The organism is Ruegeria sp. CDSB136 (assembly GCF_059610965.1).
Genome location: NZ_JBXWOP010000005.1, coordinates 56,471 through 113,325, shown reverse-complemented (window position 1 = coordinate 113,325; position 56,855 = coordinate 56,471). Strand labels below are relative to the sequence as shown.

At 59.2% G+C, this 56,855-nt stretch carries 54 protein-coding genes and 1 riboswitch (2 of these 55 running past the window's edge); of the genes, 21 read left to right on the top strand and 33 right to left on the bottom strand.

Going from position 1 to position 56,855, the window contains the following annotated elements; translation table 11 throughout:
• Positions 1-60, bottom strand: partial view of a YcjX family GTP-binding protein gene (locus AC2FIR_RS07350; RefSeq protein WP_170613780.1) — the 5' portion only. Its footprint begins 1,356 nt before the window's first position; the window shows 60 of its 1,416 coding nt (coding positions 1-60); it begins with the start codon at positions 58-60; its stop codon lies beyond the left edge, outside the window.
• Positions 61-173: 113 nt separating this feature from the next.
• On the opposite strand from AC2FIR_RS07350, the gene truA reads away from it, so the two are divergent.
• The gene (truA, locus tag AC2FIR_RS07345; RefSeq protein ID WP_170613361.1) at positions 174-941 is read left to right on the top strand and encodes a tRNA pseudouridine(38-40) synthase TruA; all 768 of its coding nucleotides are present in this window, start codon (positions 174-176) and stop codon (positions 939-941) included.
• Between the two features lies 1 nt (position 942).
• On the opposite strand, the gene AC2FIR_RS07340 is transcribed toward truA, so the two are convergent.
• The 3 genes from AC2FIR_RS07340 to AC2FIR_RS07330 form a co-directional block, all read right to left on the bottom strand.
• Positions 943-1,872, bottom strand: a complete 930-nt coding sequence (locus AC2FIR_RS07340; protein ID WP_496715448.1) for a nickel/cobalt transporter — start codon at positions 1,870-1,872, stop codon at positions 943-945.
• Positions 1,857-2,504: a DUF1007 family protein gene (locus AC2FIR_RS07335; protein WP_170613365.1), complete on the bottom strand. Its 648-nt coding sequence runs from the start codon at positions 2,502-2,504 to the stop codon at positions 1,857-1,859. The genes AC2FIR_RS07340 and AC2FIR_RS07335 overlap by 16 nt, the downstream gene beginning before the upstream one ends.
• A 75-nt stretch (positions 2,505-2,579) precedes the next feature.
• Complete coding sequence (locus tag AC2FIR_RS07330; protein ID WP_170613367.1) at positions 2,580-3,380, bottom strand: thioesterase family protein; 801 nt, start codon at positions 3,378-3,380, stop codon at positions 2,580-2,582.
• Between the two features lie 158 nt (positions 3,381-3,538).
• On the opposite strand from AC2FIR_RS07330, the gene AC2FIR_RS07325 reads away from it, so the two are divergent.
• Entirely contained in the window at positions 3,539-4,474 is a 936-nt protein-coding gene (locus AC2FIR_RS07325; protein WP_170613369.1) for a 2-hydroxyacid dehydrogenase, read from the top strand.
• A 15-nt stretch (positions 4,475-4,489) separates the two neighbouring features.
• Here AC2FIR_RS07325 and AC2FIR_RS07320 read toward each other — a convergent pair whose 3' ends face one another.
• Complete coding sequence (locus tag AC2FIR_RS07320; RefSeq protein WP_170613371.1) at positions 4,490-4,843, bottom strand: hypothetical protein; 354 nt, start codon at positions 4,841-4,843, stop codon at positions 4,490-4,492.
• Between the two features lie 178 nt (positions 4,844-5,021).
• Between AC2FIR_RS07320 and AC2FIR_RS07315 the strand changes: the two genes are divergently transcribed.
• From AC2FIR_RS07315 to AC2FIR_RS07305, 3 genes are all read left to right on the top strand, one after another.
• A complete protein-coding gene (locus AC2FIR_RS07315; RefSeq protein WP_480490499.1) occupies positions 5,022-5,855 on the top strand; it encodes a bifunctional allantoicase/(S)-ureidoglycine aminohydrolase in 834 nt (277 codons plus the stop codon).
• A 91-nt stretch (positions 5,856-5,946) separates the two neighbouring features.
• On the top strand, positions 5,947-6,270 hold the full coding sequence (locus tag AC2FIR_RS07310) for a hypothetical protein (protein WP_480490500.1): 324 nt from the start codon (positions 5,947-5,949) through the stop codon (positions 6,268-6,270).
• 54 nt (positions 6,271-6,324) lie between these two features.
• Positions 6,325-7,311: a type I glyceraldehyde-3-phosphate dehydrogenase gene (locus AC2FIR_RS07305; RefSeq protein WP_496715451.1), complete on the top strand. Its 987-nt coding sequence runs from the start codon at positions 6,325-6,327 to the stop codon at positions 7,309-7,311.
• 41 nt (positions 7,312-7,352) lie between these two features.
• Here the strand turns inward: AC2FIR_RS07305 and AC2FIR_RS07300 are convergent, their stop codons facing one another.
• The 3 genes from AC2FIR_RS07300 to puuE form a co-directional block, all read right to left on the bottom strand.
• A complete protein-coding gene (locus AC2FIR_RS07300) occupies positions 7,353-8,780 on the bottom strand; it encodes a uracil-xanthine permease family protein (protein WP_480490503.1) in 1,428 nt (475 codons plus the stop codon).
• A gap of 63 nt (positions 8,781-8,843) precedes the next feature.
• Entirely contained in the window at positions 8,844-9,329 is a 486-nt protein-coding gene (locus AC2FIR_RS07295) for an ureidoglycolate lyase (protein ID WP_170807722.1), read from the bottom strand.
• A complete protein-coding gene (puuE, locus tag AC2FIR_RS07290; protein ID WP_480490506.1) occupies positions 9,326-10,744 on the bottom strand; it encodes an allantoinase PuuE in 1,419 nt (472 codons plus the stop codon). The genes AC2FIR_RS07295 and puuE overlap by 4 nt, the downstream gene beginning before the upstream one ends.
• A 169-nt stretch (positions 10,745-10,913) precedes the next feature.
• On the opposite strand from puuE, the gene uraH reads away from it, so the two are divergent.
• Positions 10,914-11,270 (top strand): hydroxyisourate hydrolase, encoded by a 357-nt coding sequence (gene uraH, locus AC2FIR_RS07285; protein ID WP_170678585.1) that lies wholly within the window; start codon positions 10,914-10,916, stop codon positions 11,268-11,270.
• Between the two features lie 172 nt (positions 11,271-11,442).
• Here uraH and AC2FIR_RS07280 read toward each other — a convergent pair whose 3' ends face one another.
• A complete protein-coding gene (locus AC2FIR_RS07280; RefSeq protein WP_480490508.1) occupies positions 11,443-12,363 on the bottom strand; it encodes a LysR family transcriptional regulator in 921 nt (306 codons plus the stop codon).
• Between the two features lie 96 nt (positions 12,364-12,459).
• Between AC2FIR_RS07280 and AC2FIR_RS07275 the strand changes: the two genes are divergently transcribed.
• The 3 genes from AC2FIR_RS07275 to AC2FIR_RS07265 all read left to right on the top strand — a co-directional run bounded on the left by AC2FIR_RS07275 (position 12,460) and on the right by AC2FIR_RS07265 (position 19,718).
• Positions 12,460-13,683, top strand: a complete 1,224-nt coding sequence (locus tag AC2FIR_RS07275) for a urate hydroxylase PuuD (protein ID WP_170619422.1) — start codon at positions 12,460-12,462, stop codon at positions 13,681-13,683.
• Positions 13,684-13,830: 147 nt separating this feature from the next.
• The gene (locus AC2FIR_RS07270; RefSeq protein WP_170613389.1) at positions 13,831-15,636 is read left to right on the top strand and encodes an autotransporter assembly complex protein TamA; all 1,806 of its coding nucleotides are present in this window, start codon (positions 13,831-13,833) and stop codon (positions 15,634-15,636) included.
• The gene (locus tag AC2FIR_RS07265) at positions 15,633-19,718 is read left to right on the top strand and encodes a translocation/assembly module TamB domain-containing protein (RefSeq protein ID WP_480440714.1); all 4,086 of its coding nucleotides are present in this window, start codon (positions 15,633-15,635) and stop codon (positions 19,716-19,718) included. The genes AC2FIR_RS07270 and AC2FIR_RS07265 overlap by 4 nt, the downstream gene beginning before the upstream one ends.
• Before the next feature lie 226 nt (positions 19,719-19,944).
• Here the strand turns inward: AC2FIR_RS07265 and fdhF are convergent, their stop codons facing one another.
• From fdhF to AC2FIR_RS07250, 3 genes are all read right to left on the bottom strand, one after another.
• Positions 19,945-22,728: a formate dehydrogenase subunit alpha gene (fdhF, locus tag AC2FIR_RS07260; RefSeq protein WP_170613391.1), complete on the bottom strand. Its 2,784-nt coding sequence runs from the start codon at positions 22,726-22,728 to the stop codon at positions 19,945-19,947.
• 13 nt (positions 22,729-22,741) lie between these two features.
• Positions 22,742-24,445, bottom strand: coding sequence for an NAD(P)H-dependent oxidoreductase subunit E (locus tag AC2FIR_RS07255; RefSeq protein WP_480490512.1), 1,704 nt, complete (start codon positions 24,443-24,445; stop codon positions 22,742-22,744).
• An 85-nt stretch (positions 24,446-24,530) separates the two neighbouring features.
• Positions 24,531-25,412 carry a LysR family transcriptional regulator gene (locus AC2FIR_RS07250; RefSeq protein ID WP_480490514.1) on the bottom strand — a complete coding sequence of 294 codons (882 nt, stop codon included), beginning with the start codon at positions 25,410-25,412 and terminating at the stop codon, positions 24,531-24,533.
• 156 nt (positions 25,413-25,568) lie between these two features.
• Here AC2FIR_RS07250 and AC2FIR_RS07245 point away from each other — a divergent pair, with 156 nt between their 5' ends.
• A complete protein-coding gene (locus AC2FIR_RS07245) occupies positions 25,569-25,928 on the top strand; it encodes a YybH family protein (protein WP_496762090.1) in 360 nt (119 codons plus the stop codon).
• A 23-nt stretch (positions 25,929-25,951) separates the two neighbouring features.
• Here AC2FIR_RS07245 and ychF read toward each other — a convergent pair whose 3' ends face one another.
• On the bottom strand, positions 25,952-27,049 hold the full coding sequence (ychF, locus tag AC2FIR_RS07240) for a redox-regulated ATPase YchF (RefSeq protein ID WP_170613399.1): 1,098 nt from the start codon (positions 27,047-27,049) through the stop codon (positions 25,952-25,954).
• Between the two features lie 198 nt (positions 27,050-27,247).
• Here ychF and AC2FIR_RS07235 point away from each other — a divergent pair, with 198 nt between their 5' ends.
• The 7 genes from AC2FIR_RS07235 to AC2FIR_RS07205 all read left to right on the top strand — a co-directional run bounded on the left by AC2FIR_RS07235 (position 27,248) and on the right by AC2FIR_RS07205 (position 33,269).
• On the top strand, positions 27,248-27,733 hold the full coding sequence (locus AC2FIR_RS07235) for an acyloxyacyl hydrolase (RefSeq protein ID WP_170613401.1): 486 nt from the start codon (positions 27,248-27,250) through the stop codon (positions 27,731-27,733).
• 78 nt (positions 27,734-27,811) lie between these two features.
• A complete protein-coding gene (trpA, locus tag AC2FIR_RS07230) occupies positions 27,812-28,603 on the top strand; it encodes a tryptophan synthase subunit alpha (protein ID WP_170613403.1) in 792 nt (263 codons plus the stop codon).
• 138 nt (positions 28,604-28,741) lie between these two features.
• The gene (locus AC2FIR_RS07225) at positions 28,742-29,908 is read left to right on the top strand and encodes an alpha-hydroxy acid oxidase (protein WP_496715458.1); all 1,167 of its coding nucleotides are present in this window, start codon (positions 28,742-28,744) and stop codon (positions 29,906-29,908) included.
• Positions 29,909-30,156: 248 nt separating this feature from the next.
• Positions 30,157-30,807 carry a 50S ribosomal protein L25/general stress protein Ctc gene (locus tag AC2FIR_RS07220; RefSeq protein ID WP_170613407.1) on the top strand — a complete coding sequence of 217 codons (651 nt, stop codon included), beginning with the start codon at positions 30,157-30,159 and terminating at the stop codon, positions 30,805-30,807.
• Between the two features lie 151 nt (positions 30,808-30,958).
• Positions 30,959-31,642: an aminoacyl-tRNA hydrolase gene (pth, locus tag AC2FIR_RS07215; RefSeq protein WP_480490517.1), complete on the top strand. Its 684-nt coding sequence runs from the start codon at positions 30,959-30,961 to the stop codon at positions 31,640-31,642.
• A 79-nt stretch (positions 31,643-31,721) separates the two neighbouring features.
• Positions 31,722-32,885: a serine hydrolase domain-containing protein gene (locus tag AC2FIR_RS07210; RefSeq protein ID WP_480490518.1), complete on the top strand. Its 1,164-nt coding sequence runs from the start codon at positions 31,722-31,724 to the stop codon at positions 32,883-32,885.
• Positions 32,886-32,894: 9 nt separating this feature from the next.
• Positions 32,895-33,269, top strand: a complete 375-nt coding sequence (locus AC2FIR_RS07205; RefSeq protein WP_170807708.1) for a DUF2237 domain-containing protein — start codon at positions 32,895-32,897, stop codon at positions 33,267-33,269.
• 87 nt (positions 33,270-33,356) lie between these two features.
• Here AC2FIR_RS07205 and AC2FIR_RS07200 read toward each other — a convergent pair whose 3' ends face one another.
• Positions 33,357-35,012 (bottom strand): Ig-like domain-containing protein, encoded by a 1,656-nt coding sequence (locus AC2FIR_RS07200; RefSeq protein ID WP_496715461.1) that lies wholly within the window; start codon positions 35,010-35,012, stop codon positions 33,357-33,359.
• A gap of 104 nt (positions 35,013-35,116) precedes the next feature.
• Between AC2FIR_RS07200 and AC2FIR_RS07195 the strand changes: the two genes are divergently transcribed.
• Positions 35,117-35,461 (top strand): hypothetical protein, encoded by a 345-nt coding sequence (locus AC2FIR_RS07195; RefSeq protein WP_170613416.1) that lies wholly within the window; start codon positions 35,117-35,119, stop codon positions 35,459-35,461.
• A gap of 57 nt (positions 35,462-35,518) precedes the next feature.
• On the opposite strand, the gene trpB is transcribed toward AC2FIR_RS07195, so the two are convergent.
• From trpB to AC2FIR_RS07160, 7 genes are all read right to left on the bottom strand, one after another.
• Entirely contained in the window at positions 35,519-36,766 is a 1,248-nt protein-coding gene (trpB, locus tag AC2FIR_RS07190) for a tryptophan synthase subunit beta (RefSeq protein ID WP_170613418.1), read from the bottom strand.
• A gap of 67 nt (positions 36,767-36,833) precedes the next feature.
• Positions 36,834-37,169, bottom strand: a complete 336-nt coding sequence (locus tag AC2FIR_RS07185) for a hypothetical protein (protein ID WP_170613420.1) — start codon at positions 37,167-37,169, stop codon at positions 36,834-36,836.
• Positions 37,170-37,216: 47 nt separating this feature from the next.
• The gene (locus AC2FIR_RS07180; RefSeq protein ID WP_170613421.1) at positions 37,217-37,861 is read right to left on the bottom strand and encodes a phosphoribosylanthranilate isomerase; all 645 of its coding nucleotides are present in this window, start codon (positions 37,859-37,861) and stop codon (positions 37,217-37,219) included.
• 5 nt (positions 37,862-37,866) lie between these two features.
• The gene (locus AC2FIR_RS07175) at positions 37,867-38,217 is read right to left on the bottom strand and encodes a lipopolysaccharide assembly protein LapA domain-containing protein (protein ID WP_170613423.1); all 351 of its coding nucleotides are present in this window, start codon (positions 38,215-38,217) and stop codon (positions 37,867-37,869) included.
• Positions 38,218-38,224: 7 nt separating this feature from the next.
• A complete protein-coding gene (gene ihfB / locus AC2FIR_RS07170) occupies positions 38,225-38,509 on the bottom strand; it encodes an integration host factor subunit beta (RefSeq protein WP_037310872.1) in 285 nt (94 codons plus the stop codon).
• Positions 38,510-38,781: 272 nt separating this feature from the next.
• On the bottom strand, positions 38,782-40,458 hold the full coding sequence (gene rpsA, locus AC2FIR_RS07165; protein WP_170613425.1) for a 30S ribosomal protein S1: 1,677 nt from the start codon (positions 40,456-40,458) through the stop codon (positions 38,782-38,784).
• 244 nt (positions 40,459-40,702) lie between these two features.
• Positions 40,703-41,029 (bottom strand): DUF6525 family protein, encoded by a 327-nt coding sequence (locus tag AC2FIR_RS07160; RefSeq protein ID WP_480440703.1) that lies wholly within the window; start codon positions 41,027-41,029, stop codon positions 40,703-40,705.
• A 160-nt stretch (positions 41,030-41,189) separates the two neighbouring features.
• Here AC2FIR_RS07160 and AC2FIR_RS07155 point away from each other — a divergent pair, with 160 nt between their 5' ends.
• Complete coding sequence (locus AC2FIR_RS07155) at positions 41,190-42,668, top strand: sulfatase-like hydrolase/transferase (RefSeq protein ID WP_496744810.1); 1,479 nt, start codon at positions 41,190-41,192, stop codon at positions 42,666-42,668.
• A 134-nt stretch (positions 42,669-42,802) separates the two neighbouring features.
• Here AC2FIR_RS07155 and AC2FIR_RS07150 read toward each other — a convergent pair whose 3' ends face one another.
• Together AC2FIR_RS07150 and AC2FIR_RS07145 are read right to left on the bottom strand one after the other, a co-directional pair.
• Entirely contained in the window at positions 42,803-44,488 is a 1,686-nt protein-coding gene (locus tag AC2FIR_RS07150) for a tryptophan halogenase family protein (RefSeq protein WP_170613431.1), read from the bottom strand.
• 313 nt (positions 44,489-44,801) lie between these two features.
• On the bottom strand, positions 44,802-45,326 hold the full coding sequence (locus AC2FIR_RS07145) for a hypothetical protein (protein WP_170613433.1): 525 nt from the start codon (positions 45,324-45,326) through the stop codon (positions 44,802-44,804).
• Positions 45,327-45,542: 216 nt separating this feature from the next.
• On the opposite strand from AC2FIR_RS07145, the gene AC2FIR_RS07140 reads away from it, so the two are divergent.
• Positions 45,543-46,022, top strand: coding sequence for a YHS domain-containing (seleno)protein (locus AC2FIR_RS07140; protein ID WP_170613436.1), 480 nt, complete (start codon positions 45,543-45,545; stop codon positions 46,020-46,022).
• A 17-nt stretch (positions 46,023-46,039) separates the two neighbouring features.
• Here the strand turns inward: AC2FIR_RS07140 and cmk are convergent, their stop codons facing one another.
• Positions 46,040-46,657, bottom strand: a complete 618-nt coding sequence (gene cmk, locus AC2FIR_RS07135; RefSeq protein WP_170613437.1) for a (d)CMP kinase — start codon at positions 46,655-46,657, stop codon at positions 46,040-46,042.
• Complete coding sequence (gene aroA, locus AC2FIR_RS07130; protein WP_496744812.1) at positions 46,654-48,000, bottom strand: 3-phosphoshikimate 1-carboxyvinyltransferase; 1,347 nt, start codon at positions 47,998-48,000, stop codon at positions 46,654-46,656. The genes cmk and aroA overlap by 4 nt, the downstream gene beginning before the upstream one ends.
• 178 nt (positions 48,001-48,178) lie before the next feature.
• Between aroA and AC2FIR_RS07125 the strand changes: the two genes are divergently transcribed.
• Complete coding sequence (locus AC2FIR_RS07125) at positions 48,179-48,988, top strand: hypothetical protein (RefSeq protein ID WP_170613441.1); 810 nt, start codon at positions 48,179-48,181, stop codon at positions 48,986-48,988.
• A 3-nt stretch (positions 48,989-48,991) separates the two neighbouring features.
• On the opposite strand, the gene trmB is transcribed toward AC2FIR_RS07125, so the two are convergent.
• The 8 genes from trmB to miaB form a co-directional block, all read right to left on the bottom strand.
• The gene (trmB, locus tag AC2FIR_RS07120) at positions 48,992-49,699 is read right to left on the bottom strand and encodes a tRNA (guanine(46)-N(7))-methyltransferase TrmB (RefSeq protein ID WP_170613443.1); all 708 of its coding nucleotides are present in this window, start codon (positions 49,697-49,699) and stop codon (positions 48,992-48,994) included.
• A gap of 130 nt (positions 49,700-49,829) precedes the next feature.
• The gene (gene metK / locus AC2FIR_RS07115) at positions 49,830-51,011 is read right to left on the bottom strand and encodes a methionine adenosyltransferase (protein WP_170613445.1); all 1,182 of its coding nucleotides are present in this window, start codon (positions 51,009-51,011) and stop codon (positions 49,830-49,832) included.
• Between the two features lie 5 nt (positions 51,012-51,016).
• A riboswitch (SAM-SAH riboswitch) is annotated at positions 51,017-51,065 on the bottom strand.
• 42 nt (positions 51,066-51,107) lie between these two features.
• A complete protein-coding gene (gene lnt / locus AC2FIR_RS07110) occupies positions 51,108-52,613 on the bottom strand; it encodes an apolipoprotein N-acyltransferase (RefSeq protein WP_170613447.1) in 1,506 nt (501 codons plus the stop codon).
• A complete protein-coding gene (locus AC2FIR_RS07105) occupies positions 52,610-53,497 on the bottom strand; it encodes a hemolysin family protein (protein WP_170613450.1) in 888 nt (295 codons plus the stop codon). The genes lnt and AC2FIR_RS07105 overlap by 4 nt, the downstream gene beginning before the upstream one ends.
• A gap of 35 nt (positions 53,498-53,532) precedes the next feature.
• Entirely contained in the window at positions 53,533-54,027 is a 495-nt protein-coding gene (ybeY, locus tag AC2FIR_RS07100; protein WP_170613451.1) for an rRNA maturation RNase YbeY, read from the bottom strand.
• 36 nt (positions 54,028-54,063) lie between these two features.
• Positions 54,064-55,086 (bottom strand): PhoH family protein, encoded by a 1,023-nt coding sequence (locus tag AC2FIR_RS07095; RefSeq protein ID WP_170678305.1) that lies wholly within the window; start codon positions 55,084-55,086, stop codon positions 54,064-54,066.
• Positions 55,087-55,234: 148 nt separating this feature from the next.
• Positions 55,235-55,999 carry an outer membrane protein gene (locus AC2FIR_RS07090; RefSeq protein ID WP_480524926.1) on the bottom strand — a complete coding sequence of 255 codons (765 nt, stop codon included), beginning with the start codon at positions 55,997-55,999 and terminating at the stop codon, positions 55,235-55,237.
• A gap of 181 nt (positions 56,000-56,180) precedes the next feature.
• On the bottom strand, positions 56,181-56,855 hold the 3' portion of the coding sequence (gene miaB, locus AC2FIR_RS07085) for a tRNA (N6-isopentenyl adenosine(37)-C2)-methylthiotransferase MiaB (RefSeq protein ID WP_321254901.1). The gene runs 645 nt beyond the window's last position; 675 of the gene's 1,320 nt are visible here — the last part of the coding sequence; its start codon lies beyond the right edge, outside the window — the gene reads right to left on this strand; its stop codon occupies positions 56,181-56,183.

Here is a 56,855-nt window from a genome sequence, read left to right as displayed (position 1 = left end):
GCGGTCGCCCACGGATTCGACACCGCGAACAAGACTGTCTGCCAGTGATGAGATGACCAATCCGCCGCCCCGCATGGTTGTTTTGCTCAAGATAGGTAGCAAGCCCCGAGGTTGCCAGAGCTTTTCCCAATCCGGCTCTTGCCCGGACCGGCGCGGCGCGATACCAGCGCCACATGCCAAGATACGCGCTGAAAGTCGAATATCAGGGGGAACCGTTTGCCGGATGGCAGCGGCAAAAGGACCTGCCGTCCGTGCAGGGCGCAATCGAGACCGCGCTGTCGCGTATCCAGCCGGGCGAGCACACAATTGCCGCCGCCGGGCGGACAGACGCGGGCGTTCATGCTTTGGGACAGGTGGCGCATTGCGACCTGGTGAAAGACTGGGATCCGTATCGCCTGTCCGAGGCGCTGAACTATCACCTCAAGCCTCAACCCGTGGCCATCGTGAAGGCTGCGCGGGTGGATGACGACTGGCATGCCCGGTTTTCAGCACTCGAACGGCAATACCTGTTCCGCATCCTGATGCGCCGCGCCCCCGCTACCCATGACAGCGGGCAGGTCTGGCAGATCAACCACCAACTGGATGTCGACGCGATGCAGGCGGGTGCGGACATGCTGGTCGGGCGGCATGACTTCACGACCTTCCGCTCGTCGATCTGTCAGGCGGCCAGCCCGGTCAAATCTCTGGATGAGTTGCGGGTTGAACGGGTTCAGGGCTTTTCAGGGCCCGAAGTGCACTTCCACGTGCGCGCGCGGTCGTTCCTGCACAATCAGGTGCGCAGCTTTGTCGGCACGCTGGAACGGGTCGGCGCGGGATCGTGGACACCAGAAGATGTGCGCGATGCTCTGCAGGCCGTTGACCGTGCTGCCTGTGGCCCGGTCTGCCCGCCGCAAGGGCTTTATCTGGCGCGGGTCGGATACCCTGAACCGGTGTTCGACTGACCTATAGCGCGCGCATCAGCAACCCGCTTGCGATCACTGCAATAATCAGACCCGCCACCAGTTCGATGGTCGGGGCCAGCACGGAAACGAACCGCGTGGCCGAGGCCGAAGCCAGAAGCCCCCCGCGCAAGCCGAAGGATGTCCAGCCCACAAGGGTTGTGACCGTCGCAGTGCCCAGCGCCATGGCAAATGCCCCGGCGATGCCGACCATTGCGATACCCATCTGCCAAGTCAGGATCAGTACGAACAGCGCGCCGGTGCAGGGACGCGCAGCAATCCCCGCGATCAGCACCAACGCCTCGCGCAGGCTGCCGACATTCGCCACTTCCTCGGGGCTTGGGCCATGGCGGTGACCGCACTCGGAACACTCCCCGTGATCGTGGTGGTGGTGATCATGGTGGTCATGATGACGGTGCGCGGAGGACTGTGAGTTTCGATGCTGTCGGGCGAAACTGCGAACCGCACGCAGGACAAGCCACATCCCGATCGCCGCAATGGCCCCATAACTGATCGGAGCCATCACCTGTTCTGTTGTCCCGATCAGAGACTCACGTGACATCTGAAACACCAGCACCCCGGCATAGACCAGAACGATCGCCGTTACCGCCTGCCCCAAACTGGACAGAACACTGATTGCGGACAATCGCCAGAAAGCGACCTGACGGCCCAGCCCGTAGCCGCCGATCAGAACCTTGCCGTGTCCCGGGCCGATCGCGTGGAAAAACCCATAGGCGAAACAAACCGTCAGCAGGGTTGCGACCGCTTCCGGCTGTTCCGCGCGCGCGGCGCGCAGGGAACGCGCGATCTGGTTCTGGAAAACCCGTTGTTCACCGGCCGCCCAGGCAGCAAGATGGTCGAACCCGCCGCTGCCCCAGAACCACAACAGCAAGGCACAGGCCAGCGCGACCGGAATGATCAGGAATTTGGACATGAAACGCGGATCTCGGTCGCAAAGCTTTCCCCGACAAGGGGGATATCATTTTCTTCAAGGTCGACATCTGCATCCAATGTCAGCAGAAAGGCCTGCATCTGCGCCAGTTGTCCATCGATATCGGGTTCCCGGCGATCGATCTGGCAGCCATCCGGCCCGGAAATCGTCACCGGGCGCGTGACCTCGTAAGCCGTGTAGAAGGTTTCATCGAAAGGTTTGGCGGACAGGTCAGCCGCCGATACGCCGCCAGATTCGACCTCGCGCAAATGAGTTGTCACGATACGCCCGTCTTCGGTGGTCGCGGACGGCTCTGACGGCCCCGTCAATGAAACCGGCGTTCCACCTGCGGTGACGACAAGATCGCCGTTGTAGCCTGCGACCCATTGCATGTCGAAACCGGTCAGAACTTTCTGCTCGGCCTCGGACAGCACGCCGTCTGCATCCTGATCGAGTTTCAGGTCTTCCAGAACCAGAAGGGAATAGAATTCGTCATAGACCCAGGTCACGCGGACATGAGTCAATTGGCCTGTCTCATCGACAATGAACTCCAGCCCGGTATCGATATAGACATGCGGGTGCGGAATTGCCGAAACCGGCAGGCAACAGGTTAACAATGTAATCAGCCAGCGCATGGCCAGAACATAGGGGCCGAAGGCCGCTGCGGCAATGCACTTCCAACACGGATCGAAACATCCGAAGGGTATGCGCTAGCGCGGTGGAAGCAGAACGAGTGTCTGCAACGCCGTACCCACTGGCCCCTGCGTGTCATACAGGATCGCTTGCGACATTCCGATTCCGTTCGGCTTCCAGTGCGAGACCGACTCGGCCGCCAACCAGTCCGAAACAGGTTCGCGGTGGATGTGCAGCGTCAGGTCCGTGTTCATAAACCCCATGCCCGAAGGTTGCACGTTGCACGAGATACCGTTGCCGCAATCGGCCAGCGGACACAGCGACTGAACAGGCGAAGGCTGTTCAGTGCCAAGCAAATGCGGCGTTCGCAACCAGATCGTCTTGGGACCAAGGCCCTGATTGCCGCCTTTTGGATAGGCCACGTCCACGGCCTGCGCAAAACAGTGCAGGTCATGCCGCAACTCCATCAAGGGAAAATCCCCGGTCACGAGATCATGAAATGCAGGTGCGTGAACCTCAGCCGTGGGAACCTCGCCCAGATCCTTGCGCACAAGATGCATTGTTGTTGCCGTTGCGCACAGCGTGTTGTCCAGATCGTGCACCGTGACCCGTGTTGTCGCCAATGTGCGTGTGTGCCGGGTGGTCTCGGCGGCAACCCGCAATCCCGCCAGCGGCAATGGCCGGATCAGGTCCACCGTCAGCCGGGTCAGCATCTTTTCGGGGCCTGTTTCAGCCTCGGCCGCGCGGACGATCAGGCCGGCAACGGGGCCGGCATGACAATGATCGGCGGACCACGGTCCGCGCGCCGGGTCGTTGCCGACAAACACGCCATCCGGGTCAAGGTCAAAGAAAGCCTTTTGGCTGGGCATGGCAGTCATCGGTGTCGGATCCCACGGGTCATTTGTTGATCATGTTTCCGCGATCCGACGACGGACCGGGCTTTACCTTTGGACCGAGAATGACTTAGCTGCCCGAAAGATGTCCAGTTGGGTGACGGAACGTCATTCGTTCAAATCGAAACACATGGGGGTGCGAAATGGCATTGTTGGTTGAAACCGGATTGTCCGACTGGATCAGCGATGATGATATTGCGCGCGAAATCCGGCGACACCATCCGGACGCGGACGTGCGCACCCCGGATACGATTGGCGATGCCGCAGACATCACGATGATCGCGCTTGTCGGCCTGCGCCAGGATCAGCCGAAGCGCTATCCGAATTTGAAACTCGTGCAGAAACTCGGCGCCGGGGTTGAGACAATCGTCAGCAATCTTGGCCTGCCCGATCATGTCCGCATCACCCGCCTGAAACCGGATGCACCGGCGCAGGGCATAGCCGAATGGTTTCTGGCGTATGTGTTGCGCCGGCAGCGGCACATGGCAATCTATGAAGCCGCCCAGCGCCGAGCCGAATGGACGCCGCGCGCGCCCGGCTTCAGCCCTGATACGGTGGTCGGGGTATTGGGGCTGGGCCATATCGGTGCGCGAACCGCCCGGATGCTGCGCGATGTCGGGTTCCAGGTCATGGGATGGAGCCGTTCACCCAAGCAGATTGAGGGCGTGACCTGCCTGCACGGCGAGAACACGCTGCCCGACCTGCTGGGCCAGTGCGATCATGTCTGTGCCATTCTGCCATCGACACCTCAGACAATCGGATTGTTCGATGCCGCGCTTCTGGATGCGATGAAGCCCGGAAGCCAGTTGCTGAATGCCGGGCGCGGTGATCTCATCGACGAAGCCGCGCTGATGGCGGCGCTGGATCGCGGTACACCGGGTCATGCAGTTCTGGACGTCACCTCGCAAGAACCCCTGCCTTCGGACAACCCGTTATGGCGGCATCCCCAAGTGACGATCACCCCGCATGTGTCGGGCTGGCATCTGGGCAACGCATTGTCCGATGTGGCCGAGAATTTCCGGCGCCTGACCAGCGGTCAGCCTCTGCTGCACGAAGTCGACAGGGCGCGCGGTTACTGATCTGCCGCAAAATGGTCAGGGCGTCAGAATCCAGTTGCCGCTGGCGTCCTTGCATCTGCGTGTTCTGACCTCACGGGAACTCTCCGCGCCTTCGGGCTGAATGAAATGCTGCAGATGAACGCAGTTGCCGCGAACATCCCGGACCCGGATCGTTCCCTTTGATCCCGTGGCGTCATTGACCCAGCTGCGTTCATCTCCGGCCCGCGCGCTGCCGGTCAGCAACTGGTCCGCCGTGGCATTTACCACTTCAAAATCCGCAGGGGTCAGCCCCATCTCCGATATGATGCGGGACAGCGGTTTGGCGTCTGCGGCAACGCCCAGACCAAAACTCATGACCGCTGCGAAGGTTGCCAATTTCCAGGGCTTCATATTCGCCTCACCGTTCTGAAATAGATTTAGTCCCAAGACTATACTCGCGCTGGTCCGTGGCCAAGCCCCCCACGGCGCGCACCTTCAAATTATCCCGAACAAACCTATCGCAACACAGGCGCTAGGACCGCCGGATTATTGCCAGCATAGTGCGACCGATACGAACCAGAGGCATTCGATGGCACACCCGACTTATTACGCCCCATCCGGCGGGCATCCCGGCCAGGACCAGATCCTGACAGACCGCGCCATGTTCACCGACGCATACGCGGTGATCCCCAAAGGCACCATGCGCGACATCGTCACCAGTTACCTGCCATTCTGGGAGGGCACGCGTCTGTGGGTGCTCTCGCGCCCGCTGAGCGGATTTGCCGAGACCTTTTCGCAGTACATTATGGAGGTTCAGCCCGGCGGCGGATCAGATCGCCCAGAAACCGACGCGCAGGCCCAGGGAGTGATCTTTGTGGTCGAGGGCACGGTCACACTGACCCTTGGCGGCGAAGTTCATGTCCTTGAAACCGGTGGCTACGCCTACATCCCGCCGGGTTCGGACTGGACGCTGCACAACCGCGCAGATGAAGTGACAAGATTCCACTGGGTCCGCAAGGCTTACGAGGCCGTCCCCGGCCTGCCCGTGCCCGATCCAATCATCACCAATGAACGCGACGTGGTCCCCATCGAAATGCCCGGCACCGAAGGGCGCTGGTCGACGACCCGCTTTGCCGATCCGCAGGATGTGCGTCACGACATGCATGTCAACATCGTCAACTTCAAACCCGGCGGCGTGATCCCCTTTGCCGAAACCCACGTGATGGAGCACGGGCTTTACGTGTTGGAGGGCAAGGCCGTCTACAGGCTCAACCAGGACTGGGTCGAGGTCGAGGCCGGAGATTACATGTGGCTGCGCGCCTTCTGCCCGCAAGCCTGTTACGCAGGCGGCCCGGGGCGGTTCCGCTATCTGCTTTACAAGGACGTAAACCGTCACATGCCGCTGAACCTGTCGCGGCGTTAAACGGGTAGAATGGTCATTTACCTGTCAGGGGTTCACAGAAGCGTCTGAATCTGGTGAAATATCCTCGGGTTATAGTACTGGAGATTGCACCATGTTATTTCGCGGAACGATGTTTGCGCTTGCGGCCGTTATCGGCCTGACGGCGTTCGATGCCGCACCTGTTGCGGCCAGGGAAGAAACCAAATCCGTATTTGTCATGAGCCGTACATGGGCTGTGACGCAGGTTTCAGACGCTCCGGTCATTTACCGCGCCACACGGGACGACAACAATCTGAACCCCTTTGGTCCGCCGCCGCGCCTGCGGACGATACAAGCCATAGCGGCGATCCAGCAGGCAACGGGTTGCAAGGTTATACGCTCAAGCATGTATCAGAACATCTCGGGCCAGTTTTTCTCGCAGGTCTCCTGCGGTTAGAACGGTATCGAAACGGGCATTGAGATCGCCCGGTCAGCCTGCCATAGCTTGCCCATGAAACTCGCGATCAACGGATTCGGCCGTATCGGCCGCACAATTCTGCGGCAGGTTCTGGCCCTGCCGGAAGACAGCAATGTCGAGCTGGTGCTGATCAACGATATCGCCCCGCTTGAGACCTGCGCCTATCTGTTCAAATACGACAGCACCTTTGGCGCTTACGCCGGAACGGTCCTGGCTGAGGGTGACACCCTGATCGTGGACGGGCACCGGGTTCCGATGACCCACAGCGAGGATCTGACCCGTGTGGATCTATCCGGGGTCGATGTCCTGCTGGACTGCACAGGTATCGCACGCACGTCCGATGTGGCCAGCCGAGGATTGACTGCCGGTGCCAGCAAGGTGCTGATCTCGGGCCCCTCGCCTGCGACCGAAGTCACCATCGTACTGGGCGCAAACGAAGACCAGCTGGGCAATGCCCGGATCGTTTCGAACGCATCCTGTACCACCAACGGGTTGGCTCCGCTGGTGCGGGTATTGGACGGGATCGGCGGCATCACCGCGGCCCATATGACAACGATCCATTGCTACACAAACAGCCAGCCGATGGTGGACGCGCCGCGCGGCGATCTTGCGCGCTCGCGTGCGGGTGCGCTGTCCATGGTTCCAACCACAACCAGTGCCACGCATCTGATTGACGAAGTCATGCCTCATCTGGCCGGTCGCATCTCGGGCGCCGCGGTGCGCGTACCCACCGCCAGCGTTTCGGCCGTAGACCTGATCGTGACCCTGGAAAACGAGATGAGCCCCGAGGTGTTTGACGCAAAGCTGCGCGCAGCGGCCGAAAACTCGCCTGTTCTGGGCTGGACGGACCTGCCTCTGGTCTCATCCGATCTGCGCACGCGACCCGAGTCGCTTGTGATCGCGGGCCCCGAAACTCGCATGGTGGGAAACAGGCAGGTCAGGGTGTTTGGCTGGTATGACAATGAATGGGGCTTTTCGGCCCGAATGCTGGATGTCGCGCGCCTGATGGCGGCAAGCTGAAGTCGACGCAGCCCGCCAAACGGCGGGCTGCGATTCACGGATCAGTCGTGGGGCAAGCTGCCCGAGCCATGCCCGGCCATTCCGCCTGACACTTCTTCGGTGGCCTCATCCGCCAGTTCTTCGGGCAGGATCAGATTCAGCACAATTGCGATGACCGCAGCAGGCAAAAGCCCACTTTTCATCAAGATGCCCAAAGTTTCCGGCAAGTGCTGGACCGCATCCGGTTCCAGTTGCAGCCCAAACCCGATGGACAACGAGATGGCAAAGATCACCATATTGCGCCGGTTCCAGTCCACATCGGACAACATGGATATACCGGCGGCGACAACCATCCCGAACATGACGATCACACCGCCGCCCAGCACTTCGATCGGAACGGTGCGGATGATGGCCCCGACTTTGGGGACCAGCCCGCACAGGATCAGAAACAGCGCACCAATGGTCACGACATTGCGGCTCATGACACCGGTCATGGCGATCAGGCCGACATTCTGGCTGAACGACGTGTTGGGCAACCCGCCGAACACACCGGCAACCGCCGAGCCAAAACCATCCGCATAGGTTGCACCGGCAATCTCCTTGTCGGTGGCTTCACGTCCGGCACCGCCCTTGGTCACACCGGACACATCGCCCACGGTTTCGATGGCCGAAACAAAGGCCATCAGACAGAACCCGATCACGGCAGCGAACGAAAACTCGAACCCGTATTTGAACGGCATCGGCAATGCGAAGGCCGAGGCGCGGCTCCAGCTTGAACCGATTGCCTCAAATGTCACCATGCCAACCATCAGCGCGTATACGTAGCCGGCAGCCAGACCGATCAGCACCGCCGAAACCGACAGCATCCCGAGTGTAAAGAACTTGAGCGCAAGGGTCACGAAGATCACGACCAGAGCCGCCGACCAGTTCAGGGCCGAGCCGTACTCCGGCGTGCCAATCGCCGGAACGCCGCCAGCCGCGTATTGAATACCTACCTTGACCAGCGCCAGACCTATCATGGTTACGACCAGCCCGGTCACCAGAGGCGGCAGCGCAAACCGGATCTTACCGATCACCGCCCCGAGGCTGGCGTGAAACAGGCCACCGATCAGAACGCCGCCGAACAGGGCAGCCAGCCCATCGACGCCCTTACCGGCCACAAGCGGGATCATGATGGGCAGAAAGGCAAAGCTTGTTCCCTGAACGATGGGCAAGGCCGCCCCGACCGGACCAAGTGTCACCGTCTGCAGCAGGGTAGCGACCCCGGCAAACAGCATGGACATCTGGATCAGATAAAGTAGCTCCGGGAAATCGGGCGAATTTGATCCAAATCCGAATCCCGCCGCGCCCGCGACGATGATCGCGGGCGTCACATTGGACACGAACATCGCCAGAACGTGCTGTATCCCAAGGGGAACCGCCTTGTGTAATGCGGGTGTATAGTTCGGATCCCGAAGCTGTTCGGGCGTACCGATCGAAGTGTCGGCCATGAGTACTGTCCTCCCTGTCAGATTTCATGGGGGTCTTACCGCTTATCCTGCGGCTTCAACTGGCTACGGCACGACCTGATAGGGCGTGTCGAACCAGAATTCTTCAAGATTTGCGCCTGCGCCGATCCTGTCGACGACGGCAAACAGGCCGGGGGCGTGGAGCGGCGTCAGGACCCCGTGCCAGGTGCCGCGATGGTAATTCACCGCCTGCCCCGGCCGGGTCACAAAAGCCAGCGGTCGCCCGGGCTTGCCATCGGCGTCCGGCGCGACGATCACTAGAAAGGGCTGGTGGGTCATCGGGATAAAGGCCTGGCTGCCCTCGGGGTGCCGTTCGACCATGTCGAGCTTATAGGGCAGTGCCCGTGGGTTGGCGTTGAACAGGCTGATCCCGGCGCGCCCGTCGGCAAAATCCAGAGCCGCCCGGTCGTGATACCGGCCGCATTGGCCCTGATTTATGATCTTGTCCGGCTCACCCGCAACGTCGATCACATCGCCGTATGGGGCAAACGCATCAGCGGTCAGCGGCTGAAGGCCGATCCGATTGCTCATGACGGCAACACATCCCGCAGGCGGAATTCGGCGATCCGTTCGACTTGTCGACAGGCTTCCGCAAATTCAGTGTCCCGGTCCTGCCCGATCCGCCGTTTGAACGCTTCCAGAATCGATGCCTTGTCGTGATCCCGAACCGCGATGATGAACGGAAATCCGAATTTGTCCGTGTAGGTCTGATTCAGATCCGTGAAAGTCGCGCGTTCATCGTTGGTCAACGCATCCAGCCCGGCCGAGGCCTGCTCGGACGTGCTTTCCTGGGTCAGACGTTTAGCCTGCGCAAGCTTGCCCGCGAGATCGGGATGCGCTGTCAGCACGCCAAGCCTTTCCGTTTCAGTGGCCGAGCGAAACATGCGGGCCAGGGCATTGTGCAGGCCGCCCGCCGTGTCATGCGCCGGACCCAGTTCCAGATCAAAGGCGCGCTCGGCGATCCAGGCTGAGTGTTCGAAAATGCCGCCATAGCTGGCCACAAAGTCCTCCCGGCTCAACTCGGTCGGCCTTGCGCGCGGTATGGGTGGGTAATGCGCGGCCCAGTGTTCTGCGATCTGCAGGCGCGTGGCGAACCACACATCCGAAAACCCGCGCGCGTAATCCAGGAACCGTTTAAGGGCCATCACCCGACCCGGACGCCCGATCAACCGGCAATGCAGGCCAATCGACAGCATTTTTGGCACCCCGGCCCCGCCTTCGGCATAAAGCGCATCAAAGCTGTCCTTGAGGTAGGAGAAGAACTGATCGCCTGAATTGAACCCTTGCGGCGTTGCAAAGCGCATATCGTTGCAGTCCAGAGTGTAAGGCACGATCAACTGATGCCGATCACCGAACCGAACCCAGTACGGCAGGTCATCGGCATAGGTATCCGCGACATAGGCCATCCCGCCTTCTTCTGCCGCCAGCCTTACTGTGTTTTCCGAGCACCGACCGGTGTACCAGCCGCGCGGGCGCTCACCCACGACTTCGGTATGCAGGCGCACGGCTTCGGCAATCTGGGCCCGTTCCTCGGCCTCGGGCATGTCCTTGTGTTCCACCCACTTCAATCCGTGGCTCGCAATCTCCCACCCTGCCGACTTCATCGCGGCCACCTGATCGGGTGAGCGGGCCAGTGCGGTAGCGACCCCATAAACCGTGATCGGCAAATCTTTCATCAATCGGTGCAGGCGCCAGAACCCGGCCCGTGATCCGTATTCATAGATCGATTCCATGTTCCAGTGACGCTGCCCTGGCCATTGCGCAGCGCCGACGATTTCGGACAGGAAGGCCTCGGACGCGCTGTCGCCGTGCAATACGCAGTTCTCGCCGCCCTCTTCGTAGTTGAGCACGATCTGCACCGCGATCCTTGCACCACCGGGCCAATTGGCATTGGGCGGGGTGGCTCCGTATCCGATCATATCGCGGGGGTAACGAGGGGGCTGCATGTCGTCTTCCGTTCCGGGTTTAACTTCCTGATTAATGCAATAGCCTAAAAATTCGTATCCGATTATCAAATCAATCCGAACGCTGTTTCCGGTTGTTTCGGCATTTCCACCATTTTGATGTTTGCGCCACACTGTGGCAAACCCGATGAAACAGTCAAAGGAGATCACTGTGGCAGGCTACCTGACAACCCATGTTCTGGACACGGCGCGCGGGTGCCCGGCGGAAGGTCTGAAAATCGCACTGTATCAGGTGTCGGGAAACTCCCATCGCAAACTGGTCGAGATGGAGACAAATTCCGACGGGCGCACCAACAGCCCCATCCTGCCGCAGGAAGACTTTGAAACCGGAACTTACGAGCTGATCTTTTTTGCCGGTGACTACCTGCGCGCAACCGGGCAGGCAGCAGAGGATCCGCTGTTTCTGGATCAGGTTCCCATTCGGTTCGGCATGTCCGATGCCGAGGCACATTATCACGTACCGCTGCTGCTTTCTCCTTACGGGTATTCGACCTACCGGGGCAGCTGACGGCTTTCCGCACGCCTCCTGCCGGTCGCCGACCCTTTCAGTGTCCTCTTCGGTTGGGCTGGGCACTGTTCCCGCCTTGATAAAGGTTGCAACCGCGCCGCGGCCTTGCCGCGGCGCCGGGCACAACGCTGTGCCGCGCCTGCAAGGCGCAAACGGCGGCGGGAGCTTCGGCTCAACCCTTCGCTTGCGAGCTGCGCACGACCTTACCGATACGTGAAATCATGAAATCCATGAACAACCGCGCCTTGGGGTCCTGATGGCGGCGATGGGTATAGAGGCATGCCATCTGCACAGGCACCGGCGGCGTCTGCGTTGCAACGGCCACCAAACGGCCCGCTTTCAAATGCTCCGCCACTTCAAAGGCGGGTTTCATCGCAATCCCCTGCCCGGACAACGCCCAATCGGTCAAAACATCGCCGTCATCGCATTCGAAGCGACCTGATACAGCGTATCGCTTCGGGCCCTCGGGTGTTTCCAGCAGCCATTGGAACTCTGTCGCGCCGGGGAAACGAAGGTTCAGACATTCATGCTTGTCCGAAACCAGATCCGCACCGGTCTGCGGCATGCCCCTGCGTTCCACGTAATCCGGCGCGGCGCATAGTACCCGCTGGCAATCCGCGATCTTTCTGATCCGCAGGGTGCTGTCCTCGGGCTGGCCAATGAAAAATGCCAGATCCAGGCCTTCGGTGGTCAGATCAACCGATCTGTCCGTCAGCCGCAGGCGCACGTCAATCTCAGGGTACTCCAACAGAAAATCAGGCACATGCGGGGCCAGCAACCGGCGGCCAACCCCCAACGGCGCCGCAACGAATAGCGATCCCCTTGGCGCTTCGGTCAGATGGACAACCTGCGCCTCGGCCTCATCCACCGCATCCAGAACCGCGACCGCACCGGGATAAAAGGCGCGACCCTGTTCGGTCGGACTGAGGTTTCGCGTGGTGCGTTGAAACAGACGCACGCCCAGATGATCCTCAAGCTGGGAAATCCGGGCCGAGGTTACGGCAGGGGAGATCCGCAGGTCTCGACCCGCAGCGGACATGCTGCCCAGATCATAGACACGGACAAAGGTACGGATGTTCTCGAGATAAGACATCTTATCGATTTTTTTGATACAGTTTGACAATATACGGGAATACCGAAGAAAATCCCTTTTGCCTAGTGTGACGGCAAGCAATCGGAGACTTCTTGCATGTATGACCTCGCCGTGTTCTGGGACTGGATAGCCTTTGCTGTGCGCTGGCTGCACGTGATCACTGCCATCGCGTGGATCGGATCATCCTTTTATTTCATAGCGTTGGATCTTGGGCTGAACCGCGACATCCCCGGCCCCGCCGATGGCGAGGAATGGCAGGTGCATGGCGGTGGCTTCTACCACATTCAGAAATACCTGGTCGCGCCCGAGCGGATGCCGGACCACCTGACCTGGTTCAAATGGGAAAGCTATGCGACCTGGCTCAGCGGGGCGGCGCTTCTGATGATCGTCTATTGGGTCGGCGGCGAGTTGTATCTGATCGACGCGCAAAAGGCCGATCTGGCGCTGTGGCAGGGGATTCTGATCTCGGCCGCCTCGCTGACCGTGGGCTGGCTGGCCTATGACTACCTGTGCAAATCCGGTCTTGGCGAACGCCCCACCCTTTTGATGGTGCTGCTGTTCGTGCTGCTGGTGGCAATGGGTTGGGGGTACAACCAGATCTTCACCGGCCGTGCAATGATGCTGCATCTGGGGGCCTTCACAGCCACTATCATGACGGCGAACGTGTTCTTCATAATCATGCCCAACCAGCGCATCGTAGTGGATGACCTGAAGAACGGGCGCACACCGGACCCGAAATACGGCAAAATCGCCAAGCTGCGGTCCACGCACAACAACTACCTGACGCTGCCGGTCGTGTTCCTGATGCTGTCGAACCACTATCCACTGGCCTTTGCGACCGAATACAACTGGATCATCGCGGCGCTGGTCTTCCTGATGGGTGTCACCATCCGGCACTATTTCAACACCCGCCATGCCCGCGCCGGCAACCCGACATGGACCTGGCTGGTCACCGCCTTGCTGTTCATCGCTATCATGTGGCTGTCCACCGCGCCGATGTACAAACCGCTGGAAGAGGCCGAAGCGCAGCCGCTGACGCCTTATGAACAAAAATTCGCCGCGGCAGACGGGTTCGAAGAGGCGCATGACATCGTGCTGGGCCGCTGCTCCATGTGCCACGCTCGCGAACCGGTCTGGGAGGGTATCCTGTGGGCACCCAAGGGCGTGCTATTGGAAACCGAAGGCGACATCGCAAGAAACGCAAAGCAGATCTATCTGCAGGCAGGCGTCAGTCATGCGATGCCGCCTGCAAATGTCACCTTCATGGAGCCCGAGGACCGCGACGCCCTGATCCGCTGGTTCCGGAATGCGGGTATTTGACCGCACAAAAGATTGCCTCAAATCGCAATTCGCACGTCATTTCCCTTTTCCTGCACCCCATCAGATGGTCTAACATGAAGTTGAACAGCCGCCGAACCGTACAAGGCGGCCAAAGTGATTTCGAGTTGGGGCAGTTGGAGCCATTTGATGCAGGGAAGAAGGCCGCGCGCCATTCTTAAGTGCTGGCTGTTTGGCGTTGTCGTGGCCATCGCGCCGACCACATTGGCGGCGCTGGAAACCACGTTGACGGCGCCCGGAGCGCCGAAAGAAGTGGTGGACCGCCTCAAGGAAAACTCTTCGGTAACAACAGCCAAATCGCGCGGGCTGGACACTCCGCTGGAAATACTGTCCGCCGCGCTTTCGGATTACCGCACCATCGTCCAGATCCTGTATGACGAAGGGTATTTCAGCCCGGTCGTCAGCATCAAACTAGATGGACAGGAAGCGGCCGATCTCAGTTCGCTGAGCGTTCCAAGCCAGATCAAGCGCGCTGTCATCACTGTGAACACGGGCCCGGTCTTTACCTTCGGAACAGCGCTTGTACAGCCGTTGGCCCCGCTGACCGTATTGCCCCAGGAATTTTCTACCGGCAAACGTGCGACAACGGGCGCGATCCAGCAGGCCACGTCCGCAGGTGTTCAGGCATGGAAAGACGCTGGGCACGCAAAGGCGGACGTTGCAGGGCAAAAGGTCGTCGCCCGGCACAAACAATCCAAGCTGGATGCCGAGATCGATCTGGCGCCCGGCCCGCGTCTGACATTCGGAAGGATGTTCATTGATGGCGACACCACCGTGCGGCACAGATCGATCGAAAAGATCGCGGGTTTTCCCACGGGCGAAGTCTACTCCCCCCAAAAAGTCCAGAAAGTCGGAACCCGTCTGCGCCGCACCGGGACGTTCAATGTTGTCTCGATCAAGGAGCGAGAAGAACCCAACCCTGATGGCTCGCTTGATTTTGATGCCACGTTCGAGGACCTGCCCCCGCGTCGTATAACACTCGGGGGCGAGCTTGCCTCACGCGATGGTCTTGATCTGACCGCGACCTGGACCCATCGAAATGTGTTCAGGCGCGCGCAGCGGCTGAGGTTCGAGGCCGCGATCCGCAACATTGGCGGGGCCGAAAATATCGATGGGCGGATTGGCCTGCGACTGGATCAGCCAGACAGGCTGGGCCCCGACGACAGCACCTTTTGGAGCGCCCTGCTGGAGCGGCGCGACACCGAAAACTACAACGTTACCGTGGCCTCAGTGGCATATGGTGCGCGGCGCACCTTCTCGGACCAGCTTTATGCCGAGGCGTCGGCGGGGTTCCAGTATTCGGATGCGGATGATGCGTACGGCTCAGGGCGCAAGTTCAGATATTTCATCCTCCCCTTCCGGTCGGAATGGGACCAGCGCGACAGCAAGGTCAGCGCCACTCGGGGGTTCTATCTGGATGCGAATGCCATGCCTTTTGCGGGTCTGTCAGAAACCGAGTCCGGCCTGCGCATTTTTCTGGACGGGCGCGGCTATACCAGTTTCGGAACCGGCGGCAGGCTGGTGCTGGCCGGCCGTGTGCAGCTGGGGTCGGTTCTGGGGCCGTCTCCGGACGGGGTGACACCGGATTTTCTGTTCTTCTCGGGCGGCGCGGGAACCGTGCGCGGGCAACCTTTTGAAAGCCTCGGCATCCCGGTGGGAACCGGTGTGGCGGGCGGCAAGTCCTTTCTCGGCCTGTCCGGAGAGGTGCGTGGCAAGGTCACCGACTCACTGTCTCTGGTTGGGTTCTACGACTACGGCACGGTCGACACGTCATCCTTCATCGGCAGCGGTGCCGAGTATCATGCCGGTGCCGGTATCGGTGCCAGATACGATCTGGGTGGGTTCGGCCCGTTGCGCGTTGATCTGGCATGGCCGGTTCAGGGCGACACCGGCAGCGGGCTGCAGTTCTATATCGGGATTGGACAGGCATTTTGATCCGGCGGCTTTCATATCCCGTTCTGATCGGCGCGGTGCTGATCACATCGCCCGTGACCGCGCAGGAAGATAGCGGCGGCAGCATGCTGGAGAATTTCCTGCAGGACACCCTGTCCGGCGACGACCAGAACGTCCGGGTCAAGGGCCTTCAGGGCGCGCTAAGTTCGCGGGCGACCATCGAAGAAATCACCGTGGCCGATGACGAAGGCGTCTGGCTGACCATCAAGGATGCAGTGCTGGACTGGAACCGGCTTGCATTGATCCGCGGCCGTTTTTCGGTCAACGCTTTGACTGCGCAGGAAATCGACATCGCCCGCGCGCCCGGGGCAACCACCAAGGACACCCCCGCGCCTTCGGCTGAAACCAAGCCGTTTCAGCTGCCTGAATTGCCCGTTGCCATCCAAATCAGTGAAATCCGGGTAGACGAGCTGTCGCTGGGCCAACCACTGATCGGGGTCGCGGCCGAGCTTGCCGTGAACGGAAATCTGTCGCTGGCAGACGGCACGCTGGATACCAAACTGGATGTCACGCGACTGGACCGGGCCGGCGACCAGATCAGCCTGTCCGCCGGGTTTGAGAACGCGAGCAGTGAAATCCGTCTGGACCTGAAAGTGGTCGAGGATTCGGGCGGGCTGATCTCGACGGCGCTGAAGATACCCGACAGCCCACCGATCGGTCTGACCGCCACCGGGTCAGGTCCCCTTACAGATTTCACAGCGGATATCGGCCTGAGCAGTGACAACCAGCAGCGTGTCGCAGGACAGGTCCGGTTGCGGTCGGCCACGGAGGCGGGTGGCGCGTCAAGTGACGGCATCGCCTTTACGACCGATCTGAAAGGCGACCTGACGCCATTTCTGGCGCAAAACATGGACACGTTCTTTGGCCCTGACACGCGTCTGTTTGTCGATGGCCGGACGCAGCCGGACGGCGCGCTGGACATTTCCGATCTCGAGTTTTCCTCGCAGGCGCTGAAGCTGAAGGGAGAGCTGCAGCTTGCCCCTGGCGGTGTACTGCAACTGGCGGCCCTTCAAGGGCGGATAACTCCACCGGATGGCGAAACTGTCGTGCTGCCAGTCTCAGGCGGTCAAACATCTATCGAAGCGGCTCAGATTTCAGCGCTTTTCGATCAGAAGAACGGCAACCTGTGGGATTTGAGCCTGACAACAAACGCTTTCAAATCGCCGCAAATCGGGTTGCAGCGGGCGCAGATCACCGGCCAGGGAACACTGGAACAAGGTGCATCCTTACAATTCGAAGGTGACATTCAGGCCGCGCTGGACGGGATCGATCTGGCGGATGCCGGGCTGAACACGGCACTCGGCGATCGCATCACACTGGACGGATTGTTCAGCTACGGTAGTGATCAGTCATTGACCCTGTCAGGGGTGGAACTGGTGGGTTCGGACTATACGCTTGGGGCGGACGCATTGATCAGCGGTTTGGCCAGCGGTCTGACGATTGACGGAACGGCGACCCTGGACGCAACGGACCTGTCCCGGTTCTCGGAACTGGCCAAGCTTGATCTGGGCGGACAGGTCTCGGCCCGGGTCGAGGTAAACGGATCACCGCTGGAAGGCAGCTTTGACGGTAAGCTGAGCGTCGAGGCCCGCGATCTGTTGACCGGCCGGGACGATATCGATCCGGTGATTGCCGGCGAAACGAGCATTGTGGTGGATGCAAAGCGCGACACGGACGGCGTCACCATCCGTGACCTTACAGTTAACGGCGAAACCTTGCAGGCGGCTGCCAGCGGTGAGGTCACGACACCGGACGGGAACCTGACCATCGACGGTCAGGCCAGCGTCAACGCGCAGGATCTTTCCGTCTTTTCGGGTCTGGCAAAGCGCGAACTGAGCGGCGCAGTTCAGGCCACCCTCGACGGGCAGGGAACCGTGCAAACGCTGGAGTTTGACGGAACAGCCAGCGTAATCGGACAAGACATCACAACAGGGCTTTCGGACATCGATCCGCTTTTGACCGGTCGGACCACTATCGAGTGGGATGGCGCCCGGACCGCCGACAAAATTGATATCCGTAACGCCACGGTAAACGGCACCGCACTGAACGCGCAAGTCTCGGCGATTGTGCAGGATCCGACAGGGGATCTGTCCGTTGACGGACAGGCGCAGTTGAACGCGCCGGATCTGTCGCTGTTCTCCGGCCTAGCCAAACGCGATCTGGCGGGTTCGGTGCAGGCCGACGCCAATGGGACCGCCGCGCTGGCCAACCGGACTTTTGACATCAAGGGCGATCTGGATGCGCGCGACATCCAGACCGGTATCGAAGCGCTGGACAAACTGATTCAGGGCCGCACGACTTTGACGGTGGACGCCGAGAAAACCGAGGAAACCGTCGATATCCGGGCATTCCGTCTGCAGGGAACGGCCTTATCTGCGGAAGCATCCGGTGAACTAAACCGCGAAAACGGGGGATTGACCTTCAACGTCAGACTGGATGACCTGGCCAGGTTGGCAAGCACCCTCTCCGGTCCTTTGACCCTGACCGGAAATGTGGCACCCGACGGTTCAGGGCTGGAAGGCACCGTTAGCCTGCGAGGCCCTGACAGCTCCTATGCCAGTCTGGACGGCAATGTTGGACTGGACGGAAACGCCGATCTGGAATTTGACGCCCGGTTCAACAAAATCGAACGTTTCGTACCCGAGTTCCCGGGGACTATAGCGGCCAAGGGTACGGCAAAACGTGACAACGGCGTCTGGACCATCAGCGCCAAGGCCGATGGACCAGCCGAAATCAGCGGCGATGTCTCGGGGACATTTAGCGAGACCACCGGTCAGGCCGACCTGGCCGCGCAAGGTGGTTTGAACCTTGGCGTCGCCAATGTGTTTATCACACCCAACAAGATCGATGGTCAGGCGCGGTTTGATCTTGCTTTGAACGGCGCTCCGTCACTGGCGGCTTTAAGCGGAACGGTTACAACCTCCGGTACAGCTCTGGCCATTCCCGCGGCTGGACAGACCGTGACGGGGATCAGCGGTTCGGTCGACCTGGCGCAAAGCCGCGCTACCGTCGCGCTGAACGGCGGGATGCAGGCTGGCGGGGCCTTTACGGTCAACGGCCCAATAGACCTGACGCCACCCTTCAATGCCAACATCACGACCGTTCTCAACAGCCTAGTGCTGACTGACAGGCTGCTATATGAAACGACGCTGAACGGCCAGGTCGCCATGACCGGCGCTTTGGCGGGCAACAGCTCGGTCGCCGGGCAGATCACATTCGACGAGACCAACATCAATCTCGCTGCAGCCTCCGGCGCGGTGGGCGCGGCACCCATCCCCAACATTACGCATGTCAACGAAAGCGCGGCTGGCTTCCTGACCCGGGAACGCGCGCAGCTGGTCGTGACCGGCGACAAAGCCAAAAGCGATTCGCGGATTGCGCTGGACGTCAGCCTGCTGGCCCCCAAAGCCGTGTTTGTGCGGGGCCGCGGTGTGAACGCTGAACTTGGGGGCAGAATCAACATCGGTGGAACCACGGCATCCATCGTGCCGTCCGGTCAGATTGAGCTGATCCGTGGCAACTTCGACATTCTGGGGCGCAGGCTGGCGCTGACCAAGGGTGTCGTGACACTTCAGGGCGATCTGACACCCTATATCGAGTTCGAATCCTCAACCAGCACGTCGGACGGCACCGCCACGATTGAAATTGCGGGGCCATTGGATGCGCCTCAGGTCGACATATTTTCCGACCCTGAACGCCCTGCGGAAGAGGCCCTGGCGATATTGTTGTTCGGCAATCGCTTTTCCGAACTTTCGCCCTTTGTGATCGCGCAAATGGCGGCGTCGCTGGCGCAACTCAGTGGTGCAGGCGGGGACGCAACCAAAGGGCTGCGGGATGCGACGGGCGTGGATACGGTCGACATTGGTGCTTCGGAAGGCGGTGCGGGCCGTCTGGGCGCAGGCGCTTATCTGAGCGACAACCTCTACACTGATTTCACGGTCAACACCGAAGGCGACACCGAAGTGAACCTGAATCTGGATGTCACCGACAGTTTCACCGTGCGTGGTACGGTCGACGGGCGTGGTGAAACAGGTTTGGGCGTCTTTTTCGAACGCGACTACTAGGGCCAGGTGCGGTTCCAGAACCATCTGGACAAGTGTGTAAGTTTGTTTTGTCCTGTGCCAAAGCGCTTTTTTTCGCCTTCCTGCCTTGCTCCTTGGCGACTGCGGCGCGTTGAGGCGCAACTGACGTTGCACAGTTTTGGACAGGCATGACCGGCACAGGATGGTGTGAAACACGAAAGGGCGGCTCTGATCAGAACCGCCCTTGAATTCTTACCGCTCGCAGCGCTTATTCCGCCGCGATGGCATCCCCGATCTTTTCAACGCGAATGGCCGAGAATTTGAACTCGGGGATTTTCCCGTATGGATCAATGGCCGAGTTGGTCAGAATGTTCGCCGCCGCTTCGACATAGGCAAACGGGATGAAGACCATGTCTTCGGCGATCGCCCGGTCCGCCCGAACCATGATGTCAATCGTCCCGCGCCGGGTGGTCAGCCGGATCATTTCACCCGGTTCGATCCCCATCAGCTTGAGCGTGCGAGGGTTCATCGAACAGTTCGCTTCCGGCTCAACAGCGTCGAGAACATTAGAACGGCGGGTCATCGACCCGGTGTGCCAGTGTTCCAACTGACGGCCGGTGGTGGCGATCATCGGGTACTCGTCATCCGGCGCTTCATCCGGCGGGATGACGCTAGCCGGGGTAAACCGGGCCCGGCCATCTGCGCGCGGGAATCCGTCACCGAATACAATCGCCTGCCCCGGATCGGTCTCGCTGAGCGACGGGTAGGTGATGGTTTCGGTCTCAAGCCTATCCCACGTGATGTTGTCAAGCGACGCCATGGTCAGCTTCATTTCATTGAAGACCTGAGACACGTCCGTATAGTCCCAGTTCAGCCCGATCCGCTGCGCCAGATCGACAGTGATCTTCCAGTCTTCGCGCGCCTCACCCGGAGGTGTCACGGCAGGCCGCACCCGCTGCACCTGACGGTTGGTGTTCGACACAGTGCCGTTCTTTTCATACAGCGCCGAGGCGGGCAGGATGATGTCGGCATAGTTCGCCGTCTCGGTCAGGAAGATGTCCTGCACGATCATCAAGTCCAGCTTGGCCAGCGCGTCACGCGCGTGATTCACATCCGGGTCGGACATGGCCGGGTTTTCGCCCAGAATATACATGCCCTTGATGTTGCGCGCATAAATCTGGTCGATGATCTCGGTCACGGTCAGGCCCTTCTCGTTCGAGAAGTCGTCCGAGTTCCAGACCTCGTTGAACTTGGCGCGAATGCCATCGTCCGTCACGGTCTGGTAATCCGGCAGGAACATCGGGATCAGGCCCGCATCGGATGCACCCTGCACGTTGTTCTGACCGCGCAGCGGGTGCAGACCCGCGCCGGGTTTACCGACGTTGCCGGTCATCAGAGCCAACGAGATCAGGCAGCGAGAGTTGTCTGTGCCGTGGATGTGCTGGCTGACGCCCATGCCCCAGAAGATCAGGCCGGCCTTGGCCTGCGCAAAGGTGCGCGCGACACGGCGCAGCTGATCCGGTTCGATGCCGCAGATCGGCGACATCGCCTCGGGCGTGAACTGGCGCAGATGCTCTTTCTCGGCTTCCCAGTTCTCGGTCCAGCGGTGGATGTACTGGCTGTCATACAGTTCTTCCTCGACGATCACGTTCATGATCGCGTTCAGCATCGAGACATCAGCACCCGGACGGAACTGCAGCATTTCGTCGGCAAACTTGCGCATACCGACGCCGCGCGGGTCCATCACGATCAGCTTGCCGCCGCGCTTGGCGAACTGCTTGAAGTAAGTCGCCGCAACCGGGTGGTTTTCGATCGGGTTCGAACCGATGATGATCGCCACATCCGCGTTTTCGATCTCGTTGAAGGTCGCGGTCACTGCCCCGGAACCGACGTTCTCAATCAGAGCAGCAACTGACGACGCGTGACACAGACGTGTGCAGTGGTCGACGTTGTTGTGCTTGAAACCCTGACGGATGAACTTCTGGAACAGATAGGCTTCTTCGTTGGTGCATTTGGCCGAACCAAAGCCTGCAACGCTGCGCGGGTCTTCGTCGCGAAGCACCTTCAACTTGGTGGCGGCAAGATCCATCGCCTCTTCCCAAGTCGCTTCGCGGAAATGGGTACTTAGATCGCCGGGATCGACGTTCAGGCCCTTCTCGGGGGCGTCTTCGCGGCGGATCAGCGGCTTGGTCAGACGGTGCGGGTGGTGGATGTAGTCAAAGCCGAACCGCCCTTTGACGCACAAACGGCCTTCGTTTGCCGGGCCGTTGATGCCCTCGACATACTTGACCTTACCGTCCTTGACCTTCAGCGAAACCTTGCAGCCCACGCCGCAGAACGGGCAGACGCTTTCGGTTTCGCTATCGTAGTCCTTACTGTCGCCGTGCTGGTGATCGTCCAGCACGGTCGCGGGCATCAGCGCCCCGGTTGGGCAGGCCTGAACGCATTCGCCACACGCCACACAGGTCGACGCGCCCATCGGATCGTTCTGGTCGAACACGACCTGCGCCGTATGGCCACGACCGGCCATGCCGATCACGTCATTGACCTGCACTTCGCGACAGGCCCGGACGCAGAGGTTGCAGTTGATGCAGGCATCCAGATTGACGCGCATCGCAACGTGGCTGTCATCCAGCAGCGGGATTTTATCGGCCTCTTTCGCCGGGAAACGGCTGTCGCTGACATCGGTCAGCTTGGCCATGTCCCAGAAGTGGCTCGAGGTGTCGTGTGCCTCCTCGGGCTGGTCGGCAACCAGCAGCTCCACAACCATGGCGCGCGATTTCTCGGCACGCTCCGAGTCGGTCTTAACGACCATCCCGTCCGCCGCCGGACGGATGCACGAGGCGACCAGCGTGCGCTCGCCTTCCACCTCGACCATACAGGCGCGGCAGTTGCCGTCCGGGCGATAGCCCGGCTGCGGCTTGTGGCACAGGTGCGGGATAGTGAACCCCTGCCCCTTGGCGGCTTCCCAGATGGTCCAGCCCTCGGGGACGGTGACGTCTTCGCCGTTCAGGTTGAAGGTGACGGTCTTAGTTGGGCTTGCATCAAGCATGGCTCTGTCTCCCTCAGATTTCGTCAGCGAAATGTTTCATGACAAGGCGGATCGGGTTCGGGGCCGCTTGCCCCAAGCCGCAGATGGACGCGTCGCCCATGACCTGGCACAGATCTTTGAGCAAGTCCTGATCCCACTTGTCGGCCTGCATCAGCTTCACCGCCTTTTCGCAGCCCGCCCGGCAGGGCGTGCACTGACCACAGCTTTCATCCTCGAAGAACCGCAGCATGTTCAGCGCCGCATCGCGGGCCGTGTCCTGATCGGACAGAACCACCACAGCGGCAGACCCGATGAAGGTGCCCAACGGCTGCAGGGTGTCAAAGTCGAGCGGGACGTCGTCGATACTGGAGGGGAGAAGACCTGACGACGGCCCGCCCGGTTGATACGCCTTGAACGCATGACCTTCGGCCATGCCGCCGGCGGCATCAATCACGTCAAGAATGGTCGAACCCGCAGGCAGCAGGTAAACACCGGGGTTGGTTACTCGGCCCGAGACAGAGTAGCTCCGCAAGCCCTTGCGACCATTCTTTTCAACTGAATTCAGAATCTGCGGCCCCTCACGGCAGATCTTCGAGACCCAATACAGCGTCTCGACATTGTGCACCAAGGTCGGACGGTTGAAGACCCCTACCTGCGCCACAAATGGAGGACGGTGACGCGGCAGGCCCTTTTTGCCTTCGATCGACTCGATCATCGCGGATTCTTCACCGCAGATGTATGCGCCAGCACCGCGACGCAGGTCGATGTAACCTTTTTCGACGATCCCGGCCTGTTCCAGCGCGGCAATCTCACGGGCCAGGATTTCCAGTACCGCCGGATACTCGTCGCGCATGTAGATGAAGCAGGTCTCGGCCTCGACCGCCCAGGCGGCAATCAGCATGCCCTCAAGGAAGACATGCGGCGTGCGTTCCAGATAGTAGCGGTCTTTGAACGTGCCAGGCTCGCCCTCGTCCCCGTTCACGGCCAGATAGCGTGTGCCCTCGTTCATTCGAACAAAGCCCCACTTCTTGCCGGATGGGAAGCCGGCGCCGCCAAGACCGCGCAGGCCCGAGGACAGGATGTCTTCCTGCACTTTCTCCCAGTCACCACCGTCGCGCAGCTCTTTCAGCTTGGCGTAACCGCCGTTTGCCTCATAAGCAGCGAAGGCTTCGTAGCCGGGCAGATGGGCGTGAGTGTCGCCCGCAGCAATCGCAGCCTGCACCTTTTCGGGGGTCGCATGGTCGATATGGTTGTGACCGATTTCGAGCACCGGCGCGGTATCACAACGGCCCATGCACGGCGCGCGCACCACACGCACCTCTGCCGGGTCCAGACCGTCTTCCAGCGCCTTCTGCAGCTGCTGGGCACCGGCCATTTCACAGGACAGGGAATCACAGACACGGATCGTCAGCGCAGGCGGAGGGGTCTCGCCTTCTTTCACAACATCGAAATGGGCGTAGAAGGTCGCAGTCTCATAAATCTCGGCCTGTCCGATCCGCATCTCAACCGCAAGCGCGGCGATGTGGTCGGCGCTGATATGGCCGTGTTCGTCCTGAATCAAATGCAGGAATTCGATCAGCAGGTCGCGGCGGCGCGGGCGATCGCCCAGCAGGCGATGAATCTCCGCCTGCGCCTCATCCGTGAACTGACGGCCTTTGGGCGTGTGCCGCCCTTTGCCTTTACCTGACTTCCAGACGCCCTTGGGTGCGCCTGATGGCTTGGTGTCTAATGGTGCCATGATGCCCTCCGATTGAGGCTCCGTGTCTCATCAGAATAGCATATCGTCAAATCGCCAAATTCAATCGCACGATAACGACAGTTTATCACCGTAAAGACGTCACCACGGCACGCAAAGCCTCGACCGTTGGCAATTCCGGGTCACGACTGAGGGTCGCCAGACAAATCGGTTTGCTGACAATCGGGTCGACCAAGGGCAGCACTTTGGTTCCCTTCAGATCACCCAACGCCCGAACCAGAACGCGAGGCACAACCGTAGCTGCCAGCCCCTCGCGCGCCATCACCATCGATGCGGTAAAGCCACTGGTTTCGGCGACGACGTGGGGATGCAGGCCCTGTTCGGCGAAAATCCGATCCAGAATGCGTCGGTTCTGCATCTGCGGCTCCAGGAGGCTGATCGGAAATTCAGCCACCCGAGCCCACGGAATAGGGCCGGTTTCCTCGGTCATGTGGGACGGGACCAGCAGCACATAGGTTTCTTCATACAGCGGCTGGACCTGCCGCAAGTCGGTGCCGATACTGTCGCCGTAGGTGATGCCCGCATCCAGACTGCCTTCGTCCAGCCGGTGCTGAATGGCCGAGGCCGACATGGTTTCGATCCGCGACAAAATGCGTGGATGAGCTTGCTGAAGGCGTTTGATGAGGCGTCCGGTAAAGGCAATCGCGGTAGGGATCACGCCCAGAATCAACGTGCCCGTAATCTCACCCCGCGCGGCCAGCACCTGCTGTTCCAGCGCCTTTGCGTCATCGAGGATACGCCGCGCACGGCGGACGATCATCTCGCCCTCTTCGGTCAGGCCCTGAAACCGGTTGGCCCGGCGGACAATTGAAACTCCCAGCCGATCTTCGAGATTGCGGATGCGCATGGAAAACGCGGGTTGTGAAATCCCGCATTCCTCGGCCGCCTTGGCGAAATGGCGTTGCCGCGCCAAGGCGCTGAGGAGTTGAAGGTCGCGGATTTCGATCATGCTTTAGCATTCCAACGTCGGGCAAAATGACACTCTAACCGCATTTTTCCAAAGGAAAAGCGCCGTCTCTGCCTGCGACCCGGCAATACAGAGTTCTTGCCTCGCTTGGTCAACTTACCTCTAATGAAACGAGCGTACGAACGCACGGAGCGCATAGTGACGGCAAAGGACGTTTTTCAAGAATTGTATGACGGATACGTCGATAGGTATCGATCAAATGATGCCGCCGGATGCGCGTCGTACTTTGCAGAAAACGCAGAGTTGTTTTCACCCTATGGCCCTGCAGCGATCGGGCGACAAGCCATAGAAGATATCCATTCGGAGTGGGTTGAGGAAGGCGGCGAAGACAAAGTCATCGAAATTGTGCACGCTGATATCAATGACAATGTCGGTTGGTGCCTCGCTCGTTACAGCGAAGGTACGACCGGCCAGGGTACCTCTTTGAATATCCTATATAAGCAGGCTGACGGCAGGTGGCTGATCACCCAGTGCAGCTTCTTAAACGAAGCGCTCTGAAAACTTGCCGCAGCCTGATTGATTTACGTGTTGAACAAGAAGTGCATCACATCGCCGTCCTTGACGATGTAGCCCTTGCCCTCGGCCCGCATCTTGCCTGCTTCTTTCGCACCCTGTTCGCCATTGGCAGCGATGTAGTCGTCATAGGCGATGGTCTCGGCACGGATGAAGCCTTTTTCGAAATCCCCATGGATCACGCCAGCGGCCTGCGGCGCGGCGGTGCCGGTGCGGATGGTCCAGGCGCGGGCCTCTTTCGGGCCGACGGTGAAATAGGTTTCCAGTTTCAGCAGGTCGTAACCTGCTCGGATCAGACGATCGAGACCGGGTTCTTCCAGGCCCATTTCCTCAAGGAACATCTGGGCTTCGTCCGCTTCCAGCAGGCTGATCTCTTCTTCGATCTTGGCGCTGATGATAACGTGAGCATTACCCTGAGCAGCGGCCATTTCGGCCACCTTCGCCGAGTACTCATTACCTTCGGCAGCTTCTTCTTCGGACACGTTGCAAACATAGAGCACCGGCTTGGTGGTCAGCAGTTGCAGCATCTTCCAGGCCTTGGCATCTTCGCCTGACACTTCAACCAGACGCGCGGGCTTGCCGCTTTCCAGCATCGCTTGCGCTTGGGCCAGCAAGCGGTCCTGTTGCTGTGCCTCTTTGTCACTGCCTTTCAGCTTGCGCACCAGATTGGCGCGGCGCTTTTCGATGCTTTCCAGATCGGCCAGCATCAGCTCGGTCTCAATCGTGTCCGCATCAGCTACCGGATCGACACGGCCATCCACATGGGTCACATCTCCGTCTTCGAAACAGCGCAGCACATGGGCAATGGCGTCGGTTTCCCGAATGTTGGCCAGAAACTGGTTTCCAAGCCCCTCGCCTTTCGAGGCACCTTTAACCAGACCGGCGATATCAACGAACGTCATCCGCGTCGGGATGATCTGTTTCGAGCTTGCAATCGCGGCGAGCTTGTCCAGCCGATCATCGGGCACGGCCACATCGCCCACATTGGGTTCGATCGTGCAGAACGGGAAATTCGCAGCCTGTGCAGCCGCGGTTTTGGTCAGCGCGTTGAAGAGGGTCGACTTACCCACATTCGGCAAACCCACGATTCCCATTTTAAAGCCCATGACGGTCTCCTAATGCCATTCGAGGGGTGCTTCTATGCAGGTCCGGGTCAATGCGCAAGCCAGAGCGAAAGATGGCGGCCTGATCCAAAATGCAACATCACGAAATCGTTCGACATCCGTGATCTTGCCCGCATTGAATCCTGCGCTCTAAGCTCACCATGTAAGACGTTGCAAACAACCAGATAGTGATCAACCGTTATGAAGAGTTTTGTTGCAGCCCTTGTGCTGATAATGGCCGCTCCGGCAGCGTACGCTCAAACCATCATCTTTGGCGCTGGGTATTCGGATTTCTCCGACAGCGACGCAGACGATGAAGCCGCTTTCTCGCTCGAGTACCAACACCGCCCCTTTTACGAAGCCACCCGCGTGTCCGCGACCTGGGGCAGCGCCCTGACGGTGGATACCGCTGGTGATGTTCATATCGGGATCGGGTTGATCGGGTTCTACACCTTCGCTGACCGATGGTTCGTTGAAGGCAGCGTCATGCCAGGGTACTTTTCCGAAGGCGACTCGTTGAACGATCTGGGCGGAGAGTTCCAGATCCGCAGCCTTGTTGGCCTTGGATATACGTTGAACAATGGCAACAAGCTGTCCTTCGCGATTACCCACAAATCCAACGCCAGCACCCAGGACGACAACCCGGGTGTCAACTCGGCCCTGGTCAGATATCATTACGCGTTCTGAACCATTCAGCCTTGACGGGATTGATTTCCGGGCAAAGTTTCTGCACATCAGGTTCAAACCTGAATGCAAGGACAGAAGATGACCCGTATCGACGCCAAGTTCGCCGCCCTCAAGGCCGAAGGCAGGAAGGCCTTTGTTTCCTACGTCATGGCCGGGGATCCCGATTTCGACACCTCGCTTGAGATCGTGAAAGGTCTGCCGGGCGCCGGTGTCGATGTGATCGAACTGGGCCTGCCCTTCACGGACCCGATGGCTGATGGCCCTACGATTCAGGCTGCAGGCCAGCGCGCGCTGGACGGGGGAATGACCCTGCAGCGCACTCTGGATCTGGCGCGGGCTTTCCGTGAAACAGATGATACGACCCCGATTGTCCTGATGGGATACTACAACCCGATCTACAGCCGAGGTGTCGACGACTTTCTGGCCGAGGCTAAATCCGCCGGAATCGATGGCCTGATCGTTGTAGACCTGCCCCCGGAAGAGGATGCCGAACTGTGCCTGCCCGCGCAGGCCGCCGGCCTGAACTTTATCCGGCTTGCAACGCCCACAACCGACGACAAGCGCCTGCCCCGCGTCCTTCAGAATACATCGGGCTTTGTGTATTACGTCTCGATCACCGGCATCACCGGCGCTGCCGAGGCGCAGGCCACCAATGTCGGTCCTGAGGTGGCTCGGATCAAATCGGAGACAGATCTGCCGGTTATTGTGGGCTTTGGCATCAATACACCCGAAAAGTCGAAGGCAATCGCAAGCATAGCTGATGGCGCCGTGGTCGGTTCAGCCATTGTCAGCCAGATTGCCGAGGGAAAGCCGGTCGACCAGATCCTAAGCTTCGTCCGGTCACTGGCGGACGGTGCACATTCGGCCTGATCCGCCGACAAAACTCGTCTCATGCGTCAACCGCAGCCCGCCTTTGCGAGCTGCGGTTTTTTTGCTGCCAGAGATACGTTGCAGAGCGCAAGAGAAATTGGTAAAGAAAATTAACCAAAGCTACCGGGGCCCGGAATCATGCCAGTCATTACAACGATTGAAGACCTCAGACGCATCTATGAACGCCGCGTGCCACGGATGTTCTACGACTACGCTGAAAGCGGCAGCTGGACCGAGCAGACCTTTCGCGAAAACACCTCGGATTTCGAGGACATCCGCCTGCGCCAACGGGTTGCAGTAGACATGTCCGGGCGTTCGACCGCGTCGCAGATGATCGGGCAAGACGTAGCGATGCCGGTCGCGCTGGCGCCCGTGGGGCTGACCGGCATGCAACACGCAGATGGCGAAATAAAAGCGGCCAAGGCAGCGGAAGATTTCGGCGTACCCTTCACCCTATCGACAATGTCAATCAATTCTATCGAGGATGTGGCCGAGAACACGGGCAAGCCGTTCTGGTTCCAGCTTTATACGATGAAGGATCAGGACTACATTAATCGCCTGATCCAGCGGGCCAAGGACGCCAAATGCTCGGCATTGGTGATCACACTCGACCTGCAAATCCTCGGCCAGCGGCACAAGGACCTCAAGAACGGTTTGTCCGCCCCGCCGAAATTGACGGCCAAAACAATCGCCAACCTGATGACGAAGTGGGCCTGGGGAATCGAGATGCTGGGCGCCAGCCGACGCGAGTTCGGCAATATCGCCGGACATGCGCATGGCGTTTCTGACGCATCCTCGCTGGGGGCCTGGACTGCCGAACAATTCGACCCAAGCCTAGATTGGGGCAAGGTCGAAAAGCTGATGGAGCAATGGGGCGGGAAGGTTATCCTGAAAGGTATTCTGGATGCCGAAGATGCGAAGATGGCCGCAAAGCTCGGGGCGGATGCCATTGTGGTCTCGAACCACGGCGGTCGCCAGTTGGATGGTGCGCTCAGTTCCATCCGAATGCTGCCGCAGATCATGGACGCCGTTGGCGGAGACATCGAAGTGCATATGGACAGTGGCATCCGTTCGGGTCAGGACGTTCTGAAGGCACTGGCGCTGGGGGCCAAGGGTACATATATCGGCCGCGCCTTTGTCTATGGCCTTGGGGCGATGGGTCAGAAAGGCGTAACCACGGCGCTGGACGTCATCCACAAGGAACTGGACACCACCATGGCGCTGTGCGGCGAACGCAATGTTAGCAATCTGGGGCGCCACAACCTGCTGATCCCAGAAGACTTCGGTGGTCGCTGGCAGAACTGAGAGGGCCGCTGTTGTCAGGGGCTCTGCCCCCGCCGCCCTACGGGCGTCTCCCCCGGGATATTTTTAGCCAGATGAAGACCGGATCCGTTTTTCATCTGGCCCCAAATATCCCGGAGCGCGAGGCAGAGCCTCGCAAAATGACAATCCGTCAAAAACCCCTTTCCAAACCCAATGAATCAAGCTAAGGACGCGGCTTCACGCGGGCATACAGCCTTGGAGGATGCCCGCCCTAACATTGGAGAATTATCATGGCTGGAGAGATTCCTGATCTCGTAGCTCTGGAACGGACGGGGACAGGCAAGGGCGCCGCTCGTCAGGCACGCCGCGACGGCATGGTTCCGGGCATTGTTTTTGGTGGCGACAAAGAGCCGCTGCCGATCCAGATCCCGTTCAACGTCCTGTTCAAGCGTCTGAAAGCCGGCCGGTTCAAGTCGACCCTGTGGAACCTGAAGGTTGAAGGCCACGAAGACGTCCGCGTCATCTGCCGCGACGTTCAGCGTGACGTCGTCAAAGACCTGCCGACCCACCTGGACCTGATGCGCCTGCGCCGGACCACCAAGATCGCTCTGTTCATTCCGGTTGAGTTCATCAACGAAGAAGAAGCGCCCGGCATCAAGAAGGGCGGCGTTCTGACCGTTGTTCGTCCGGAAGTCGAACTGATGTGCACCGCCGGTGAAATTCCTGAAAAGATCACCGTCGATCTGACCGGTCTGAACATCAACGACGTTGTGACGATTTCGTCGGTTGACCTGCCGGCCGGCACCAAGCCGACCATCGACCGTGACTTCGTGATCGCGAACATTTCGGCTCCGACCGGTCTGACGTCCAGCGACGATGAAGACGGCGAAGAGGGCGAAGTTGCAGCCGACGAAGTCGAAGTAATCGGCGCTGAAGAATAATTTCGGAACCTTTTGGTTCTGGATATGAAACGGGGTTCTTTCAGAGCCCCGTTTTTCTTTTGGCCGGGCGGGACTGGAAAGGCGGTGGCGAACCGTGCGATGAACCTGATACGTATTCAGGTATTGGCCCGCGACATGTAAGGACGAAATGATGAAGCTGTTTGTCGGCCTGGGGAATCCCGGTTCAAAATACTCTGGAAACCGTCACAACATCGGCTTCATGGCACTGGACCGCATCGCCGAGGATCACGGGTTTGGTCCCTGGCGTTCAAAGTTTCAGGCCGAGGTCTGCGAAGGTCGTCTCGGCACGGACAAAATTCTGCTGCTGAAACCGCAAACCTTCATGAACCGATCCGGCCAGTCCGTTGGTGAAGCGATGCGGTTTTACAAGCTCGAGTCGGTTGACGTGACCGTCTTTCATGATGAACTGGACCTGGCCCCCGGAAAGGTGCGGGTCAAGGCCGGCGGTGGTCACGCGGGGCATAACGGGCTGCGATCCATCCACGAACACATCAGTCCTGCCTATGACCGGGTACGGCTAGGGATTGGCCATCCGGGGCGCAAGGAAATGGTCTCGGCCTATGTGCTAAGCGATTTTGCCAAGGCTGACGCCAACTGGCTGGAAGACGTCCTGCGGGGCGTTTCGGACGGGGCCCAATATCTTGCCGAAGGGGAAAGCGGGAAATTCATGAATGCCGTGGCTTTGCGGACGGCGCCTGCGCGGTCGTCAAAGACACCGGAAAAGCCCACACCAAAAGCCGCGACCGACCCTGAGCCTATTCCGGCTCCGGATGACCGGTCACCGATGCAAAAGCTGTTGGACAAGTTTCGGTAAATCACCTGCTGCCGCAACGTTCGGATTGCGAAAGGTCCCGGACCTCTTTTCTATTGTGTTGATCAGGTGGAGGGGACGAATGAGAACTGTATTCAGATGGCTGTTGCGCATTGTTCTGGCGCTGGTTTTGGCGGCCGTCGTCGTTGGCCTGTGGAAACGGGAAGAGATCGAGCGGCTTCTGGCGGTCAATTCCCTGTTCTCGGAAGAGCGGATCGTTCACAATTTCTCGCACATGAGCGACGCCTTTCTGACGGTCGATCTGCCGCGCGGGAGCGGCCCGACATGGGAACTGCCCTATGGACCGGGCTTTGATCTGCCTGAGGGAACCGATCAATGGATCGGGGAGCGCGCTGTGACATCCCTGCTGGTGATGCAGAAAGGCCAGATCCGGTTCGAAGAATACTATCTGGACACCGGCCCGGACGATCGGCGGATATCGTGGTCCGTCGCCAAAAGCTATCTGTCCGCCCTGTTCGGCCTTCTGTTGGCCGAGGGGGCAATCGACTCGCTGGACGATCCTGTGGTGAAATATGCGCCCAAACTGGCCGGCAGCGCTTATGACGGCGCCACGATCCGCAATGTCCTGAACATGGCCAGCGGCGTGACATTTGACGAGGACTATCTGGATTACAACTCGGACATCAATCGGATGGGCCGTGTCGTGGCGCTGGGCGGGGAGTTGGACGACTTCGCCGCGTCCCTGAAGGACAGCTTTGCCGCGCCGGGTGACACCTGGCAATATGTATCAATCGACACGCATGTGATCGGTATGGTCATTCGCGGCGCGACCGGGCGCAGTGTTACCGAGCTGTTGACCGAAAGGATCATTCAGCCTTTGGGGCTGGAACGCGATGGGTACTACATCACGGATGGGGCCGGTGTCGCGTTTGTTCTTGGCGGGTTGAACTTTACAACACGCGACTTTGCCCGGTTCGGACAGATGATACTGCAAGACGGTTCCCGAAGCGGCGAGCAGATTGTTCCCGCCGACTGGATTACCGAGTCGACATGGCCAAGTGCCCCAACCGAAACCGGCAAGATCGGCTATGGATATCAATGGTGGATCCCCAAAAACGCGCATGAGGGCGAATTTCTGGCGCGCGGCGTCTATGGGCAATACATCTATTTCGATCGGCCGCGGGATGTCCTGATTGTCACCACCGGAGCCGATCGCAAATTCCGCGAACCCGGTGTCAGCGATCAGAATATAGAAATGTTCCGCAAGATCGCCCAAACCCTGTAGGATGCCTCTATGCAAAAACAGGACAGCATCAATGTGCTGGGGGGTGTCCTTGCCCCCTGTTCGCGTGATCCGCTGACCGGATTCTTCCGGGACGGGGCCTGCAATACCTGCCCCGAAGACCAGGGCAGCCATACGGTTTGTGCTGTTATGACAGCCGAATTCCTCGCCTATTCCAAATATGTCGGAAATGACCTGAGCACCCCACGCCCCGAATTCGATTTCGCGGGCCTCAAGCCCGGCGATAGCTGGTGTCTGTGTGCGGGTCGGTTCCTGCAGGCCCATGACGAGGGCTGCGCCCCGAGGGTTCATCTTGAGGCCACGCATCAGCGCGCATTGGACATTGTGCCGCTGGACATCCTTCAACAGCACAAAGCCGGGTCCTGACCCTTCGTCGGTCTTTAGAATCCGTTTCGGCTTATTTTTTAGAAAAAGAAGTCCCGGACGGATCCGGGACTTCAAGGATTCAATCGGTCAGAAGTTGATCTGCCACGTCAGATCGACGCTGTAGCTTTCAAATCCGCTTTCGCCGATGCCGTCGTAAAACACACCTGCCGCAAGCAGGCTGTTGTTCTGCAACCTGTAATCAAGACCCAGATCGACCCTGCCGCGTGTGGTGTCCCCGATCGGGGCGACGCCCGGCACGGTGCCGGTGCCTGATGTGCTGCTCCAGACGCCGGACAGACCGCCCGTCAGAATCATGCTGCCACGTGCGACGGAGATCGGGTGGCTGAAATCCATTCCCAACTGAACGGTCGTCAGGCTGAAATCCTGGGCCGAAATCGGATTGCCCAGACTGTCCGTATAGGCCTCGGCATCATCGCTGACATAGCTCAGATCCAGAAGCGGCATCAGGGTCAGCGCCCCGCGCTGGATTTCGCCTGTGACCCGCGACTGCACCAGCCAGCGGTCACTGTCGAATTTGTCCGAGTATGTGCCCAGAGGCGATACCTCATTGTCAGCTTTCCCGTAAAGCGCACGTCCTTCGAAATAGATCGGATGCTCGGGCAGTTTCGCCACGACATACGGACCAACAAACCACCCGGTGCCGTCAATCTCGGACGCGCCGTTTTCGGTTTCGGCATAGTCCAACTGCAGCATCGCACCGACCAACAGGTTCTGATTAACCTGATGGTGCGCCCCGAGAACCGCCAAAGCATAGCTGCTGTCAAAGTCGTCCTGCGAACTCCAGTTGCCTGTGACATTCAGCCAGATGGGCAAGGTCGGATCGCTGGCAAAGTTCAGAAACCCGGCGCCCTGAGATACGGACGCATCGAACGCTCCCGCGCCGGACTGTTGCAGAAACCGCGTCAGGTTGGGCTGGTTGGAAACCAGGCTGTTCGCGCGGGCATTCTGAAAGGCCTGAATCAAACGCTGCGTGTTTGTTGCGGCCTGCACGGTTGTAACAGTGTTCGACGCCAGATTAAGATTGCCTGCGGCGTCGGTGAAAACTCCGGCCGGAACCGAAAGCTCGATCGTACCATTGTTCTGCGGTGTCAGTGTGGCAACGTAATCGACACCCGAACCGGTCATGGTCGCGGTTGCGTTCACCACCAAAAGATCACTGGCAACAAAGTCGGTGCTGGGTTCGCTGAGGGTGATTGTCGCGGTAAAGGTGCCGTTTCCTGTCGCAGTCAGCGCCCCGACCGAAGCCGTGGGCTGGGTCGTATCCACCAGCGTCCGGGTGCTGATGATCTGCGTGTTCGTCACACCCGACAGGGCAAGTTCGTATCTGTAAAGCGGCCCACCCGGGGTTTCCTGAGCCGTGAAAATGATCCCCATGTAACCGTCGGCGGCATATGTGCTGTCTGCGCCGTCCTGGCTGAGAATGGTTGGGTTCAGCCAACCGAGGTTGGTCAATCCGGCCGGAGTGATGATCGGAGACGGCGTGATCCCGCCACCAAAGTAAATCGCACCGCCCGGTGCCTGGCCGCTGCCGCTGAGGGCGACAAATGCAGTCGTTGCGCCGGGGATGTTGGTAAATTGGACGGAACCGCCATTGGGTGACGCAATGGGTGTATTGAAGAAGGTAGCCCCACCAAAGGCCGCGCCTTCCTTGCTGCTGCCGAACAGAACGACTGAAACCAAACAGACAAGGCCAAGCAGCCTACTAAAAAAGGAGTTAACCATCCCAACCTCCAACAAACCCGATAGGGGCATAACACAAGGATATGCGCCTTATGACATGCCATTCCGAACGCGCAACTGAGTTCTGACACCGTCCGGGGCACATTATGATTAGCAACCAGAAGTTGCGAAGTGCCAGTGAGTTTATTCAAATTCAAAACGCTGTACAGATTCACCACATCTCAATTATTTCGCGTGTATCGAATTTGCCAGATGCGCCGAATCTGGCGCTTGCGGCAGGGATTATCCCGGCGCCTATTTGGCAAATAATGCTGAGGGTTGGCGGAAAAATCCTGGTAAAACACAGCAGCTTTCTAACCAGACCTTACAGGAGGGCTGTTTCGGCACTGCAAGCTAACCCGGCAAAAGCCAGACAATCCGCGCCAAAGCGCTTCATTTTCCGCAATTGCGAGACAGTGAAAGCAGTATGGCGACCGGGGCAGGTCCAATGATTCTCGGACCCACCGCCGTGCAACATCTGTCTGGCTTACGCTGACGAAATCAGAGGCTTAGATTGCCTCGCGGCCTTCGGTATCGGACATGTCAAAGTTCAGGTATTTCGCAACCGTCTGAACATCCTTGTCGCCGCGTCCGCACATGTTCATGCAGATCAGGTGATCGTTAGGCAGTTCCGGGGCAATCTTCATCACATGGGCCAGTGCGTGGCTGGGTTCGAGTGCCGGGATGATGCCTTCGGTTGCGCAGCACAGCTGGAACGCTTCCAGCGCCTCTTTGTCCGTGATCGAGACATATTGCGCACGCCCTACCTCGTGCAGCCATGAATGTTCTGGCCCGATGCCTGGGTAGTCCAGACCAGCGGAAATGGAATAGCCTTCAAGAATCTGGCCGTCGTCATCCTGCAGCAGATAGGTTCGGTTGCCATGCAAAACGCCCGGACGACCACCGGTCAGAGAAGCGCAGTGCTCCATCTTTTCGTTCACGCCTTTACCGCCCGCCTCGACGCCGATGATATTCACGGACTTGTCGTCGAGAAATGGGTAGAACAGGCCCATCGCGTTCGACCCACCACCGATGGCGGCGATGATCGTATCGGGCAGACGGCCTTCGGCCTTCATCATCTGTTCCTTGGCTTCCTTGCCGATGATCGACTGAAAATCGCGCACCATCGCCGGATACGGGTGCGGACCAGCAACCGTTCCAATGCAGTAGAACGTATCGCGCACGTTGGTCACCCAGTCGCGCAGCGCGTCGTTCATTGCATCTTTCAGTGTCCCGCGACCGGAAGTCACAGGGATCACCTCGGCCCCCAGCAGGCGCATGCGGAACACGTTCGGAGCCTGACGCTGCACGTCATGGGCCCCCATGTAGACCACGCACTTCAATCCGAACTTGGCGCAGACGGTGGCGGTGGCTACGCCGTGCTGCCCTGCCCCGGTTTCAGCGATGATCCGGGTCTTGCCCATGCGCCGCGCCAGAATGATCTGGCCCAGCACGTTGTTGATCTTATGCGCGCCGGTGTGGTTCAGCTCGTCACGCTTCAGGTAAATCTTTGCACCACCCAGATGTTCGGTCAGGCGTTCCGCGAAGTACAGCGGCGACGGGCGGCCAACATAGTTGGCCCACAGATCGTCCATCTCGGCCCAGAAGGTCGCATCGTCCTTGGCCTTCTCATATTCCTCTTCCAGCGACAGGATCAGGGGCATCAGCGTTTCGCTGACGAACCGTCCGCCGAAGATGCCGAAACGGCCCTGTTCGTCGGGCCCGGACATGAAGGAATTGAAAAGATCGTTGGCCATGGGTGTCTCCCTCGTCGTACCCGTTGTTCATAGGAGGTGGCGGCGGGATTTGCCATGGCAAAACGTATCATTCAGCCGCATGAACATGCTGAGACCAAACCCGCAGCGCCTGGTCTCTGCTTGGCACGGCAATACAGTTGAAATGATGGAACTCATGCACCTCCGCCAACCGGGAGGCCGCCTGCACAACGCGCCGATGCGGGCCGGACTGGGCGAATGTCAGCATGGCCTCGGCGTCGTGCCAGACGCTCAGCGAAAAATACAGGCCCTGATGTGGGAACAGTTCCACCCGCAGGCACAGCGGATCGTCACGGGCCTGCAAATAAGCCTGGCGCGCGCGCCAGAAGAACTCGGGCGCGTGATACCAGTTTTTCAGGGCAACTCCACCGATTGCGGCCAGCATCCATTCATACTCCTTGACAGGAGATACGCGATGGCGGCCCGATCAGATCACCGGGTGGCTTCGATAAAGGCGTTGATCAGGCCCGAATCCTTGATCCCCGGAGCACTTTCAACACCTGAGGCGACATCTACCTGCCGTGCTCCCGTCATCCGAATGGCCTCGGCCACGTTTTCCGGGTTCAAACCGCCGGCCAGCATCCATGGCTTACGCCAGTATTTGCGCCCAGCCAGCAACCGCCAGTCAAACGCCAGCCCGTTACCGCCCGGCAAGACCGCGTTCTTGGGGGCTTTGGCATCAATCAGAAGCTGGTCCGCGACGTCGCTGTAGATATCGATTGCGGCCAGATCTTCGGCATCTGCCACACCGATGACCTTCATCACCGGCAAGCCGTAACGTTCCTTGACCTCGCGCACACGCTCAGCACTTTCGCTGCCGTGCAATTGCAACATATCGAAGGGCGCCGCCTGAGTGATACTGTCCAGCAGATCGTCCGAGGGGTTCACGACCAGGGCCACCTTGGCCACGCCAACCGGCACGTCAGCCATCAACGCAGCCGCCTGTTCGGGCGTGACATACCGGGGCGACTTGGGAAAGAAGTTGAATCCCAGGTATCGTGCACCAGCATCTACGGCCGCGCGCACCTGAGCCGGGGCGGTCAGGCCGCAGATTTTCACACTAATTTCAGTAGACATGCCGCTTAGCTGGCCTCGTCCAGCAGAGCCAGCACCTCATCCTGACCTTGATTCTGCTTTTTCTTGAGCTTCTTGACCTCACGCTCAAGTTTGCGCACTTCGCCTTTGCTGGCCGTCGCGTCGCGGCGGTGCTTGTGTTCGCGCAGCCACTCCCAAAGAAAGCCTATGACCAGCCCGGCAACCACGCCCCCAAGAACAACTAGGAACAGCGGCAACGAGGTGCTGAGGTTGAAGCCAGCCAGCTCGGACAAGGCATCCGGCATAAGCTTGAGTTCAACCATTTCGCGATTGGCCAGCGAAATCGAGATCAGGGTGATCCCGAGGACCGCAAGAAAAGCATATCGAATGTAGCGCATCATAAGGTCAGGCTTTACCGTTCAAACGGTCCCTTAGCAACTTGCCTGTCTTGAAAAACGGTACACATTTTTCCTCGACCTGCACGGTCTCACCGGTTCTGGGATTGCGGCCGACGCGCGCGTCCCGCTGTTTGACAGAAAAAGCGCCAAATCCGCGCAGTTCGACCCGGTCGCCACGGGCCATAGCATCGGTCACTTCCTCGAAAACGGTATTCACGATCCGTTCAACGTCACGCTGATAAAGATGCGGGTTCTCGTCGGCGATTTTCTGAATCAATTCTGAACGGATCATAGGCATTACCCTCCCAGGCGACCGGATTACCATGTCTATTGTTTTGGACAGTATAAGAAAAAACGCTGAACGGGGGAACGCAAACTCCGCGTGCCGAGGCATCATTTTGCCATATTCTCACGCAATTTTTTGCCTGCGAGCCTGATTCCGGGCTCCAAGGAACGCCTGTTGCCCGAGTTGGGCCTGGAAATCAGAACATGTTGATTCGCAACAAAAACGGCCCCGCACTGACGTGCGGGGCCGAAATTCGACTGCTTCGAACAGCCTGAGGTTTAGTCGCCGGATTTCAGCGCCGCACCCAGGATATCGCCCAGCGATGCGCCCGAGTCGGAGGAACCGTACTGTTCCACGGCCTCTTTCTCTTCGGCAATCTCGCGTGCTTTGATCGACAGGCCCAGACGGCGAGTCTTGCTGTCGACGTTGGTGACGCGGACGTCGACCTTGTCACCGGTCGAGAAACGCTCGGGGCGCTGCTCGGCACGGTCACGCGACAGATCCGAACGGCGGATGAAGGACTTCATGCCCTCATATTCCACCTCGATGCCGCCATCTTCGATCGCGGTGACTTCAACGGTGATGACCGAGCCACGCTTCACACCGCCCACGGCTTCGGCGAACTTGTCACCGCCCAGGGCTTTGATCGACAGCGAGATACGCTCTTTTTCCACGTCAACTTCCGAAACGACGGCCGAAACCATGTCGCCTTTGCGGTAGTTCTGGATCGCATCCTCGCCACGCTCGTCCCAGGACAGGTCGCTGAGGTGAACCATGCCGTCGATGTCGCCTTCGAGGCCAATGAACAGACCGAATTCGGTGATGTTCTTGACTTCGCCTTCGACCTCGGTGCCCTCGGGGTGTGTTTCTGCAAACACTTCCCATGGGTTGCGCTGAGTCTGCTTCAGGCCCAGAGACACGCGACGCTTGGCGCCGTCGATTTCCAGAACCATGACGTCGACTTCCTGGCTGGTCGAAACGATCTTGCCGGGGTGGACGTTTTTCTTGGTCCAGGACATCTCGGACACGTGCACCAGACCTTCGACACCAGCTTCCAGCTCGACGAACGCGCCGTAGTCGGTGATGTTGGTGACGCGACCCTGATGGACCGAGCCCAGCGGGTACTTGGCAGCAACCAGATCCCACGGATCTTCCTGCAGCTGCTTCATGCCCAGGCTGATGCGGTGGGTCTCTTTGTTGATCTTGATGACCTGAACCTTGATGGTTTCGCCGATCGTCAGGATCTCGGACGGGTGGTTCACACGGCGCCATGCCATGTCGGTGACGTGCAGCAGGCCGTCAACGCCGCCCAGGTCAACAAATGCACCGTATTCGGTGATGTTCTTGACGACACCCTCGACGGTCTGACCTTCGGACAGGTTGCCGATAACCTCGGCGCGCTGTTCGGCACGCGATTCTTCCAGGATAGCGCGGCGCGAAACAACGATGTTGCCACGGCGGCGGTCCATTTTCAGAATCTGGAACGGCTGCTTCAGACCCATCAGCGGGCCAGCGTCGCGCACGGGGCGGACGTCAACCTGCGAGCCGGGCAGGAACGCAACTGCGCCACCCAGATCGACGGTGAAGCCACCTTTGACGCGACCGAAGATTGCACCTTCGACGCGCTGGTCGTCTGCATATGCTTTTTCCAGACGGTCCCATGCCTCTTCACGGCGGGCCATCTCGCGCGAGATGACGGCTTCGCCACGGGCGTTTTCTGCGGCACGCAGGTATACTTCGACCTCGTCACCAACAGCGATTTCAGGAGCTTCGCCGGGATTTGCGAATTCTTTCAGATCAACGCGGCCTTCCATTTTGTAGCCGACGTCGATGATGGCCTGACCGGCTTCAATCGCCAGAATCTTGCCTTTGACAACAGAACCCTCTTCGGGTGTGTCCATTTCGAAGCTTTCATTAAGGAGGGCTTCGAATTCCTCCATGGATGCGTTAGCCATGTGGCGTTGTTTTCCTTTACATACGTTTTTACTGGCCGAGCGGTTGTCTCCGCCGGTCTTGTTTCATGACGTCTTCGGACGTGATCCGGGGCGCATCCGATTACACAAACACAAAGGGCCGAGGTGACCCGGCCCTGCTCAGATACGTCATCCGGACGTTGACCGCCCTTGTACAGACAGCGCGCGTATAGGCGGATTTGCTGACCGGCGCAAGTGGAAAGCCCATATTTCCAAGGTAAATGGCCTATTGGGCGCGATCCTGCCGCCCCGGCTGATCGAATTTTGGCTTCCAGATCCGGGCGTCCCGCTTCAGCATTGCCCTTTCAATTGCATCCAGCCGGGTTTTCGCCGCTTCCGGATTATGGGTTCCGCCTGCACGAATCCAGATCCGCTTTGCGGAAGCCGGGCTCCACGGAAGGCAGGCGGCTGCAAGCCACTGACGCAATTCAGGCGGCAGCGCGTCATAAGCCCGCATTGGTGAACCGCCTCTTATCCTGCGATGGAGACTGGTGTTTTGATTTCGCCGCCTGTGCCTGCCCCGGCTGACACCCCCAGAGGAAGTCGCGCCCATATTTCCGCCTTTGCTTAAAAACAAATCGATATGTTATGACATTACATTTCGTGCAGAAGGACGCAACTGCGCAAATGGCCCCAAATCACTTTCCCGGAATGTCGCAATCAAACCTGCGACCAGGCCCGACCCGACGGTATGAAGTGAGGCGGAGGACCCCATGACTCAGCAAAATACGAATTTTCTTGTCATCATTTCGGACGAACATCGCAAGGATGCCATGGGTTGCGCAGGGCACCCGATCGTAAAAACTCCGCATCTGGATGCGCTGGCCGCACGGGGCACGATGTTCCGGGCCGCCTACACGCCGTCGCCAATGTGTGTCCCGACCCGCGCAGCGCTGGCCACAGGTGAATGGGTGCACCGCACCGGCAATTGGGACAGCGCCTCGCCCTACGCCGGAGACCCCCGCAGCTGGATGCGGCAGCTGCGCGACGCCGGGCGCGAAGTGGTTTCCATCGGCAAACTTCATTTTCGGTCGGCCGACGATGACAACGGGTTTTCGGAAGAAATCATTCCAATGCACGTGGTCGGCGGCGTCGGATGGCCCGTCGGTCTGCTACGGGAAAACCCACCGCCTTACGATTCAGCCGCTGAACTGGCAGGCGACGTAGGTGCCGGCAGCAGCACCTATACCGAATACGACAGGGGCGTCACAAACGCCGCCGAGGCTTGGCTGGCGGATCCCAAGCGCCGCGAGCAGCCCTGGGCCGCCTTTGTTTCGCTGGTCAGCCCGCATTACCCGCTGACCTGCCCTGAGGAATGGTACAACCTTTACGACCCCGCCTACATGGACCTGCCGGTCGGTTACGGCGAAGGCCTGCCTGACCATGAAGAGCTGCGCAATATCGCCGCCTTCTTCAACTACGAGGACTATTTTGATGAACAGAAGATGCGCGAAGCAAAGGTTGCCTATTACGGCCTGACCTCGTTCATGGATCACTGCGTCGGCCGCGTGGTTGCCGCGCTGGATGCCAGCGGACAATTGGACAATACCGTTATCCTATATGTGTCGGACCATGGCGACATGATGGGGGATCAGGGTTTCTGGACCAAGATGGTCATGTACGAAGCCAGCGCCGGTGTGCCTATGATCGCTGCCGGTCCCGGTATTCCCGCAGGCCGCACCGCTTCGACCTGCACAAACCTGACCGATATAGCCGCCACCGCCCGCGAGGTCTGTGGTGTTGCCGATGACGAAGGGAACGCCGGCCAGCCCGGCCTGTCGCTGCGTACCATCGCCAATGCGCCTGACGACCCGAACCGTACCGGTTTCAGTGAGTACCATGATGGCGGTTCAAAAACCGGCAGTTTCATGGTGCGCTGGGGCCGCTGGAAATATGTCCACTACGTTGGTCAACCACCGCAGTTATTCGATCTGGAAACCGACCCGCACGAACTGGTGAACCGCGCGGTGGATCGGGTAAACGACCCCGACGTTGCCGCCGCGCTGGCTGAGGGTGCGCGCCGCTTGCACGAAATCTGCGATCCGGAGGAGATCAACGCCCGCGCTTTTGCCGACCAGCGCCGCAAGATCGAAGCGCTGGGAGGGGAAGACGCTTGCCGCACGGCCTTCGTGTTCAACCATACGCCGACGCCGACCGAACAGGACGAGATGCGCGAGGGATCCGCGCTATAGCGTCAGATCACTTCGCTCGGCGGCTCCGATAATGGCGGTCCTCATAACACCCGAGTGAACGCAACAGGGGCAGAGTTTCGAAGCTCTGCCCCTCATAAGTCCTTCCAACCCCTCTTTCTGAGAGGCGGGGAATTTTAGAACAGCTGCAAATCCTTCGCGCCGCTTTGGATTTCGGCAAAATTGGGCATGTTGTGGATCACCGCCGGAGCAGGGACCGCACCCGGCATGGCCACTGTAGGTTTCACTGCAGCTGCCTTTCCAAAGGCTGGTCTCTCCAGTTCTCCCCGGATATCGCGCAGCAGCGTTTTGTGATCCGGCATCGTTTTGAGGATCTGTGCAAGGTGCCCCTTCGCGCCCTTCCACCACTGGAACCAAATCGGTCGGTTCAACGGTCGCAGCCGATCACGGATGCCTTCACCATAGCCCGTATCATAGACCTGCTTGCCCAAAAGAACCGTCTGATAGACCCGGTGGTCAAACAGCGTTGCAAACTCGACATCGTGCTGCATCGGAAGCCGGTGCTGCCACAATTTCAGGTTTTCGGCCAACCGATCCGGTACTTTCATCTCGGTGCGTGCATCGATCCAGTATTGGTCGTCCGTGCGGTTGCCCAGTTGGTAATGCAGACAGATGAATTCCAGAACTTCGCCATAAAGCTTGTCCATCTGCCGATTATACCTGGCGCGCAAGGACGGCTCCATGTCGCGTGTGGGCAGGTGTTCGGCGAACCAGCGTACTGCATGATCAATCATATGGATCGCGGTACTTTCCAATGGCTCAATAAAACCACCGGAAAGACCGATCGCCACACAGTTTTTGACCCAGGCGTTGCGGACGCGACCGATACGCATCGGGATCACACGTGGCGTCGCCCCCTTGCCGCTGTCCCCCAGCCATTCGAGGTATTCATCCGCCGCCTGATCATCCGTGCGGTGTGCCGACGAGAACACATAACCGGTGCCCACACGGTTATAAAGCGGCACCCGCCATGTCCACCCTGCGCCCAGTGCGGTAGACCGCGTAACGCTTTCGATCTTTTCCGGGTTGGGATGCTCGATCTGCAACGCCATGGCGCGGTCGTTTGGCAGATAATCCGAATAATCCATAAACGGCTCGCCAAGTGCCTTGTTGATGATCAACCCGCGAAAACCGGTACAATCGACGACCATCTCGACGTCATGGCGGCCTTTGCGGTCCAACATCAGGTGGCTGACATTGCCCTTTTCATCCAGCTCTACTGACTGCACTTCATCCTGTATATGCTCCACACCACGCTTGGTGCAGACCTTGGTCAGCATGCCTGCGAACTTTACGGCATCCAGATGATACGCATAGCCAAAGCGCTGCTCAAATTCCGGCTGACCCAGTTGCCGTGCGCCTTTACACAATCGGGCCAGATCATCGTGTGGCGAGATTGATTGCGTAAAGTCCCGATCCCCATTGCCAAAGCGCAGGAAATATTCGGCGGCCTCCAACCCCTCCAGCATCTGACCATGGGCAAAAGGGTTCACGTAGTCGATGCGATTGCCCTTGGTGTCCTTGTTCCAGTTGCAGAATTTCACACCCAGCTTGAACGATGCGTTGGTCTCGCGGAAAAAATCCCGCTCTGAAATGCCCGCCTGGCGGAGCGTGACGGGCATGCGCGGAACCGTGGCTTCGCCAACACCAACGGTGGCGATATTCGGGCTTTCGATCAGGCAGATACGCGGGCGATCCTTGGGTGCTGACGTGCGTGAAAGCACCATTTCCAGGATCAAGGCGGTCATCCAACCAGCCGTACCACCACCTACGATGGTGATTTTACTTAAACGATTATTCATGTATTTCTGTCCCTGTTGGCTTGGGGGATTTTTTGGCTGCCTGCCCTTTTTTGTTTTTGGGCTTGTGTGGCAGCCTTCCCTTTTCGCTGCGGGAAACTATAGCAGTTTTCCTGCTTTCAGCTAGAGCCTATGAAAATATGGCATTCAGACCCGTCCATGCGTCCGAAATCGCAACGGAAAACACTCATCGTTTTGCTCCCGGCACCACATGAAACCATGGCGCGCCAGTCGCCACGGTGCTGTACATCGTCTTCAGAACGTGGGTCCCTGCGAAACAGGGCAGTATCAGGAAAAAACCCATTTCGGGCGCGGATCAGATTTCCTCGCCCTTCTTCAAAAGCTCTTCGATCAGGGCGCGCTGCAGGTCGGTACTGTCGCCGCCTCCGAACTCTGCCGCACCACCGGTATAAAGGGTGCCGTAGGTCGCGGCGATGTTCACAGTCTGGGCCAGCCCCGAGATCAACTGGTCTTTTCTCAGTGAAGACAACGGGTGGATGAACGCAGCCCACAAAGTGCCATTGGCGATCGCGTAACGCGCATCCAGCGTACTGTCGAAATTGGCCTGCATCATGCGCCGCAGATCATCATCCGACAGCCCCTCGGCACTGCGGATCGGGACCATGGCGCGCATCCGATCGGCATGAATGTCTGTCACCACCAACATCGGATAATCCGCAACCGTCATCTGAAATCCGGGGCCCTGCGGTTGCGCTTCTGGGTCAATCGCAAAGATGATCTTGCCCAGACGCTCGTAATCCATTGCCGGCTCGGGTGCCTGCCTGTCCTGAGCCGCCAGTCCTCCGGCCAGAAAAATCAGCAATACGGCTAGTCGGATCATGGCACTTCTCCTGCAGGCTATTCCTTCACAATAGAAAGCCACCTTTTCACTGGCCAAACAAAGCTTGGTGAAGAGTATTCCCGGCAAGCCCTATCTTTGAACGATCTGCAAAATCTGACGGCCTTACTGCGATAGTTCGTACAAGAACAGCCGCCTATCTTTGTTTCAGCGGTTGGCGCACCAGCCAGCCCGAACCTGAACACGAAAGGAAATGCAATGAAAAATCTGGTACTGACCACCCTGATCGCAACCCTGCCGCTGATCGCTGCCCCGGCCTTTGCCGCCGATGAAATCAACGTTTCGAACGGCATCTCGGCAGCGGGCGCACCTTTGGCGGCCCATGGCGTCGATCTGGTCGCGCTGGTCAATGACGGCAACCCGGTAGAGGGTTTTGCAACCCATTCCGCCACCTACGACGGAGCGTCGTACTACTTCACCAGCGCCGCGAACCGCGAAGCGTTCGAGGCCAACCCGGCCGCCTATCTTCCGCAGCATGGCGGATTCTGCTCGTATGGCGTGTCCGTGGGCAAGAAGTTCGACGGCGACCCGGATCAGTATCTGGTGGCTGATGGAAAACTGTACCTGTTCCTGAACGCCGATACCCGCGCTGCGTTCCTGAAGGACGTCACCGCCACGGCAAAAACAGCTGACGACCAGTGGGCAAGCATCAAAAGCATCGCCGTCGGCGAACTGTAATCAGGCAGCCCGCGGCACTACGGTGTCGCGGGTCGCCTTTGTTTGATGACCTCTATGGCCTGTTCCAATGCAGCTTCGATACTCAGATCAGAGGTATCGAGCAGAACCGCGTCATCTGCGGGCCTCATCGGCGCCGCGCTGCGTTCCGCATCCCGCGCGTCACGCTCCCGTACATCCGCCAGGACCTGATCGCGTGTGACATCAGCCCCTTTTGCGCTGAGTTCAAGATAGCGACGCTCTGCTCGCACCTCGGCACTGGCGGTGACGAACAGTTTCACTTCCGCCGCCGGACATATCACGGTTCCGATATCGCGGCCGTCCAGCACGGCCCCTCCCGCCCGGCGGGCAAAGGTGCGCTGGAAATCCACCAACGCGGCGCGCACTTCGGGGATCACCGCAACTTTCGAGGCCGCCTGTGCAATCTCGGCCGTTCGCAGATCACCCTGAGCCAGTTCTTCAGCGGTCAACGCAAGCGCCGCCGCAACCGGGTCCACACCAACCAGCGTGTGCCTGCCCACGGCACGATACAGCAGCCCCGTGTCCAGATGCGCAAAGCCAAAATGTTCAGCGACACCTTTGGAAATCGTGCCCTTACCCGCCGCCGCAGGACCGTCTATGGCGACCGTAAAACTCATGTACGCTCGACCTTCGCCCCCAAGGCCGCCATAAGTGGTTCGAAAATCGGGAATGAGGTCGCGATTGGGCCGCCGTCATCGACAGATACCGGAGATTTCGCACCCATGCCCATGACCATAAAGGACATGGCAATGCGGTGGTCGAGAAAGCTCTCACATGTGCCGCCGCCTGGGACGTTACCGATGCCGAGGCCCTCGACCGACCACCAGTCGTCGCCCTCGTCCACTGTCACGCCATTGGCGCGCAGCCCGCGCGCCATGGCGTCGATGCGATCGCTTTCCTTGACGCGCAGTTCCTTGACGCCGCCCATCATCATGGTGCCGGTGGCATTGGCCGCTACCACAGACAGCACCGGGTATTCGTCGATCATCGAGGCCGCGCGTTCCGGTGGCACGTTGATGCCCTTCATGTTGGGTGAATATTTGGCGCGCAGATCGGCGACTGGTTCGCCGCCCTCTTCGCGCTCATTCTCATATGTCAGGTCTGCGCCCATCTCGCGCAAAGTCGTGAACAGCCCCGCACGGGTCGGGTTCAGACCGATACCCGGAACCAGTACGTCAGAACCGGGCGTGATCAGCGCCGCGCAAACCGGGAAGGCCGCGCTGGACGGATCCCGCGGAACGGCAATAACCTGCGGCTTCAACTCGGGGCGACCGGTCAGCGTGATCACGCGACCCTCGTCCGTGTCCTCAACCGTAATCTCCGCTCCGAAACCGGCCAGCATCCGTTCGGAATGGTCGCGGGTGGCTTCTTTTTCGATCACCACGGTCTTGCCCGGTGCGTTCAGACCGGCCAGCAGGACGGCCGACTTGACCTGAGCCGAGGGGACGGGAACTTCGTAGCGAACCGGCACTGCCTCGGCCGCGCCCACGATTGTCATCGGCAGACGCCCGCCGGAACGACCGACAGATTGCGTGCCAAACAGCGCCAGCGGATCGGTGACCCGCGCCATGGGACGCTTGTTCAGGCTGGCGTCGCCGGTAAAGGTCGCGGTGATAGGCGACGTCGCCATCGCCCCCATGATCAGGCGCACTCCGGTGCCCGAGTTGCCGCAGTCGATAACCTGATCGGGCTCGGCAAAGCCGCCAACCCCGACGCCATGCACGGTCCATTCGCCGCCGCCGTGATCCGTGACTTCGGCCCCAAAGGCCCGCATGGCCTTGGCGGTGTCCAGAACATCCTCGCCCTCCAGCAAACCCGAAATTCTTGTTTCGCCAACCGCCATCGCGCCCAGAATCAGCGACCGATGCGAGATCGACTTGTCGCCGGGCACCTCTGCCGTGCCGGTCAGCGGGCCGCAGGGATGCGACGTCATCGGGATGGGCGTTCCGTGTCCGGACATGGGGTCTCCTTTTGCGCTATCAGTGCTCAAGCCGATTAGCGAATTGGGGCCGGTTGGTCCAGCGGCAATGCGACCGCAAGATTGAACAGAATTTGGGGCATCAGCAAGTTTCAGGCTATTGTGGCGACATTTAGGACGCATTCGTTTTGATTCACACAAATCACTCCGAGGTCTAATCATGTCACAGCTTCGATCCATGCTTTCCAAGGGAACCGAAACCTACTTTCAGCCCGAAGACCCCTTGAAGACTGACAGTGTTCTGCAGATGCGCCTGGCCTTTCTGGTCGGGTTGGTCGCCTTCGGCCTGCCAATAATTCTTGCCAGTGGCGCAATATTTGGCGGCAGCTGTTTTCGTGACAGCATCAGCCACTTTTATTACGCCCAGTTTCTGGGGGCGATTTTTGTCGGATTACTGATATTCATCGGTGGTTTTCTGATCGCTTATACCGGTGACCACTGGCTTGAGGATCTTGGGTCCTTTATTGCCGGATTAGGTGCCTGCTTTGTTGCGGTATTCCCGACAAGCGGGTCTGGCTGCGAAGAACCGGTCAGCTTCCAGTCGCGTATTTTTGCCGATGTGAACCAAACACCGCCACCGGTCTTGTCTGACCCCGATCCCGAAGCATTTTTCACGCTGTTTTCCGGTGCTCCGCATTTGCATGCCTGGTCTGCCGGTATCTTGTTTATCTATCTGGGCCTTTATTGTCTGTTTGTTCTGCGCCGCGTGGTTCCCGAGCGTCACATCAAAAACGGTCAATTGATCGAGACAAAAAGACGGCGCAACACGTTGTATACGTTGTGCGGCATCACGATCCTGCTGTGTGTTCTGGTGCTGGGAATTATCGCGTTTTCCGGCGAAGGCGCCCAGAGAGGGTGGAAGTCCCACAATCTGACCTTCTTTGTGGAAACCATCGCGCTTTGGGCGTTCGGGCTGGCGTGGTTTGCCAAAGGCAGGGCCTTTCCCAACCTGCGGGACCCCGCGCCTTAGCGCTCAGGTTTTGCGGAACGTCAGGTAATGCGGTGTACGCCCCTCCCGCAGGGCTTTTTGTTCATACCGGGTGGAAATCCAGTCGTCCCATGGCGTACGCCAGTCCTGCGGGCGTTCCGCCAACCATTCGAAACCGGCGCGCGGAACTTCCTCGAGTGTCTGCCGCACAAAGTCCGGAATGTCGGTCGCCACGCGAAAAATCGACCCCGGCTTGAGGGTGCGCGCCAAGGGTTCCAGATGTTCAGGCGTCACGAAGCGGCGGCGGTGGTGCCGGGTTTTCGGCCACGGGTCCGGGTAAAGCAGAAAGGCGCGCGAGATGCTTGCCTCGGGCAGCACGTCGAACAAATCACGCGCATCGCCGGGATGGATGGCGAGATTCTCAACCTCGGCCCGGCGAATTTTCCCCAGCAGCATGGCAACGCCGTTAATGTAGGGCTCGGCCCCGATGATGCCGACACCGGGGTTGTTTTGGGCCTGATGAACCAGGTGTTCACCGCCGCCAAACCCGACTTCAAGCCAGACGTCCCGGCCGCCAAACAGCGCCTGCAAGTCCAGAGGGTTCCGTTCGGGGTTGGTGTCCCAGTCAACCGCACCAGGTGACAATGCTGCGAGGTCTTCATTCAGATAGGTCTTTTGGCTGGGCTTCAGGGTCTTGCCCTTGAAGCGGCCATAGAAGTTTCTGCGCGGGCGTTGCGGGGTCTCGGTGCTCATGGCGGTGCCCATACTGCCCGCGCCCGGGCATTGCAAGGGTCAGAGGGCGAAGGCCAGACCCTACACCCCCGAGGTGTCTTCAAACAAAAAAGAACGCGCCCTGATGGGCGCGTCCCCCGTTAATTTCCGGTCAGACCGCGGCTTTCAGCGCATCCACCAAGTCGGTGCGCTCCCAACTGAAACCGCCATCCGCCTCCGGCTCGCGCCCGAAATGGCCGTAGGCTGCGGTGCGTTGGTAGATCGGTTTGTTCAGTTCCAGATGCGTCCGGATACCGCGTGGCGTCAGGTCCATGACCTGCCCGACGGCATTTTCTATCGCTGCATCCTCGATCTCGCCAGTGCCGTGAGTATCGGCATAGATAGACAGGGGTTTTGAAACACCGATCGCATAGCTCAACTGGATTGTGCAGCGCTCGGCCATTCCGGCGGCAACGACGTTTTTGGCCAGATAGCGCGCGGCATAGGCTGCCGAGCGGTCGACCTTGGTCGGATCCTTGCCCGAAAACGCCCCGCCCCCATGCGGCGCGGCGCCGCCATAGGTGTCCACAATAATCTTGCGACCCGTCAGCCCCGCATCACCGTCCGGTCCGCCAATGACGAATTTACCCGTGGGGTTAACGTGCCATTCTGTGTCAGCCGACAACCAGCCTTCGGGCAGGGTTTCCCGGATGTAAGGTTCGACAATGGCGCGGATGTCGTTCGAAGACAGCGCCTCGTCCAGGTGCTGTGTCGACAATACGATGGAACTGACGCCGACCGGCTGGCCGTCGCGATAAATCACCGACAGTTGTGATTTTGCATCCGGCCCAAGCGCAGGCTCGGTGCCATTTTTGCGAACCTCCGCAAGACGACGCAGGATCGCGTGCGAGTACTGGATCGGTGCAGGCATCAGCGCAGGCGTTTCCGTGGTGGCATAACCGAACATGATCCCCTGATCACCGGCGCCTTCATCCTTGTTGCCCGACGCATCCACGCCTTGCGCGATATGCGCGGATTGTTCGTGCAGCAGGTTGGTGACTTCGACCGTTTCGTGGTGAAACTTGTCCTGCTCGTACCCGATATCCTTTACGCAGGCGCGCGCGATCTCGTCGATACGGCCCATATATTCGTGCAAACGGTCCTGATCTGAAAGACCGACCTCGCCTCCGATTACAACTCGATTGGTCGTCGCGAATGTCTCGCAGGCGACACGCGCTTCGGGTTCTTCGTTCAGAAATGCATCAAGCACAGCATCGGAGATGCGGTCGCAGACCTTGTCCGGGTGCCCTTCGGAAACAGACTCCGAAGTAAAGGTATAGTTTTGTCGGGACATGAAAGTGCTCCATTAAGATTTCCCCATCACGCCAGGAAGCCGTTGTGACAGGCATCAGGATGCATAAATCGCCCGGCCAGAAGGGTCAATCCGCATTTATGATCCGGCCCGCCTGGCAAGCAGCCAGGACACCGAAAACATGGCCAATAAAGCCAAAAGCACCGGACTATCCCCAATGCGCGAATAAAAAGTTTCCGTCAGGGGGGCCGGTAGCCGTGCATCCACGTAGCCTGCCTTCCCCAGGGGCAATGCACTTGTGATGCGCCCCAGCGGATCAATCATGGCCGATACTCCGGTGTTGGCCGATCGCATCATCGGCAGGCCCGTCTCAATCGCGCGCATCTGGGCCTGCGCCAGATGCTGGTAAGGGCCGGATCGTGTTCCGAACCACGCGTCGTTGGTGATTTGCAGCAGGTAATCCGCGCGCCCCGGGGCCGACAGGACGTCCTGAGTAAACACCGCCTCGTAACAGATAAGCGGCAACGCCCGGCCGAGCATGCCCGTATCCAACAGGGCTGGCCCGGGTCCGGAACTGAAACCGTTGCCCGTAGTCGTGGCCATGCCGTGAATTCCGAAACGAGCCATCAGATTCCCGAAAGGCACATATTCCCCGAATGGCGCAAGGTGATGCTTGTCATACAGCCCCTGCTGCTGGCCATCCTGATCCAGCAAGATCATGGAATTGTAGATACGGGCGCCATCACTGCGCTGGATACCCAGAACAACCGGGACACCCTGGGCGGCATCTGCGACGGCGTTCAGATAAGGTTGCGCCCCGCTCAGCCACGCCGGTACGGATGTTTCGGGCCAGACAATCAGATCGGGGCGCGGTTCAGCGGCAGTAAATTCTACCTGCCGCGCAAAAAACAGCGGCGTGAAATCCGGATCCCATTTCTGGTGTTGCGGTGCATTGGGCTGCACCAAACGCACGACGTGATCGGTGTCAGTCACATTGGGCCTGCTGAGCGCATATACCCCGGCCAGAATCGCAAGCCCAGCCGTCATCGCGATTGGCACTGCCTGGTACCGAGTGTCTTCGCGCTTGGTCAGGCCCGCGCCCAAAGGCAGGGTGGCAAAAAGAGTCATCGCGCCCAAGCCGTAAGGCCCGATCAGCGACAGCAGTTGCGCCACAGGTGTACCGACCCATATCTGCGCCAGCCCTGCCCAGGGAAAACCTGTGAGCACATATCCGCGTGCCAGTTCCACCAATGAAATTGCGGTCGCCAGCAAACACGCCTGCAAAATCGCCGGAGCGCCGGGGTGCCGCGAGACACGAAACGCCAAAGCCCAGAACAACGCCAGCCCGCCGGCCAGGAATACCAGCGCAAAGGGCGCCATCCAGGCGTGGCGCGCGGCGTCAACCTGAAACGGCTCGACAATCCAGGACAGCGCGTGCGCGAAATAGCCGGTGCCAAAGGCCCATCCCATCCAACAGGCGCGCGCCTTTGTTTCTGTTGTCAGAAACAAAGGCGCGATCAATATCAGGGCAACCAGAGTTGCCAGCCAATATCCGAACGGCGCCAGGCCAAACGCGGCCAGCGCCCCAAGCAACCCGGCCAGCGCCACCCTCAACAGGAAGGGCCAGCCTTTGGCAGGGTTCATGCAACCTGATCCGGCAACATGACACGCAAACGCTTGATGCGCCGGGGATCGGCGTCGATGACTTCGAACTCGGGGCCTTCGGGGTGCAGTACGACCTCTCCCCTCGTCGGGACGCGCCCGGACAACATGAAGACCAGACCGCCCAGCGTATCGATCTCTTCTTCATCGACATCTTCGTGGCTGGTCAGCGAACGTCCGATTTCGGCCTCGAAATCCTCAAGCGGGACCTTCGCCTGAACGACATAGCAGCCGGGCTTCTCCTGAACCCACAACTGACTTTCATCGGCATCATGTTCGTCGGCGATCTCACCCACAACCTGTTCGATCAAGTCTTCGATGGTCAGCAGGCCATCAACCCCACCGTATTCGTCGATCACCAGCGCCATATGGCGGCGCTCCGTCTGCATCTTTGTCAGCAGAACCCCGATCGGCATCGATGGCGGCACAAAAAGAAGCGTGCGCAGCATCGACACAAGGTCAAATTCAGCCGACCCGCCGTTGAACCCGTGGGTCAGAGCAAAATCCTTGAGGTGCACAAACCCCAAGGGCGTATCCAGGGTCCCGTCGTAAACCGGTATCCGTGACAAGCCGCTGTCACGAAACAGCTGCGCCAGTTCATCCTTGCTGATCGTTGACGGGACCGCGACGATATCCGCCGACGGGATTGCAACATCCTCGACCCGCATACGGCGAAGGTTGATCATGCCGCGGGGCTGAATCATGTCGGTGTCATGTCCGTTGGCCACGCTAGCGGTGTCGTCACTCTGCGATGTAAATGCATCCACGATCCGGGAAAAAAGTCCGGATTTATCTTTACTTTCAATGTTGCCATCCTCTGGTTGCGCGCTTTGCGCCGCCATAGAACTGCCGTCTGTATCGCCCATTATCCTGTTCCAACTGTGCGGGCCCGAGGCCCCATTCATACATTATATGGGTCATCAATACCCATTTTGCCAAGTATCTCGACCTCGACCGCCTCCATCAAAGTGGCGTCAGGGTCACGAATGTGATCATACCCCAGCAAATGCAACACACCGTGAACGATCAGATGTGTCACGTGATCGCCCATGGATTTGCCCGCCTCTGCGGCCTCACGCTCGCAGGTCTCGAAGGCTATGGCGATATCCCCCAGCACGATCTCACCCGTGAAGTCCGGACTTGGTTGCGCGGGGATTCCGCCTGGGTCCGCCGGTGAAAGATCCTCGGCGGGCCAGCTCAGCACGTTTGTCGGCACCGGCTTTCCCCGAAATTCCGAATTCAGATCGGCAATTCGGGCGTCATCACATCCCAGCAGGCTGATTTCACACTCATCGGACTCAAGCCCGCAATGGGTCAGAGCGCCAATGATCGCCCTTTGGGCCAAATGCTCCAGCCCTGACCAGCGTGCGTCTTCGACCGTTATTTCCAGGTTCATGCCTTTCACCCAATGCCTGTGCAGCGGGCGCCTAGGTCACTCTGTGTCCCGGCCCGCGTCGGCCTCATACGCTTCGATGATGGCGGCGACAAGCGGGTGGCGGACAACGTCCTTGGAAGTGAAATAGTTGAAACTGATGTTGGGAATCGACTTGAGCAGCCGTTCCGCATCTCGCAAACCCGACTGAACACCGCGCGGCAGGTCCACCTGAGACCGGTCCCCGGTGATAACCATGCGGCTGCCTTCGCCCAGTCGGGTCAAAAACATCTTCATCTGCATGGTGGTCGCGTTTTGCGCCTCGTCCAGCACTACAAAGGCATTGGCCAAGGTACGCCCCCGCATGAACGCCAGCGGTGCGATTTCGATTCGCTTTTCCTCGATCAGCTTGGCCAGTTGCTTGCCGGGCAGGAAATCATTCAGCGCGTCGTACAGAGGCTGCATGTAAGGATCGACCTTGTCCTTCATGTCGCCCGGCAGATAGCCCAGCTTTTCACCGGCCTCGACTGCGGGTCGGCTGAGGATGATCCGGTCGACCTGCCCGCCGATGAACATCGACACCCCGGCGGCAACAGCAAGGTATGTCTTGCCGGTTCCCGCTGGCCCGATTCCAAAGGCCAATTCGTTGTTGAACAACGAGCGGACATAGGCTTTTTGGGCATCAGTGCGCGGTTCGACCAGCTTTTTGCGCGTCTTGATCTCGACAGTGCCGCCTTTGAACATTTCAAGCTGATCGCCGTCGCGCGTTCCGGTCTCGGCCTCGGAATTGCCCATGCGCAATTCCCGGTCGACATCGGCCGGCATGACCTCGCGCCCGCCTTCCAACCGGGTGTACAGGGCCTGTAGCACCTCCAGGGCCTGCTTTTGCGCATCTTCATCGCCCATTACGACCAATTGATTTCCCCGGCGCACGATCTGAACAGAAAGCTTCTGTTCGATATCGGCCAGATTGCGGTCATATTCGCCGCAAAGATCAATCAACAGTCGGTTGTCGGGAAATTCAACAAGCGCCTCGTTACGGGGCATGTCATTTTGCGGTGGGTTCAGGGCACCGATGGCCAATCCGTTCTCCTGTCTTGGCGTTTCAAAATCAGCGTAGACAACAATTCTTGTCGGGCGCAAGACAGAGTTTCAAATTTTCCCCCACACATTGCAAAAGCGCCGCCGACCGTCCCGGCGCGCGTCGTGCCGCGTTTGCCGGAATGCGCCCTCAGAACCGGTAATTCAGACCGAACCGAAGCCCTTGGTACTTGGGCGTGGATTTTGTGGAAAAGCCCGAGTCGAACGTCACGTCTTTCGACTGGAACTGAACAAATTCATATTCACCGGTAATCGACCAGTTATCGGACAGGAAGTGCTCTGCCCCGACACTGACCGAGAACCCGCCGCGCTGGTCGCTTTCCTCAAAGGACTGAATGCGGGATACGGGGCCAAAGCTGTTGGAGGTGGTCACATCGCCCTGCACGTACCCGAGTGACACGAAATACAGAATATTTCCGCCCCGGTTTGTCACGCCATTACGAAACCGGACTGACAGGATATCGGAAATTTCGGAGCTGCCCGTGACGGCAACGGACCCAACTTGAGTGGAAACACTGTCTTCCAATGATCCGAAATCGTACCCGAGCTCTAACCCGTAGACATAGTTGCGCCGGCCGCTGATAGGCAGGCTGCCGCGCCACCCGCCTCGAATTCCGCCATAAGAACCGCTCAGGGTGAGATCGCCGACAGTCGTGGTGCCGGCAGGAGTTCTGAGGCCAAACCTGTCATCCCCCTCGCCCCCGTATCCGGCACTGAGCCCGAGGTAGAACGCGCTGACATCATCGCCGTACCGTTTTGCGCTGATCACTTCAGCATCAGCAACATCGCCGTTGCGATCGCTGGCGGGGCTGGAACCGGCTTGAAACACCATCAAAAGGGCCAAAGGCAATGCTGCCCAAAACCTGGGTGAAACCGAATGTGCTCGCTTTTTCACTCGTACCCTCCTTTGCGCCGAACGGACCATCGGACCAACGCATATCCGCTCCAAAAAGGCGCGTGGGAACCGCCCCAAGGAAAGACTGGGTTTCCTCGACCATAGTTCGCAACGATAAATCAAGGGTAAATTTTGGAAACAAACACCAGTTATGGTGTCTGCGCCATGGATAACAACAACCTCAGATCACTTCGCCCGCAAGCGAGTTTGCACCGGATTCGGTGATCAGCACGTCCCTCAGATCGCCCGCCATAATATCGGTGCCCGTAACGTGAACCGAATGCAGATACTCGGATTTTCCGACCATCTGGCCCGGCAAACGCCCTGGTTTTTCAAACAAAACCCGTACTTTTCTGCCGACCATGTCATCCTGGATCTCGCGCTGATGGCGGGTGATCAGCGCCTGCAGACGCTGCAGACGATCATCCGCCGCTTGCGGGTCGACCTGTTGCCGCTCGGCGGCCGGTGTGCCGGGGCGCGTCGAATACTTGAAAGAATAGGCATATCCATACCGGACCTGCTCGACCAGTTCTATGGTCTCCTGGAAATCCTGTTCGGTTTCCTCCGGAAAGCCCACGATGAAATCGCCGGACATGACGATATCCGGCCGCGCAGCGCGGATACGTTCGATCAGGCGCAGATAGCTTTCGGCGGTATGGCTGCGGTTCATGCGCTTGAGGATCCTGTCCGATCCCGACTGCACTGGCAGGTGCAGATACGGCATCAGTTTTTCGCAGGTTCCATGCGCCTCGATCAGGTCATCCGCCATGTCATTGGGGTGCGATGTGGTAAAGCGAATACGCTCCAGCCCGTCGACCTTGTTCAACTCCCAGATCAGGTCGGCAAGCGACACATC

Excerpts from the sequence above, each read along its gene's own strand:
- AC2FIR_RS07145 (WP_170613433.1), bottom strand. The coding sequence starts at position 45,326 with ATGATCCGACTAGCCGTATTGCTGATTTTTCTGGCCGGAGGACTGGCG.
- puuE (WP_480490506.1), bottom strand. The coding sequence starts at position 10,744 with ATGCAGCCCCCTCGTTACCCCCGCGATATGATCGGATACGGAGCCACC.
- AC2FIR_RS07250 (WP_480490514.1), bottom strand. The coding sequence starts at position 25,412 with ATGATCGAAATCCGCGACCTTCAACTCCTCAGCGCCTTGGCGCGGCAA.
- AC2FIR_RS07325 (WP_170613369.1), top strand. The coding sequence starts at position 3,539 with ATGGCATTGTTGGTTGAAACCGGATTGTCCGACTGGATCAGCGATGAT.
- AC2FIR_RS07125 (WP_170613441.1), top strand. The coding sequence starts at position 48,179 with ATGTCACAGCTTCGATCCATGCTTTCCAAGGGAACCGAAACCTACTTT.
- AC2FIR_RS07275 (WP_170619422.1), top strand. The coding sequence starts at position 12,460 with ATGTATGACCTCGCCGTGTTCTGGGACTGGATAGCCTTTGCTGTGCGC.
- AC2FIR_RS07200 (WP_496715461.1), bottom strand. The coding sequence starts at position 35,012 with ATGGTTAACTCCTTTTTTAGTAGGCTGCTTGGCCTTGTCTGTTTGGTT.
- AC2FIR_RS07140 (WP_170613436.1), top strand. The coding sequence starts at position 45,543 with ATGAAAAATCTGGTACTGACCACCCTGATCGCAACCCTGCCGCTGATC.
- AC2FIR_RS07185 (WP_170613420.1), bottom strand. The coding sequence starts at position 37,169 with ATGCTGGCCGCAATCGGTGGAGTTGCCCTGAAAAACTGGTATCACGCG.
- AC2FIR_RS07105 (WP_170613450.1), bottom strand. The coding sequence starts at position 53,497 with ATGGGCGATACAGACGGCAGTTCTATGGCGGCGCAAAGCGCGCAACCA.
- AC2FIR_RS07195 (WP_170613416.1), top strand. The coding sequence starts at position 35,117 with ATGATTAGCAACCAGAAGTTGCGAAGTGCCAGTGAGTTTATTCAAATT.
- AC2FIR_RS07225 (WP_496715458.1), top strand. The coding sequence starts at position 28,742 with ATGCCAGTCATTACAACGATTGAAGACCTCAGACGCATCTATGAACGC.
- AC2FIR_RS07175 (WP_170613423.1), bottom strand. The coding sequence starts at position 38,217 with ATGCGCTACATTCGATATGCTTTTCTTGCGGTCCTCGGGATCACCCTG.
- trmB (WP_170613443.1), bottom strand. The coding sequence starts at position 49,699 with ATGAGCACCGAGACCCCGCAACGCCCGCGCAGAAACTTCTATGGCCGC.
- ihfB (WP_037310872.1), bottom strand. The coding sequence starts at position 38,509 with ATGATCCGTTCAGAATTGATTCAGAAAATCGCCGACGAGAACCCGCAT.
- fdhF (WP_170613391.1), bottom strand. The coding sequence starts at position 22,728 with ATGCTTGATGCAAGCCCAACTAAGACCGTCACCTTCAACCTGAACGGC.
- pth (WP_480490517.1), top strand. The coding sequence starts at position 30,959 with ATGAAGCTGTTTGTCGGCCTGGGGAATCCCGGTTCAAAATACTCTGGA.
- AC2FIR_RS07310 (WP_480490500.1), top strand. The coding sequence starts at position 5,947 with ATGTTATTTCGCGGAACGATGTTTGCGCTTGCGGCCGTTATCGGCCTG.
- AC2FIR_RS07210 (WP_480490518.1), top strand. The coding sequence starts at position 31,722 with ATGAGAACTGTATTCAGATGGCTGTTGCGCATTGTTCTGGCGCTGGTT.
- AC2FIR_RS07150 (WP_170613431.1), bottom strand. The coding sequence starts at position 44,488 with ATGAATAATCGTTTAAGTAAAATCACCATCGTAGGTGGTGGTACGGCT.
- AC2FIR_RS07335 (WP_170613365.1), bottom strand. The coding sequence starts at position 2,504 with ATGCGCTGGCTGATTACATTGTTAACCTGTTGCCTGCCGGTTTCGGCA.
- AC2FIR_RS07205 (WP_170807708.1), top strand. The coding sequence starts at position 32,895 with ATGCAAAAACAGGACAGCATCAATGTGCTGGGGGGTGTCCTTGCCCCC.
- ybeY (WP_170613451.1), bottom strand. The coding sequence starts at position 54,027 with ATGAACCTGGAAATAACGGTCGAAGACGCACGCTGGTCAGGGCTGGAG.
- lnt (WP_170613447.1), bottom strand. The coding sequence starts at position 52,613 with ATGAACCCTGCCAAAGGCTGGCCCTTCCTGTTGAGGGTGGCGCTGGCC.
- AC2FIR_RS07220 (WP_170613407.1), top strand. The coding sequence starts at position 30,157 with ATGGCTGGAGAGATTCCTGATCTCGTAGCTCTGGAACGGACGGGGACA.
- AC2FIR_RS07340 (WP_496715448.1), bottom strand. The coding sequence starts at position 1,872 with ATGTCCAAATTCCTGATCATTCCGGTCGCGCTGGCCTGTGCCTTGCTG.
- AC2FIR_RS07235 (WP_170613401.1), top strand. The coding sequence starts at position 27,248 with ATGAAGAGTTTTGTTGCAGCCCTTGTGCTGATAATGGCCGCTCCGGCA.
- AC2FIR_RS07300 (WP_480490503.1), bottom strand. The coding sequence starts at position 8,780 with ATGGCCGACACTTCGATCGGTACGCCCGAACAGCTTCGGGATCCGAAC.
- trpB (WP_170613418.1), bottom strand. The coding sequence starts at position 36,766 with ATGGCCAACGATCTTTTCAATTCCTTCATGTCCGGGCCCGACGAACAG.
- AC2FIR_RS07155 (WP_496744810.1), top strand. The coding sequence starts at position 41,190 with ATGACTCAGCAAAATACGAATTTTCTTGTCATCATTTCGGACGAACAT.
- ychF (WP_170613399.1), bottom strand. The coding sequence starts at position 27,049 with ATGGGCTTTAAAATGGGAATCGTGGGTTTGCCGAATGTGGGTAAGTCG.
- rpsA (WP_170613425.1), bottom strand. The coding sequence starts at position 40,458 with ATGGCTAACGCATCCATGGAGGAATTCGAAGCCCTCCTTAATGAAAGC.
- AC2FIR_RS07320 (WP_170613371.1), bottom strand. The coding sequence starts at position 4,843 with ATGAAGCCCTGGAAATTGGCAACCTTCGCAGCGGTCATGAGTTTTGGT.
- AC2FIR_RS07330 (WP_170613367.1), bottom strand. The coding sequence starts at position 3,380 with ATGACTGCCATGCCCAGCCAAAAGGCTTTCTTTGACCTTGACCCGGAT.
- AC2FIR_RS07295 (WP_170807722.1), bottom strand. The coding sequence starts at position 9,329 with ATGAGCAATCGGATCGGCCTTCAGCCGCTGACCGCTGATGCGTTTGCC.
- AC2FIR_RS07315 (WP_480490499.1), top strand. The coding sequence starts at position 5,022 with ATGGCACACCCGACTTATTACGCCCCATCCGGCGGGCATCCCGGCCAG.
- truA (WP_170613361.1), top strand. The coding sequence starts at position 174 with ATGCCAAGATACGCGCTGAAAGTCGAATATCAGGGGGAACCGTTTGCC.
- AC2FIR_RS07305 (WP_496715451.1), top strand. The coding sequence starts at position 6,325 with ATGAAACTCGCGATCAACGGATTCGGCCGTATCGGCCGCACAATTCTG.
- cmk (WP_170613437.1), bottom strand. The coding sequence starts at position 46,657 with ATGAGTTTTACGGTCGCCATAGACGGTCCTGCGGCGGCGGGTAAGGGC.
- trpA (WP_170613403.1), top strand. The coding sequence starts at position 27,812 with ATGACCCGTATCGACGCCAAGTTCGCCGCCCTCAAGGCCGAAGGCAGG.
- aroA (WP_496744812.1), bottom strand. The coding sequence starts at position 48,000 with ATGTCCGGACACGGAACGCCCATCCCGATGACGTCGCATCCCTGCGGC.
- AC2FIR_RS07270 (WP_170613389.1), top strand. The coding sequence starts at position 13,831 with ATGCAGGGAAGAAGGCCGCGCGCCATTCTTAAGTGCTGGCTGTTTGGC.
- metK (WP_170613445.1), bottom strand. The coding sequence starts at position 51,011 with ATGTCCCGACAAAACTATACCTTTACTTCGGAGTCTGTTTCCGAAGGG.
- AC2FIR_RS07255 (WP_480490512.1), bottom strand. The coding sequence starts at position 24,445 with ATGGCACCATTAGACACCAAGCCATCAGGCGCACCCAAGGGCGTCTGG.
- AC2FIR_RS07180 (WP_170613421.1), bottom strand. The coding sequence starts at position 37,861 with ATGTCTACTGAAATTAGTGTGAAAATCTGCGGCCTGACCGCCCCGGCT.
- AC2FIR_RS07160 (WP_480440703.1), bottom strand. The coding sequence starts at position 41,029 with ATGGGCGCGACTTCCTCTGGGGGTGTCAGCCGGGGCAGGCACAGGCGG.
- AC2FIR_RS07280 (WP_480490508.1), bottom strand. The coding sequence starts at position 12,363 with ATGTCTTATCTCGAGAACATCCGTACCTTTGTCCGTGTCTATGATCTG.